The following is a 56,192-nucleotide window of genomic DNA, read 5'->3' as shown; positions in this document are numbered from 1 at the left end:
CACCACGGCAGAGCTTGATCCTGCGCTTGTCGAATCGGAAAAGCGTGTTCTGACCGAGCAGGCTCGCGAGAGTGGCAAGCCGGACGCCGTCATTGAAAAAATGATCGTTGGCCGGATGCAGAAGTTCTACAAGGAAGTTGTTCTGGTTGAGCAGCCCTTCATCATGGACACTGACAAAACGGTCGGCGAATTCCTGAAAGAGCAGGGAGCTACGCTTAAAGGCTTTGTCCACTACAAACTCGGTGAAGGCGTGGAAAAAGCTGCGGACAACTTCGCTGACGAGGTTGCTGCGCTTACAAAAGGCGCCTGATCGGGCTTGCCTTTCGGCCCGCGAGGGGCTTTGAACAATCCCGGCCGCCCCCTCAGGAGCGGCCGGGATTATTGTATCCAGTACTCATAATAAAAGAGAGTGGGGTTTCGTTATGCCTTCCGGCGAGCCTGAAACTGGCAAACTGAAATATCGTCGCGTTCTTCTGAAGCTCTCAGGCGAGGCGCTGATGGGAAGTGGGCAGTTCGGGATCGATATTCCGACCTGTGAGAAGTTTGCCCGGGCAATTGCCGAAGCGCGTGAAGCCGGCGCGGAAATTTGCCTGGTCATCGGCGGCGGTAATATCTTTCGCGGCGTTGCAGGCGCTGCAAAGGGAATGGAGCGCGCCCAGGCTGACTCGATGGGAATGCTGGCGACCGTGATGAATGCGCTCGCAATGCAGAGCGTGCTTGAGAACATTGGTGTGCCCACGCGCGTGCAGTCAGCGCTGAATATGGATGCCATCTGTGAACCCTACATTCGTCGGCGCGCCCACCGGCACATGGAGAAGGGCCGCGTGGTGATCTTCGCCGCAGGCATCGGCAACCCCTTCTTCACGACGGACACCGGCGCTGCGCTGCGCGCGATCGAAATGAATTGCGACGCGCTGTTGAAGGGCACCCAGGTCGACGGCGTTTATACCGCCGACCCGAAACTGGACGCGACGGCTACCCGCTACCATCAGGTGGCTTATCAGGAGCTCCTGGCGAAAGACCTTCGCGTTATGGATTCCTCTGCCGTCAGCCTGATGAGAGACAACAATGTTCCGATCGTGGTTTTCTCGCTCAAAGAGGAAGGTTCACTGCTGAATGTCCTTTACGGGCGGGGCACATCCACGACGATTACCAATGAGGGAGCAGAGAAGCCATGAGCTATAGCAAACAGGACATCGAGCGCCGGATGGAAGGCGCGCTCGCGTCTTTGGCGTCGGAATTTGCGGGTTTGCGGACTGGGCGTGCCTCCGTGAACCTTTTGGACAGCATTCAGGTTCCGGCTTACGGCGGCATGTCGTCTTTAAGCCAGGTCGCTTCTGTAACCGTTTCCGACACGCGGATGCTGTCTGTGAACGTCTGGGACAAGGCCGTGGTGGGCGCCGTTGACCGGGCCATCCGCGAGTCCGGCCTTGGCCTGAACCCGGTTATGGACGGGCAGAACCTGCGGATTCCGATCCCGCCCCTCAACGAGGAGCGCCGGGTGGAGCTGACCAAGATTGCCGGCAAGTATGCAGAGGCTGCCCGCGTTGCGGTGCGGAATGTGCGCCGCGACGGTATGGACGCCCTCAAAAAGGCCGAGAAGGATGGCGAGATCAGCGAGGATCGTCACCGGGCTCTGACGGATGAGGTGCAGAAACTCACCGATGCGTTCGTAAAGCGCGTCGATGAGGCGCTGAAGTCCAAAGAAGCGGAGATCATGCAGGTCTAATGTCGCGGGCGGCTGCCCCTCTCGACCCTGTGCCGGCGGGCGATCAGCCCGCCGCCCCTCGCCATGTGGCGATAATCATGGACGGAAATGGCCGCTGGGCTACAGCGCGCCATCTCCCCCGGTCAGCCGGTCATGAGCGGGGCGTGGAAGCCTTGCGGCGTACGGTCGATGCGGCCGGCGAACTCGGCATCAAATACCTCACCGTGTTTTCCTTCTCCACAGAGAACTGGCGGAGACCGCCAGCAGAAGTGAACACCCTGTTTGCGCTGCTGAAGGCTTACGTTCAGCGGGATCTCGGCCGTCTCAAGGCGGAAGGCGTGCGGATACGGATAATTGGTCAGCGGGAAGGCCTGCCGCCAGATATTGCTAGTCTCGTCAATAAGGCCGAGCTTGAGACGAGCGGCAATACTCGCTTCAATCTGACGATCGCTTTCAATTATGGGGCGAGAGACGAAATACTCCGCGCCGTGCAGGCTATCGCGCGCGACGTGAAAGCCGGGGTTCGCGATGAGAACATCTCCGAATCAGAATTCGCAGCCTATCTGGACACGAGCGGTCTCCCCGACCCGGACCTTCTGATCCGCACGAGCGGAGAGTTCCGGATCAGCAATTTCCTCCTTTGGCAGGCGGCTTACGCAGAACTGCTGTTTTGTGACGTTCTTTGGCCGGATTTCGGCCGGTCCCATCTTGAAGAAGCCCTAAAAAGCTACAATGAACGGGAGCGCCGTTATGGCGCGGTGACTCCGGGAGCAGGTTGATGGGCGACTGGACGCCAGCCGAAAGGCGGTTTTCCGAACTTCCTGTCCGTTTGGCGTCTGCTCTCATTCTGATCCCGATGGCTCTCGCTGCTGTCTGGATGGGGGGCTGGTGGCTCGCAGCGGCATGCGCTTTATTTGGATATGTCATGATGCTGGAATGGTGCGCGATGAGCGCGACACCGCATCATCATTTGCTCGCGGGGCTTGGCGGGCTTTTTGCGGCGTCATTCCCGCTCGATAATCTCGCCATCACGCTCTCGATAGCGGTGGCAGCATTGTCATTGGCAGTGCTGGCCGCCCGCGCCGGTGTTCATACGCGAATTGCGGCCGGCTTCGGTGTTGTCTACGTTTTCGGAATGCTCGCTGGGCTCTACCTGCTTCGGGAAGGGGGCTGGGAGGGCCGTTCGGCGGCGCTGTATTTCATGTCATTCGTCTGGGCATCCGACGCAGCCGCCTACTTTTTCGGCCGGGCGATTGGCGGGCCCAAGCTTTTGCCGAGTGAAAGCCCGAATAAGACGTGGAGTGGTGCAATTGCTGCTGTTATCGGGTGCGCAATCTGTGGTTATTTCGCTGCGATGATAGAAGATGTCGATCCCGTCATCTGGATCATATCAGGGATAGCAATATCGATCGTGGCACAGGCAGGCGATTTGTTTGAAAGCGGACTAAAGCGCCGTTTCAAGGTCAAGGATTCGGGAAAGATACTTCCCGGCCATGGAGGCCTTCTGGATCGCGTGGATGGGCTCGGCGCGGTCAGCATTGCCGGAAGCCTGGCCCTTTTCGTCCTTCCTGGTTTCGCGGCATCTTTGGGGCTGTGAGCTGATGGTGCGCAGGGTCTCTATTTTTGGATCCACGGGATCCATTGGCCGGTCCGCGTTCGACGTGATTCGCCATGCCATCGAGACTGGGACCGCTGAATTTGAAATTGAGGCCCTCGCCGCTGGCCAAGATGTTGAGAAACTGGCGGAACAGGCGCGTGTCCTGCGTCCTCGCATTGCGGTTGTCGCCGATGAAAGCCGCTTAGATGAGCTCACAGCCCGTCTGGCCGGGGCTGGGATTGAAGTTGCCGCTGGCGCCGCCGCACTCAACGAAGCCGCTACCAGGCCGTGTGACAGGGTTCTGGCAGCCATTGTGGGCGCAGCAGGCCTGGAATCTACATTGGCGGCCATCTGTGCAGGCAATGACGTCGCTATCGCTAACAAGGAAAGCATCGTCTGCGGGGGCCCGCTGATGCTCCAGGAAGCGAAAAAGTCGGGCGCCCGCGTTCTTCCCGTCGATTCTGAGCACAGCGCGATTTTCCAAAGCCTCGGTGACGGCAAACAGCTGGAGCAGCTGACCATCACAGCGTCGGGTGGGCCGTTTCGCACATGGACGCTAGAGCAAATGGAGCGGGCGACGCCGGGACAGGCGGCCGCCCATCCCATCTGGTCAATGGGTATCAAGAACTCCATCGACAGCGCGTCGCTTATGAACAAGGCGCTGGAGTTCATAGAAGCGGCGGTGCTGTTCGATGTGCCCGCTTCTGAAATCGACGTTCTGGTTCATCCGCAATCCATCATCCACGGAATGGCGCATTTCAGCGATGGCTCCGTGATCGCGCAGCTGGGCACTCCGGACATGAAGACCCCGATCGCCTACGCTCTGGGGTGGCCGGACCGGATACCTACAAGCGTCACCCGGCTCAATCTTGCGCAGATTTCGAGGCTGGAATTTACCGAAGTTGACGAAAATCGTTTCCCCTCGATCCGTCTTGCACGCCAGGCCATGAATGCCGGCCCGGGCGCGCGGGTGATATTAAATTGCGCTAATGAAGCGGCAGTTTCCGCCTTTGTTGCTGAAAAATGCGGGTTTCTAGATATCGCAAGGGCGGTGGAAGCCGCACTCGAGCGCTTTTCATCAAGTAATTTTGCCTCTAGCAAATGCGAAACGCTTGAAGAGATAGCAGAATTGAGCCGATACGGGCATTTCCTAGCGTCCGATTGGTTAAGCAACGCCCCAAGCCGGGCAGGGGGATGATCGAGTGGATCAGATTCTGAGCCAGGGGCCGCTCTTCCTTGCTTGCCTGATATTCATGATGGGCATCGTGGTGGTCATTCATGAATTTGGTCACTATCTGGCCGCGCGCCTCTATGGCGTGGCCATTGAGTCCTTTGCCGTGGGCTTCGGCAAACCCCTTGTAGAAGGACGGGACAAGCGGGGAACGCGGTGGCGGATCAACTGGATACCGCTCGGTGGGTTCGTCAGTTTCCTCCCCGCGGCAGCGCGCCTTGAGGATGGTCCCCACGCCAATGTCGTCGGCAAGTCTTTTGACGACCTGAAACCCATTCCCAAGATTGTGGTCAGTCTTGCGGGGCCATTCGCGAACTTTGTGCTGGCCACGCTGATCTTTGCGCTCGCCATCGGTGTGTTCGGGACGCCGAAATTCGAAGTTCAGATAATGAATGTCTCTGAGGGTATGCCTGCCGAAGAAGCAGGGCTTTTGCCCGGAGATGTGATCCGCCAGATCAACAACCGGGACATTTTCAGCGGCGCCGACGTTACGGCAATGGTGCTCGTCAGCCCCAACAAGGCGATGAACTTCGTTGTGGAGCGGGATGGGCAGCCGCTGAGCCTGGCAGTCACGCCGCTTGAGGTTGTCCGGCCGAACGAATTTGGACAGATCGTGCCTCAGAGCACCGCAGGCTTCAATCTGGCCCACACCGATCTGATAGAGCGGGTGCAATATGGCCCGATCGGCTCCCTTGTTGCCGGTACGGCTCAAACCGGCCGGACCATTGATCAGACGGTTAAGATGCTCAGCCGAATCGTTACCGGCAACATGTCTGTCCACACCATGTCAGGGCCTGTCGGGGTGGGTGATATTTCCCGTCGCGCGGTCAACCGGGTGATGGAGCAGACCCAACTCACTTCCTGGCAGAAGACAGAGCAATTGTTCTGGATGCTTATGAGTGTTTGTGCGGCAGTTTCTGTAGGTGTGGGGTTTTTCAACCTGTTGCCACTGCCAGTGCTGGATGGCGGTCGTGTTGTGTTTCATGCATACGAAGCAGTCACGGGAGCAAAACTCCCAAGCCAGGTGGAAGCCTTCGCATTGAGAGCGAGTGTGTTCCTTCTGCTGCTTATGGTGGTGGTTATCACATGGGGAGATGTGATTGAAACGGGCGTATTTGGACGGGGTGGTGGCTGACGGAATGTCAGTCCGATACGGAGAGTGATATCCATAATGCGTAAGTTTCTCGCGGCCACTTTTCTTGCGACCAGCGCCCTTGCATTGGGCGTGAGCAACTTTGGCGCCACAGCCAGTGCGCAGGAAGATCCCCTTTATGGCGGGACGATCAAATCGATTCTGGTTGAGGGCAACCAGCGTATCGAAGCGCGCACCGTCCAGTCCTACCTTCTTGTTGAGCCGGGCGATGCATTCGACCCAGACCGGATCGACCTGTCCCTGAAAACGCTGTTCGCAACGAACCTGTTTGCGGACGTTTCAATTGATCGCCGGGGCAATGATCTTGTTATCCAGGTTGTGGAGAACCCGATCATCAACCGGGTCATTTTCGAGGGCAACCGCGCGCTCAAGGACGACAAGCTTCGCGAAGAGATTCAGGCAGCGCCGCGTGGAATTTTTACCGCAGCTCGCGTGCAGTCTGATGTGCAGCGGATCATGGAACTCTATCGCCGTTCGGGCCGTTTCGCGGCCAAGGTGGAGCCGCAATACAAGCCGCTGGAACAAAACCGTGTCGATCTGATCTTCGAAGTTACCGAAGGGCCGGTCACGGGCGTCCGGTCGATCAACTTCATTGGCAACCAGGCCTATTCCGACTCCCGGCTGCGCAGCGAGATCGTTACCAAGCAGTCGCGTTTTTGGCGTTTCTTCAGCTCTAACGACAACTACGATTCAAACCGTCTCGAATATGACCGCGAACGGCTTCGCGAGTTCTATCAGAATAATGGCTATTACGACTTCCGCGTTTCCTCTGCTGTCGCAGAACTGACGCCCGATCAGAAAGACTTCTACATCACCTACACGGTGGAGGAGGGGCGTCAGTACGATTTCGGGGTCATCAAGGTCGAAACTGCGCTTGAGAAACTGGACGCGAATGTTCTGCAGGCGGTTGTTCCGATCCAGGAGGGAGAACTCTTCCGGGGCAGCCAGATCGAAGCGACGATCGATAGCCTGACATATGCTGCAGGCGTAGCAGGGTATGCGTTTGTGGATGTCCGCCCACAGATCAGCGTGAACGAACAATCTGGACGCATCGATATCACCTTCGCGATCGATGAAGGCCCGCGCGTCTATATCGATCGCATCAATATCGTCGGGAACACTCAGACGCTGGACCGCGTCATTCGCCGCGAACTTCGCCTTTCTGAAGGGGATGCGTTCAACCGGATTCTGCTGGACCGTTCGCGTAACCGTGTCCGCGCACTCGGCTTCTTCAAGGATGTTGAAATCGTCGAAACGCCGAGCGAGCAACCCGACCGCACGATTGTCGATGTCAAGGTTACCGAGCAATCGACCGGCGAACTATCCTTCGCCGCCGGCTTCTCTTCCGTCGATGCGTACCTCTTTGATCTCAGCGCCTCTCAGCGGAACCTGCGTGGACGCGGCCAGTCAGTTGTCGCCAGAACCTCGCTTTCCAGCCGCCAACAGATTGTCGATCTGCGCTTCACGGAGCCGCGCTTCCTCGACCGCAACCTGTCGGCGGGCGTCGATCTCTTCGCGACACGTCAGGATTTCGAGGAGTATACTGGCTTCACCAGCGACACGATTGGCGGCGGCTTGCGGATGGCATTCCCGCTCACAGATCGCATGCAGATGGGTGTTCGCTACCGTCTGCAGTCTGATGATGTCAGTATTGCCAACCAGAACATCATCATCGACTCCAGCGGCATGCTCATCCGCAGCCGTACGCAGATCGCGGGCCAGGATACTCCCGACGACCTGTCTGATGATATCTACAGACTTCCGGAGCCGGGCGACGCCGGCCCGGGCGAGGCGGTGGTCGACATCTGTGACCCTGCTTATGTGCTTCGCAACACCATTTGCCGCTCGGAGCGCAGCGATATCTCAAGCATCGTCGGGTATGATTTCTTCTGGGATCAGACCAACGATCCGATTTCGCCCACCCGTGGTTTCAATTTCCGCTTCAGCCAGGATCTCGCCGGCGTCGGTGGGGATGTGAAATACATCCGTACGGAAACCGGCGCTTCGTTCTATCGCGGCATCTGGCGCGATGTCGTGGCCAGCGCCAACTTCTCCGGTGGTTTCGTCGTTCCGCTGGACGATGAGCAGGGCGTTCGTATCAACAACCGTTTCTTCCGCGGCGGCAGCACTTTCCGCGGCTTCGATGTTGCGGGTCTTGGTCCTCGCGAAATCCTTCGCCTGATTGATCCGGCGACGGGTGAAGTGGTCTCGACGCAGCGTCTCAACTCGATGGGCGGCAACGCCTACTATCAAGGTACGTTTGAGCTCACAGTTCCGAACTTCATCCCGGAAGAATACGGCATCAAGAGCGCCCTATTCCTGGATGTCGGCTCCCTTGGATTGCTCGAAGATGTCGACAAGGGCTCTACGGTCATTCTCGAAGATGGCGCGCCATTCGGGTATCCTGGCCTGACGGCCATCCGGATGACAAAGGATGCTGCGACCCTGCGGGCCTCCGCCGGTCTTAGTGTCTTCTGGGACTCGCCCTTCGGCCCCATCCGCTTCGACTTCTCACAAATCCTCCGCAAGGAAGAATACGACCGGACGGAAACCTTCCGGTTCTCTACCTCCACGCGATTCTGATATCGCAAGCCCCAGAGTAGGAAGAACTAACTATGTCATTCATCAGGACTCTCGTAGCCGCCGTGATGCTGGCGGCGGTCGTTTCGGTCTCGGCGGTTCAAGGAGCGCACGCGCAAACCTCGACGGTCATGGTCATCGACGACAACAAGATTTTCCTCGACAGCAAAGCTGGCAAGGACATCCAGACGAAGCTTCAGAACATCGAAAAGCAGATCAACAACGAACTGGAACCCACCCGCAAGTCGCTCGAGACCGAAGTTAAGGCTCTTCAGCCCAAACTCGAAGGCAAGACCCGGGAAGCGATCGCCGCGGATACAGCGCTCGTGAACGAGCTTGCAGCGTTCCAGAAAAAGAACAACGATCTGAACCAGAAGCGCGCCATCGCCGAGCGCGAATATGCGATGACTGCCGAGAAGGCCATCATTGATTTCAACAATGCGCTTGACCCGGTTCTTACCGAAGTGATCCGTGAAAAGAATGCCCAGGTTGTTCTCCTGAAGAGCCAGGTCGTGTTCTCCGCAGATGCAGTCGATGCAACAGCGGCCGTGATTCAGAAACTTGACGCGAAGACTGCGGCAATCGCCGTCACCCGTCAGAAACTGCCGGCAGCGCCTCAGGGCGGCAACTGATAAGGTATTGCTGTGACGGTCGACACTCGATTCTATGCGCCGCTGGGGGCATTGACGCTGGGAGAGATTGCCGGCCGGACATCAGCAACGCTAACAGGGGATGCTGGGTTAGCCATTTCCGGAATAGCCTCGGCGGCCAATGCAAAGGCCGCCGAAATTGCTTTCCTGGATGGGGACGGCAAAACCCCGCCAACCCTCAGCCCTCATCTCAAAGCCGTGTTTGCCAATCCGGCGATGAAGGCATTCGTGCCGGAGGGCGTGGCCGTTCTGGAAACGCCCTTTCCGCGGCACGCGCATAGTGTTGTTGCCAGCGCGCTTTTCCGTCCGCGCCATTTGACGGGTTATGGCGCCGAGCCGATCTCTTCTCTGGCGCAAATCCATCCCGATGCTGTGGTTCAGCCCGGTGCAGTGATCGGCCCTGGCGCAGCCATCGGGGAAGGGGCGGTCATCGGCCCCGCTGCAGTCATTGGTGCCGGCGTCCAGATTGGCTGCAACACGACAATAGGCGCAAATGCGTCCATCCACTGCGCTCTGGTGGGCGATCATGTCACCGTGCTCGCGGGGGCTCGTATCGGTGAAACGGGCTTCGGCGTATTGGTCGGGCCCAGTGGAGCGGAAGATGCGCCTCACTTCGGACGCGTGATCATTCAGGATCATGTGACGCTCGGCGCGAACAGCTGCGTGGATCGAGGCGTATTCGAAGACACGATCATCGGTGAGCGGACGAAGATCGATAATCTCTGCCAGATCGCGCACAATGTCATACTGGGGCGCGGGGTGATTGTGGCTGCCTTTGGAGGCATCTCCGGATCTGTACGTGTCGGGGATGGCTCGATGCTTGGCGGCCGCGTGGGTATCGCCGACCATGTTCAGGTGGGCGAGCGCGTCAGCCTTGCTGCGTCGGCCGGTCTTTTCAGAGATGTGGACAGCGGGGAGACCTGGGGCGGCACCCCTGCCAAACCGATCCGTCAGTGGATGCGAGAAGTCGCATGGTTGCAAAAGCAGGCCAATCCCAAGAAAAGCGGTTGATGGACGGCGTCGCCGTTCCAAAGTCAGGAAGGTCCTCGCGATGAGCGTTGAGGTACACCCCACATCAGTGGTCGAACATGGCGCCGTTCTGCATGACGGCGTGCGCATTGGCCCGTTCTGCCATGTCGGTCCCCTGGCGGAGCTCGGCGCAGGCACAGAACTTCTTTCCCATGCCTCGGTGGTCGGAAATACAAAGCTGGGCGAGAACTGCCTGCTCTATCCACACGCTGTCCTTGGGTGCGGGCCTCAGGTTCTGGGCATGCGAGAAACTTCTGACTCCCGCTTGGAAATCGGGGCCGGAAGCGTCTTCCGCGAATATGCCACCGCGCATTCCGGCATACCCAAGCATGGCGGCCTCACCAAGGTTGGCGCGTCCTGCTACATCATGATCGGTGCCCACATCGCGCATGATTGCCAGATCGGAAACAATGTCGTGATGGCGAACAACGTCTCGCTCGCAGGGCATATCGAGGTTGGCGACAATGTCTGGTTTGGCGGTCTTTCGGCTGTTCATCAGTTCAGCAGAATCGGGCGGAACGCCTTCATCGGGGGGGGCGCTATTGTGGTGGATGATGTGATCCCGTTCGGCTCTGTCATCGGCAATCACGCAAAGCTCGCTGGGCTTAACACCGTTGGCCTGAAGCGTAGGGGTTTCAGCAAGGCAGACCTTCACGAGATCCGGGCGGCCTACAAAGCTGTGTTTGAGGGAGAAGGTCTGTTCAAGGATCGTCTGAGTCAGGCGGCGCAGAATTTCGCTGGAAAGCCGCTGGCCATGGAACTCATCAATTTTGTTCTTCAGGGCGGAGACCGCCCGATCTGCAAACCGGCGTGACGCGATGACGGCGCCATTGGGGCTTATCGCGGGGTTGGGGGAATTGCCGGTCGCGATCGCGGAGAACGCCGTTTCTACGGGGCAGGGCGTATATGTGCTGCGGCTCAAAGGGTTCGAAGAACCGCGGCTTGAGAAGTTCGAAGGCAGTGTTGTCGGCCTCGGAGAAATCGGCGCTGTGATGGACCGCCTGAAGGCTGCTGGATGCAGGGATGTTGTTTTCGCCGGCAATGTCAGCCGGCCGGATTTCAAGAATCTGAAGCTCGACTTCAAAGGACTTTCGCTTCTGCCAAAGGTAATCTCCGAAGCGCGTAAGGGCGATGATGCCTTGCTGCGCGTGCTGGTCGGGGAGTTTGAAAAAAACGGCTTCCGCGTGATCGGCAGTGATGTCGCTCACGCCAGCCTTCTTGCGCCGGTGGGGCTCATCGCAGGGCCCCAGCCCACCGAAGCCATGATGCAGGATATATTGGTGGCCGCGAAAGTTGCGGCCGCGACCGGTACGCTGGATATAGGGCAGGGCTGTGTCGTCTGCGACGGCCTCGTCCTCGCCGTCGAGGCGCAGGAAGGCACCGATGAAATGCTGCGCCGCTGCGCTGGCCTGCCCGCTGAGATCAGGGGGACGCAGCAGGCGCGTCGCGGCGTACTCGCAAAGCGGCCCAAGCCGGTTCAAGAGCGGCGAATTGATCTGCCTACGACGGGTGTATCTACCGTTGAGCTTGCTGCTGCAGCCGGTCTCGCCGGCATTGCGATTGAGGCAGGCGGCGCCCTGATGCTCAACCGTGCACGGATGGAGCAGCGTGCTGCTGAACTGGGTGTCTTCATCTACGGTTTTCCACCTGAAACGGGCGTATCGTGAGCACCGCAGACATTTATTTTGTGGCGGCCGAGGCTTCTGGCGATCTTCTCGCGCGTGAAGTCATTGAGGCCCTCAGGGGCACAGATGCAGATCTTCGGATACAGGGAATTGGCGGGGAACAACTCGCCGAAATTGGCATCGACTCGCCTATCGACATATCCCCTCTGTCCGTCCTCGGATTTCTTGAGGGCATCAAGGCATATGGCGATGTGGTCAAATTGGCTGATGCGGCAACAGAGGTAATTGTTGCGGCGGATCCCAAGGTTGTTGTTCTGGTGGACTCGTGGGGCTTTATGCTCCGGCTGGCTCAAAGGGTTCGCGCAAAAGCGCCCCACATCCGCCTGGTCAAGCTGATCGGTCCGCAAGTATGGGCGACGCGGCCAGGCCGCGCAAAGACACTTGCGGCGACAGTCGATCATCTGCTCTGCATGCACGACATTGAAGTGCCCTATTACGAACCCTTCGGATTGAAGACGACCGTGATCGGCAACCCCGCGCTGTCTCGGGGCGGGCAGGGGGATCGCGCGGGCTTCAGGCGCCGCCATGGTCTGACTGACGGGGACACCGCGCTCCTCGTGTTGCCCGGCAGCCGGACAAGTGAAATTGCCCGCGTTGCGCCTGCGCTCATGGAGGCTGCGGCGCTCGTAAAGCGCGCATTGCCGGGTACGCGCCTCTTTGTCGAGCCGGCGGAAACGGCCGCCCAGACCTTTCGAGAAGCGTTTCCGGAAGCGTCAGAACAGTTCACCGTCCTGACCGATGGCGACCAACGGTTTGATGCGATGGCTGCGGCAGATGTGGTTCTGGCATGCTCCGGCACGGTGACCAGCGAGGTTGCCATGCAGGGCGCGCCGATGATCGTCGCTTACAAGACAGGCTGGGTTACCTGGGCTTTGGCGCGCGGGCTGCTTTACAAGAAAACGCACATCACGCTGTTGAACATCCTGAATGACGATACTGCAGTGGTGCCCGAGTTCGTGCAGACGAAACAAAAGCCCGAAATGATCGCCGCGCAGGCAATCAGCTGGATCAAGGAGCCTGGCGCTCTGCAGCGTCAGCGGGAAGCGCAGGGGCATGCGCTGACGCGGCTCCTGAAAGAAGAAACCCCGGCAGCGGTTCTCGCTGCCGGGGCTATTCTGGACGAATTCAGAGCCGCTTAGCGGCCATCCATCGGCTTGTAGTCCCGCATTGCGGCGCCGGTGTAGATCTGGCGCGGACGGCCGATTTTCTGCGTCGGGTCTTCCAGCATCTCGTTCATTTGAGACACCCAGCCCACGGTCCGCGCCACAGCGAAGAGCACTGTGAACATCTTGGTCGGGAAGCCCATCGCTTCGAGGATGATGCCCGAATAGAAATCGACGTTCGGATAGAGTTTCTTCGCAACGAAGTATTCGTCCTGAAGGGCGATCCGCTCGAGCTCCATCGCCACCTTCAGCAGCGGATGGTCACGCAGGTCCAGGGCGTCGAGAACTTCGTGAGCTGTCTTCTGCATCACTTTCGCGCGCGGGTCGTAGTTCTTGTAAACGCGGTGACCGAAGCCCATCAGGCGCACGCCGCTGGACTTGTCTTTCACCTTCTTCACGAAATCCGGAACATTGCTGATGTCACCGATTTCGCGCAGCTGGCGCAGCGCTGCTTCATTGGCGCCGCCATGGCTGGGGCCCCAGAGGCTGGCCACGCCGGCCGCGATTGCGGCGAAGGGGTGGGCGCCAGAGGAAGCCACAAGGCGCACCGTGGAAGTTGACGCGTTCTGCTCATGGTCCGCATGGAGCATGAAAAACCGGTCCATGGCGCGGGCCAGCACCGGGTTCACCTCATAGTCCTCGGCGGTCACCGAGAAACACATGTTGAGGAAGTTTTCAGAGTAGGACAGACGATTCTGCGGATCGACGAACTTCTGGCCCAGATTGTATTTCATGCAGCGCGCTGCGATGGTCGGCATCTTCGCAATCAGGCGGATGGAATCGCGCCGGCGCTCTTCCGGATCCTCGTTGCCCATGGCACCGGGATAGAAGGCTGCCATGCCGCCAACGGTGCCGGTGAGCATCGCCATCGGGTGGCTGTCACGGCGGAAACCGTCAAAGAACCGGTCTTGCTGGGTGTGGAGCAGGGTGTGCTGGCGCACATCCTTGCCGAAGGCCTCATACTCTTCCTTGGTCGGCAGCTCGCCGTTCAGGAGGAGATAGCAGAGCTCCATATAGCTCGATTTTTCAGCCAGCTGCTCGATCGGGTAGCCGCGATGGAGCAGAATGCCTTCATCGCCATCGATGAAGGTGATCTGGCTTTCACAGCTGCCGGTCGACGTGAAACCAGGGTCCAGGGTGAAGTGATCGACTTCCGCATAGAGTTTCCGGATGTCGATTACGTTCGGGCCGTGCGTGCCAGAATACACTGGCAGGGAGACCGTCTTTCCTCCGACTTCAAGTTTGGCCGTTCCAGCGTCTTTAACCTTGTTTTCCATCAGCCTTTAACCCTGTTCCATTTGTGTTGGCCGGCGTCGACTTGCGTGTCAGCTGGCAAGTTGGTCATCAATTCTTGCGAGCGTCTCTTCCCGGCCGAGCCATTCCATCACCGGCGCGAGGTCCGGTGCTGGAAGTCCGCCGGTAAGTGCGGCTCTGAGTGGCGGGCCTATCTGCCCCATCGATAGGCCTGTTGCGGCGCAATATGACTTTATCGTTTCCGAAATGCTAGCGCCTGACCACTGCGACATTCGCTGCAGTTCATCATATAGTCCCTTAAGACGAAGTTTCCCTTCGTCAGACAAGGCTTTACGTGCATTTTTATTCATCTCCAGGGGACGCTTTACCCTGAGGAAATCAAATGCCGCCGCCAGTTCGATCAGCGTTGATCCCCGATCTTTCATGTGCGGCAGGGCCGCCCGAATCCGGTCCTGTTCGCTGTCACTGAGGGGGGCATTGGCGGACAAAAACGGACAAATCAGGTCAAACAGGCGCCCATCATCGGCCAGGCGAATGAAGTGTGCATTGACCGTGGCCAGCTTGTCGAGGTCCAACCGGGCCGGGGCCTTGTTGATGCCGGAAACATCAAACACGGTAATCGCTTCCTCGTCCGTGAATATCTCCTGGTCGCCATGGCTCCACCCCAGGCGGAGCAGGTAGGCTTTCATGGCTTCTGGGAGGTAGCCCATGTCGCGATAAGCCGTGGTGGAGAGGGCCCCATGGCGTTTGGACAGCTTGGCGCCATCATTGCCGTGGATCATCGGCACATGGGAGAATTTGGGTACATCCCAGCCCATGGCTTCATAGATCGGCACCTGGCGAAAGGTGTTACGCAGGTGGTCGTCACCGCGAATGACATGGGTGACACCCATATCATGATCGTCGACCACAACAGCGAGCATGTAGGTCGGCGTGCCATCGGCGCGCAGCATGACCAGATCATCGATCTCTGAGGCATCAATGGTAACGCTGCCCTGCACGCCGTCCTCCACGGTGCGGGGGCCGCTTTCCGGCGCGCGCAGGCGAACGGTGAAGGGAGCTTCAGGAGAGGGCGCTGGCGCGCCATCCCGGTAGGGCGACCGGAAGGGGGCCAGAAGCTGGGATGCTTCGGCCAATAGAGCGTCTCGCGCCGCTTCGGGGAGGCCTTCCTCACGGGCTGCCAGGCGCTTCTCCTCGCCCAGGTCCCGGCGGGCTTGAAGCTCCTCGGCACTTACATAGCATTTGAACGCGGTGCCCCGGGCGATCATTTCGTGCGCAACGGCAGCGTGACGCGCCACTTGCGCAGACTGCATTACCGGTGGCTCATCCGGCGTCAGCCCCAGCCATTGCATGGCATCCAGAATGGCATCGGTGGCCGCCTGCGTGGAACGCTCACGGTCGGTGTCCTCAATTCGCAGGAGAAACCGCCCGCCATGTCGGCGCGCAAACAAATAGTTGAAAAGTGCCGTCCGAGCGCCTCCAATATGCAGCATTCCCGTTGGGGATGGGGCAAATCGAGTAACGACGGACATCCTGTGGCACGCTCCGATTGACCGGCGCTGTGGCCGCTGTTGGGGTGGTCAAACACGAGGACGGGGCGAAGTGCAAGAGGGGGACGGCTTCTTCCGGAAGCTCATGCGGGATACGGCCAGCGTTGTCGGCGTGGATTCCCGGCCGCTATTGCTGGCGTTCGCCATGTGGGCGGGCGCTGCGGCCTACCTGTCGGTGCCATTTGAGCCTACGCGTCTTGAGTTGGCCGCGTTCTTCGGGGCGGTGGCGGCAAGGTTTCTGCTGGTCCGCTGGCTCCGCCGGTCAGACCTGACCTATGCGCTCGCCGTCTGCGTTTTTGGCACAGTCATTGGTTTTTCGGCGGCGGGCCTAAGTACCTGGCGGATGGAAGCGCCCGTGATCGCCGCAGAGACCCGCCCCGTCATTCTGGAGGGGTGGGTCGCAAACATCGAGCCCGGCGAAAAGGGGCTCGCCTCAAGATCAAAGTCCATTCCATCGCGGGCTTTCCGGCAGACCAGCAGCCGGAACTGGTACGGGTGACCCACCGCGCACGGCTTGAAGTATCCTCGGGCCGGTTTGTGCGATGCTGGGTGGTGCTCCGCCCGCCGCCGTCGCCGACTTTGCCGGGGGATTACGACTTTCGGCGGCAAGCCTATTTCCAGAAGCTCGGCGCAGTGGGCTATGTGCAGGGGCGCTGCCGGGGCGGCGTTCTCGGGGCGCCGGACAATGTGATGGATCAGGCCGCGCTCTGGGTATCTGCCCAGCGCCGGCTGCTTGCATCCTATGTCAACGAAGCAGCTGGCGAACGAGCGGGAGGGCTGGCGGCGGCGCTGATCGCCGGCGACCGGAGCTTTCTGCGCACTGAAGACCAGAACGCCTTGCGAGATACGGGCCTCGCCCATCTTCTTGCCATTTCAGGCCTCCATCTCTCTATCGTCGGCGGGCTGACATTTTTCCTGATCCGGCGGTCATTGGTTCTCATAGAGCCGCTGGCCTTGCGAGTGCCCGTACAGAAAATAGCTGCGGTCGTCGCTCTGATTACCTGCGCCGCTTATCTCATCGTCTCAGGGGCAAGTGTATCGACCCAGCGTGCTTTCATCATGGCCGCGATTGTTTTTCTGGCGGTAATTTTTGATCGCGCCGCCATCAGTCTACGAACCTTTGCGATCGCGTTGATCGTCATCGTTCTGCTGCAGCCTGAAAGCGTGGTGACGCCAGGCTTTCAGATGTCCTTCGCAGCCACCGGTGGCCTCATCGCCACTTATGAGGTCTGGCGAAATCACCGCTCCAGCCGGGAGCGTGTTCTTGGGCCGATCGGCTTTGCCTGGGCTTCGATCATCATGACATCTGTCGTGTCGGACGCGGCAACCGCGCCGTTCTCCTTCTTTCACTTCGAGCGGCTTTCTCCGGTGGGGCTCTTTGCGAATTTTGCCATCACGCCGGTGGTAACCTTCGTCACCGCGCCGGCGGCCGCGCTTACAGTCATCCTGGCGCTGTTCGGGCAGGCCGAACTTGGGCTCCGGCTGCTGGGGCAATCGCTCGAGCTGGTGCTGAACATGACGCATTATTTTTACAATCTCTCGCCCGGTGTCATTCGCATGTCCGTTCCCATGCCGCCACTGGCGCTGGTTTTTCTGTCGCTGGCCCTGGGCGCCATGATGGCTTTCGCAGGCTGGGCACGTTTGCTTGGCGGGGCTGTCCTGCTGGCGCCGGCCATCTGGCTCTGGAGCACGGCACCAAAAGTGGTGCTTCATTGGTCAGCTTCAGGCGATGTGTTCATCGCAGATACACAAGGCATGGTCTCACGCCTCGAATTTGTCGATGGAGATGGCCTGCCGCCTCTCCGCTTCTCGGAAGCCCCCGACAGGGAAGAGTGTGGCCTGCAAGTGTGTGAGTACCCCTCGTTTTCAGGTCTGAGTATCACTACCCTCGGCCCCGTAGAGCAGAAAAAGAAAGCAGAAACGGAGCAGACCCCCGACACGCTCCGTATCCAGATATTAAGAGCGGGCGAAGCCAGCGCCGACCTTACTTTTACTTGGGGCGAGGCTAAAGACGCGGGTGGCATCACCGTCTATGCGCGAGACGAAGACCTTTACGTGGTCCAATTACAGAACTGCACCGAACGCCCATGGCGCCGGTGCAGTGAGAATGGCTCGGCGCAGCCTTCAGGCGGCGCCCGGGATTATTTCGAGAGGCTTATTCGTACCGCCGGATAAGGGCAACGAGACGGCCCTGCACCTCAACCCGGTCAGGCCCGAAGATGCGTGTTTCAAAAGCAGGGTTTGCCGCTTCAAGCGCCACAGACGCCCCCTTGCGGCGAAGGCGCTTCAAAGTCGCTTCCTCGCCATCGATCAGCGCCACGACGATGTCACCTGTCTGCGCGGTATTGGTACGCTTCAGGATAACGGTATCCCCGTTGAGGATGCCGGCCTGAATCATCGAATCGCCCTGAACCTCGAGCGCGAAATAATCGTCGCCTTCCGGAAGCCCGCCCGGGCTCGCCACCTGGCCATTGTCCTGCTGGATGGCAGAGATGGGCGACCCTGCCGCGATGCGGCCGACGAGCGGGATCATGCCAGCGATGCGGGGTGTTTCCACGCCCTGATTTGTGACCAGGGCCGGGCGGAAATCCCGCCGCTGACGCGCATTCGGCGGCGGAATGGCAGAATCGGGAAGCTTGAGCACTTCAAGCGCCCGCGCCCGGTTTGCCAGCCGGCGAATAAAGCCGCGTTCCTCCAGCGCCGTGATCAGCCGGTGGATGCCGGACTTGGAAGCCAGATCAAGCGCTTCCTTCATTTCATCAAAGGAGGGTGAAACCCCAGTTTCCTTGATGCGATCATTGATAAAGAGCAGCAGCTCTTTTTGCTTGGTTGTGAGCATGGAGCGGTTCCCGATGCGAATCTCTGTTCGCTTTTGTTCTACAAGCGTTCCCGGTTCGGGTCAATCTCAACAGGCGAGTTTCAGGCGCGTTACCTGCTCGGAACGCGAGGCGCCCTGTTTCATCAGCCACTCGCCGATGAGGAAACGCCGTGAACCGACCTTTCGCAGGCGGATGATGCTTTCCGGATCGGCAATGCCACTTTCGGAAACAAGGTGGCGGCCGGCCGGCAACATCGGTGCGAGTCGCTCGGTAGTGGTCAGATCAGTGACCATTCGCTTGAGGTCACGGTTGTTGACGCCGATCAGCGGCGAGGGGAGGCGCAGGGCCCGCTCCATTTCCTCTTCATCATGCGTCTCGATCAAGACATCCATACCCAAATCCGTTGCGCAATGATGCAGGTCTGCCGCCAGGCTATCGACCACCGCCGACATGATGATCAGGATACAGTCTGCGCCATGGGCGCGGGCTTCAATGATCTGTATGGGGTCGATCATGAAATCCTTGCGAAGCATAGGAATGCTGACCGCCGAGCGAATGGCTTCAAAGTCTGCGAGGTTTCCCCCAAAACTCGGCATATCTGTCAGCACAGAAAGGCAGGCGGCGCCCCCACGCTCATAATCCCGCGCAATTTCGACTGGATCAGCGCCTGGCAAAATATCTCCTGCCGAAGGGCTCTTGCGTTTGATCTCGCAGATCAGGGCATTCTGACCTGCGTCGGCGACTGATGACAGCGCCGCAGCGAACCCGCGAACGGGGGACGCAGCCTTGGCCGCCGCCTCAAGATCTGCCAGCGAACACGCCGCTTTCAGGGCGCGCACTTCATCATGCTTGTAATCAATGATGCGGTCGAGCGCAGTTTTCATGGCCTAGTCGCTCTCCCGGGATGTGCGCACAAGCTTGTCCAGAGTTTCGCGGGCCGCGCCGCTGTCAATGGCTTCGGCGGCGCGCGCAACGCCTGCGGGCAGATCGGGCACAAGACCGCTGACCAGAAGACCCGCCGCCGCGTTGAAAAGAACGATGTCGCGGAAGGGGCCTTCGCGTCCGTCGAGCAGGTCTCGGATGGCCGCTGCATTCTCTTCCGGCGCCCCGCCCTCAATCGCGGAGATCGGGTGGACCGGAAGACCGGCATCACAAGGCGTCAGCTGGAAGTGGCGGACGGACTCCGGGGTTACCTCGCACACCTCCGTTGGCCCTGAAATCGAAATTTCGTCGATGCCGGCGAGGCCATGGACAACCCATGCGCGGCGGGTGCCCAGCGCCTTGAGGGCTTCGGCCATCGGGGTAACCCACTGGCGATCATATACGCCGAGTACGGAATATTCCGCGCCCGCGGGATTGGACAGCGGACCCAGCAGGTTGAAAATAGTGCGGATACCGAGCTTCTGACGGATTGGCGCCACATGCCGCATGGCGGAATGGTAGCTGCGCGCAAAGAGAAAGCCGACGCGAGCCTGATCGAGACAGGCCCTGAAAGCCGTGTCGCTCAGCTCAAGTTGCAGACCAAGCGCTTCGAGCACATCGGCCGAGCCCGTTTTGGGGGGCACAGACCGGTTGCCATGCTTGGCGACACGGCCTCCGGAAGCGGCAATCACGATGGCGCTCGCGGTGGAGGTATTCAGAGATTTCCAGGGCAGGCCGCCAGTGCCGCAGGTATCCAGCAGCGGGCCGTCGACACTGACGCGCCGGGCGTGGCGCCGCATGATGCGGGCGCCCGCGGTAAGTTCATTGGCCGTCTCTCCGCGTACGGTCAGACCGGCAAGAAATGCGCCGACTTCTTCAGGTGCCGCCTCGCCGGAAAGCAGCGTATCGAAAGCGCCTTCCAGCATGCTCTCTTCAAGGGGAAGGCCCCGCGCGATTGCCTGGATGGCTGAATTGAGAGCGCTTTCGCTCACTGTTTCACCTGCTTGAGAAAGTTCTTGAGGAGGGCATGGCCATGCTCGGTCAGGATGCTCTCCGGATGGAACTGCACGCCGTAGATTGGCCGGGTCTTGTGATGGACGGCCATGATCTCTCCGTCGTCGGTATAAGCGTCGGCAATGAGGCTGTCTGGAAGGTCATCCGTCCGGATCGCCAGGGAATGGTACCGCACCACCCGATACCGCTCAGGCAATCCCTCGAAGAGACCGGTCTGATTGGTCGAGATTTCGGAAATCTTGCCATGGCGGATTTCGCGGGCGCTGATCACCGCGCCGCCGAATGCCTGACCAATGGCCTGGTGGCCGAGGCACACGCCAAGGATCGGCAGCGCGTCCGGCGCTGCTTTGAGCAGATCAAGACAGATGCCCGCTTCATTCGGCGTGCAGGGGCCAGGAGAAAGCAGCACGGCATCCGGCTTCAGGGCGAGCGCCTCTCCGACCGTCAGCTGATCATTCCGCACGACATGCGTATGGGCGCCGAGCTCCTCGAGATAATGCACGAGGTTCCAGGTGAAGCTGTCATAATTATCGATGACGAGGATCATTGGTCGTGCTCGTAGGCTGCGGCAAGTTCGGCAGCGCGCTTCAGGGCGCCGGATTTGTGGACGGTCTCGTCAAACTCATACTGCGCGTCGGAATCCAGCACCACACCGCCGCCCGCCTGGATGTGCAGCATGCCGTCTTTGAGCACCGCAGTGCGCAGAGCGATGCAGGTATCGAGATCCCCGTTCCAGCCGAAATAGCCCACCGCGCCGCCATAGATGCCGCGGCGATGAGTTTCGACCTCGTTGATGATCTGCATGGCACGGATCTTCGGCGCGCCGGAGACGGTGCCCGCCGGGAAGCCGGCGAACAGAGCATCCACGGCATCCAGACCGGGGCGCAGATTGCCTTCCACATGGCTGACGATGTGCATCACATGGCTGTAGCGTTCGACGATGAACTGCTCTGTCACTTCCACAGAGCCATAGGCCGCCACCCGGCCCACATCATTCCGGCCAAGGTCCAGCAGCATCAGGTGTTCGGCGCGTTCCTTGGGATCATTCAGCAGGTCTTCGGCCCGCAGGGCGTCTTCCGCCGGATTACCGCTGCGCGGCCGCGTGCCGGCGATGGGACGGATCGCGACACGGCCTTCCCGCAGGCGAACCAGAATTTCCGGGCTCGACCCAACCAGGCGGACATCGCCCAGATTGATATGGAACATGAAAGCAGACGGGTTCAGCCGCCGCAGGGCGCGGTAGAGGCTGATCGATTTCTGCCGGAACGTCGCCGAGAAACGCTGGCTTGGCACCACCTGAAAGATGTCGCCCGCCTTGATGTAATCCCGGCAGGTCTCGACGATTTCGAAATAACGGTCCTTCGGCGTATCGGATACCAGCGACACCTGCTGCGCAACGCCGTCCTTCGGGGGCAGGGAGGGCAGGCTTTCCAGCCGCTCCTCAACCTCGTCCAGCAGGGCATTCACGGTTGTTTCATCGCTTCCGCCAATTCGGCCGATAAGCAGAAGCTCCTGATAGATGTGATCGAAGATGACCATCACCTGGGGAATCACGAGCAGGGCTTCAGGCACATCCAGTTGATCGGGCTTTGTGATCGAAACAGGTTCGACATGCTGGATCATGTCGTAACCAACATATCCAAAAGCGCCCGAGGCCATGGGGGGCAGGGCCTCTGAGGTTTCAGCCTGCGCGGCCTCTGCAAATGTCCGTAAGGCATCCACCGGCGCTTCGGCCAGTGTGCGCGCGTCCGCAAAATCTGCAGACTGGCTGGTCTGGGCCACGCCGTTCTTGATGCGGAACCAAACCTCCGGCTTCAGGCCAATGAAGGAATATCGCCCAAGCCGCTCGCCGCCGGCGATGGACTCGAACAGAAAGCTGCCCGGATCATCCGATCCAAGCTTCATCATGGCGCCAACCGGCGTTTCGATATCGCCGATGCGCCGCCTTACGATCAGGCGCGCTGTCATTGGGCTGCCGTGATCGTTCGCTTGTAGGCTGCGACCGCTGCCGCATTCTCCCGCACCTTCACGGCACGGCGGATCTCGTCATCCACCGCCGTTTCGAGGTCGGTTACCAGCGAATTGGTGACATCTGCAGAAGACGCCGCCCCCATGCTGGCCAGCACCTCAGCGCTCGGTGGCGTGACGCTCAACACCTTGAGAATCGCGAACATCGAGCCGCTTCCCGCCGGAAGGCTGATCACGCTTCCTGCGGGGTTGTTGAAAGTCGCCTGCATCAGAGGTCCGGGGATACCCATGGCCTGGGCGTTGGCGCGGGACACAGGTTCGGGCAGGCGATCAACCTCGGTTTCCGCCTGTGCCGCCGCCGCTTCCAGCGTCAGCGCGCCGCTGCGGATCCGGTCGGTGATGGCATCGACGGCAGCTTGCGCCGCATTAGCAGCCCGCTCAGCGACAATCATCGCGCGAACGCGGTCCTTGATCACTTCAAGCTCCGGGGTTGCGGCCGGAACGATGCGGCGCGGAGAAACGAGGACCACCGAACCGGATACGTCGAAACGGCTGCTGATTTCGTTCTCCGGCAGGCGGAAAGCCTGGGGAAGCGCTTCAGGGGCGTCAGCCAGCAGCGAAATTCCTTGGCCATCCTCTGTCATGCCGTTTTGATCAATCGGGGCAATGCTGAATACCGGCACCCCGATGTCCTCAGCGATTTGATGGAGATCATGTCCGGCAGACAGGGATTCATCCAGCGTATCCAGGGCCGCGGAGAACAGCAGTTGAGCGCGCTCGCGAGCGAGGCTGAGGCGGATTTCCTCGCCAACCTCTTCCAGCGGTTTGACGGCGCCGGGCTGAACAGAGATCAGCCGCGTTACCATCCACTGACCGTTCACTTCGCGCGGACCAAACATGGCGCCGCTCTGCTTGCCGGGTCCGAACATGGCGTCCCGCAGCGCGGCGTCGGACAGCTCTTCAGCTCTCGCAGTCCGCATCTGAATGGAATTGGCGCCGGTTACGCTATTGGGATCGGCGCCGCCGGCCAGAAGGCCGAAAGCGGTGCGCGCTGCATCGCGGCTCGGGAACATCAGCTCGGCATAGGTGCGCTGGTCCGGCGCCGCAAAGCGCTCCGACTTGGTCGCTTCATATACTGTGGCCACTTCCTGGTCGGTCACCTCGACCTTACCGGTAAAGTCATCGGTGGACATGCGCAGCACATCCAGCGCCCGCCGCTCGGGTTGTTTCAGGCGCTCGATATGTTCATCGTAATAAGCCTTGATATCGGCTTCGGTGGGCGCGGCAGGGGCAGGGGCCTTGGAGGCGTCATACAGGAACCAGGCCACCTCGCGCGCTTCGCCGAGATAATGGGCCTGAATGTTTGACAGGATGTCGGGCGCATAGACTGCTGAGCCGGCGGCCCGGCTGAGCGCACGGATAAGAATATCGTCCTGCAGTTGACGCTCGAACTGAGCAGGCGTCATGCCCAGCTGGGCAATGCGATCCCGGAAGATGGCGGCGTCCAGCTCCCCGGTAAGCGGGTTCTGGAACGCCGGAATGCTGTTCATCTCTTCCACCACCGCCTTGGGCGACGGGGAGATCCCAATGCTTTCACCATAGCCCAGACGCGTGATCCGGGCTTTCTCGACTTCCACGATCTGATCGATGAGGCCTTCTTCCAGGGCCTCAGACTTGCTCATCGGGCGTTCTGCTGTGGCGTTAATGTTCCGCAGAACCGTTTCGACGCGGAAATCCAGGTCCTCCGGCTCGAGACCGCGGGTGCCGGCGCTGACGATGTTCGCGCCAAGGCCACTGCGCACCTGGCTGAAGATCTGATCCACACCCCAGAGTGCCATACCGACAACGACAATCATCAGAACCAGCTTCCCCAACGGGGAACGGGTCAGCTTCTTCATAAGTGCGAGCATACGGCGCTTCTCTTATTTCTGGGGTTTGCCGGGTGGCTCACAGCTTGCTAGGCGACCGGTTTATGACTTGCAAGAGAGGGAAGGCCGCATGACACGCACGCTTATCGCCGGAAACTGGAAAATGAACGGCCTGGTGGGGAGTCTCACCGAGATCGAACGGGTGGCGGCCGCAGTTGCGCCGTCCCAGACAGGGCCTGAAATCCTGCTGTGCCTGCCGGCCACGCTGATTCATCCCGCTGCGGCGAAAGCAGAAGGCTCCGCGCTGAAAATTGGCGGGGAAACCTGCCATCCGAAGGAAAAGGGGGCTCACACCGGCGATATTTCCGCCGAAATGCTCAAGGATGCCGGCGCCACCTATGTCATTGTGGGCCATTCCGAACGCCGGGCTGACCATGGTGAAACAGACGCGGTTGTTGCATCCCAGGCGTCGGCTGCCCTTCGCGCCGGTATCACGCCGATCATCTGCGTGGGCGAAACTCTGGCGCAGCGAGATGCCGGAGATGTTCTGAATGTTATTTCCGAACAGATCGCCGGATCGATTCCTTCCGAAGGCGCTGCGGATACAATTGTTGTGGCATATGAGCCCGTCTGGGCCATCGGAACCGGGCGCGTGGCAAATTCAGAACAGATCGCCGAGGTTCACGGCTTCATCCGGGAGCTGCTGACAAAGCAGTTCGGCGAAGCGGGCAGAGGCACCCGTATCCTTTACGGCGGAAGCATGAACCCCGGAAATGCTGAGGAAATCCTCGGGGTTGCTGAGGTAAATGGCGGCCTTATCGGCGGCGCAAGCTTGAAGGCGGACGATTTCCTCGCCATCTACCGGCTGGCGGCGCAATAAGTCGTGTGGAACCGCTGACTTGGCGAACGGCCTGATCGGGGTTATGCGGGCGCCTTAAATTCAGGAAAGCTGGTCGGGCCCATGCAGAACGTCATTCTTGTTATCCACATTCTCGCCTGTCTGGCGATGATTGGTCTGGTTCTGGTCCAGAAATCTGAAGGCGGCGGCCTCGGGATCGGCGGCGGCGCCGGAAACGCGCTGATGTCGGGCCGGGGCGCTGCAGGCGCGCTGGTCCGCACCACCATGATCTTCGGTGCGATTTTCTTCGCGACGAGCCTGATCCTCACCTCGATCGCCAACCGTCAGGCTGACAACCGTTCGGGCATTGAGCGTATTCTGGACGAATCGAACCCGCAAACGGCGCCGCAACAGGGCCCGGTGGACCTCTTCGATCCGACGGCGCCTCTGCTGAATGATGCCGCGCCGGCTTCTCCGGACGTTGGAATCGCACCTGCGCCCCAGCCCGCGCCGGTAGACCCCACCGAAGAGGCCGCGCCGGTAACGGAATCTGTTCCGGAAAACGCCAATCCCCAGTAATTTTCCGCTAACGGCTGGTGGAGGTCGCGCACAAGGCGCGAATCATTTCATGAGTATAACCCCATGATCCGCTATATTTTCATCACTGGCGGCGTGGTGTCTTCGCTCGGAAAAGGCATTGCCTCCGCCTCCCTCGGCGCGCTGTTGCAGTCACGTGGCTACCGCGTGCGCCTGCGCAAACTTGACCCGTATCTCAATGTCGACCCCGGCACGATGAGCCCCCGCCAGCATGGCGAGGTCTATGTCACCGATGATGGCGCTGAGACAGATCTCGATCTCGGCCATTACGAACGCTTCACCGGCGTTTCGGCCCGCCAGTCTGACAACATCACGACGGGCCGGATCTATCAGCGCATCATCGAGAAAGAGCGCCGCGGCGACTATCTCGGCGCCACCATTCAGGTCATTCCGCACGTTACCAACGACATCAAGGAATTTGTCCTGTCCGATCCGGGGGAGGGCGTCGACTTCGTTCTCTGCGAGATTGGCGGCACGGTTGGCGATATTGAAGGGTTGCCCTTCTTCGAGGCGATCCGGCAGCTTGGCCAGGAGCTCGGCCCTCAGCGCGCCTGCTTCATCCACCTGACGCTGCTGCCCTACATTCCGGCTGCCGGCGAAATGAAAACCAAGCCGACACAGCACTCCGTCAAGGAACTGCGCTCCATCGGCATCCAGCCCCAGATTCTGCTGTGCCGCTGCGACCGTCCGATCCCCGTCAACGAAAAAGGCAAGATCGCCAGCTTCTGTAACGTCCGCCTCACCAGCGTGATCGAGGCGCGGGATGTTGGCCATATCTACGACGTGCCCATGGCGTATCACGCCGAAGGCCTCGATTCTGAGGTTCTTTCCCATTTCGGCATCACCGACGCGCCCAAGCCGGATCTTTCGTCCTGGGAGAAGATCGCCCAGACCATCCGCCATCCCGATGGTCATGTGACGATTGCCCTGGTCGGCAAATACACCGATGTGCCTGACGCTTATAAATCGGTGTCCGAAGCGCTCGGTCATGGCGGCCTCGCCAACAAGGTGAAGGTCGATATCCGCTTCGTCGATTCCGAAAAGTTCGATGATCCGAAAGCTTCCCTTGACGATCTGGAGGGTGTGCACGGCATCCTTCTGCCAGGTGGGTTCGGGGAACGGGGCGCGCACGGCAAGATGCGCGTTGCGCGCTATGCCCGCGAACACAAGCTGCCCTGCTTCGGCATCTGCTACGGCATGCAGCTTTCGGTCGTCGAAGCGGCCCGAACGCTTGCCGGCATCAAGGACGCCTCCACCAGCGAGTTCGGCCCCACCACAGAGCCCGTCGTGGGTCTGATGGGCGAATGGACCAGGGGCAACGAAAAGGTCACGCGCGACGCCAATACCGATCTTGGCGGCACCATGCGCCTCGGCGCCTATCCGGCCCGCCTCAAAGAAGGCAGCCTCGTCGCCCAGGTCTACGGCACGCTCGATATCTCCGAACGCCACCGCCACCGGTATGAGGTCAACACCGGCTATATCCCGGCGCTGGAAAAATCCGGCATGATCTTCTCGGGTATGTCGCCCGATGGCCGCCTTCCGGAGATTGTGGAGCTTAAAGATCACCCTTGGTTCATCGGCGTCCAGTTCCACCCGGAACTCAAGTCGCGCCCGTTCGAGCCCCATCCGCTGTTTGCAAGCTTTATTGGGGCTGCCGTCAAGCAATCCCGGCTCGTTTGAGGACAAGCCGGGCAGGGGGCATCAGATTGGCCGGGTCACCTGGAAGTGGCCGACATTGATTCGGCCGTCGCTGAACCCGGCTTCACAATAGCTGAGATAGAAGTTCCACAGGCGGCGGAACGGCTCGTCAAAGCCGAGCGTCCGGATATCATCCCAGCTGCCGTTGAACGCCCGCGCCCATTCCCGGCAGGTTCGCGCATAGTCCTGGCCGAAATATTTCACGCCGTCATGCCGCAGCCCGGCCTTTGCAAACTGCTGCTTCAGCACTTCCTCGCTGATCAGCATGCCACCGGGAAAAATGTGCTGCTGGATAAAGTCCACACGCTGACGATACCGGTCGAACAGTTTGTCATCGATGGTGATGATCTGCAGGGCGGCTCGCCCCCCTGACTTCAGACAGGAATACACCTGGGCAAAATAGCTTGGCCAGTAGGCTTCCCCCACCGCTTCAAACATCTCAATGGAGGCAATGCCGTCATATGTCCCCTTGTGATCGCGGTAATCTTCAAGGCGGATGTCCACACGGTCGCTGAGCCCCTCCCGCTGCATGCGTGCGGCCGCATAATCGCGCTGCGAAGGCGAGATCGTCAGGCAGGTCACCTTCGCCCCGCGCTGCTTGGCGGCATACTCGGCAAATCCGCCCCAGCCACATCCGATTTCAAGAATTTCGCTCGAAGGGCCAGCCTGGATGCGATCGCATATCTCGCGATACTTGTTCATCTGGCCCTGTTGCAGGGACTGGTTCGGGCTCTCGAAAAGAGCCGACGAGTACGTCATGCTCGGGTCCAGCCAGCGCTCGTAAAAGTCATTCCCCAGATCATAATGCGCAATGATGTTCTTGCGCGCGCCCTCGCGAGAGTTGCGGCGGGTGAAGGCGTGCCGGATCATGTTCATGGAGCGGACGATCCATCCGCCCCGCGCCAGCTTGCCGGCCGCTTCGAAGTTAGCCGAGAAAAACCGCAACACCGCAGTCAGATCCGGCGTGGACCAAAGCCCATCGATATAGGCGTCAGCAAAACCAACATCGCCGCCGGCCATGGCCTGCTTGATGAAGCCGTAATCATGCACTTCGATGACCGCGGAAGGGCCCTCTTCCGCATTCTGGAAAACCAGCGTGCGGCCATCGGGAAGCAGGAAACGCAACTCGCCACGCTCGGTGCGGAGCAGCAGCAGCGCGCCGATTCTGAACGATGCCGGTACGCCGCTGAGCGCGCGGATGGTGCTGGAGGATGCGATGATGGTTTGGGTCATACCGGCTCTCCGCTGTGGAGGGATGCTTTAACGGGAACGCTCGTCGCTATCGTCGCCATCCTACCGGGTGCCTCGGGTTTCCTGCGGTAGACGGCCCCCTTGATCCATATCTTCAGGGCCTGCCAGTGAATCCCAACTGTAACGCCGAAGGACGAAAAGGGTTGCACGAGGGCCAGCCGTATCAGGTTTGCGGTGGTGGCCGGCATCTCCACGGCGTTGATATTCGCCATATGGCTACGTGTGCCCTCGTTCCAGTTCTCGACGGTCACGCGCAGCTTTCCGTCCGGCGCCCGCAGCGTGAAGCGGTACCGGCCGGAAACGTCCATGAAGGGCGATACATGAAACGTTTTCTCGGCCTCATGCTCTGACCGGTCAGGGCCGGTTGCGGCCACATAGCAGTGGCACTCACCGAAAGTGTTGTTCACTTCATAGATGATGCCGCGCAGAGCCCCGTCCGGTCCGTATCCATACCAGAGCGACAAGGGTGCAAACTTGTAGAAGAGGTGGCGCGGAAACGTCACCAGCCGGATGGCGCCGCCATCCAGGCTCACGTCCGCCTTACCGAACATGCCTTCGGCCCACGGGCGCAGCGGCGCGCCTTTTGTCTTGTCTCCGTGGTCCTCCGGCCGGAAGGAAAATACCCCCGGCCGCCCCACGGAAAACAGGCGGGATTGCGCGCCGGCTTCGGCAAGCCTGTCTATATCGAGATCAATCAGAGCAATATCGTACGTGAAGCGCCGCTCGAAAGGGGCGTAGCGATGATGGACCGTCTTGCCGGTCCAAAGCCGGAGAGCAGGCGCGGTCAAGCAGATACCTCCGCCGCAATATGTACCACAGGAGGGCTGTGGGTAGGAGTCCAGGTTTCAAGACCGTCCGTCTGCCAGGAAACACGGCCCCCAAGAGACAGCGCAGCAGAAAGGCCCGATTTCAGCCCATCCTCATGAAATCCGCGCCCCATCCAGGCGCCGGCAAACCAGAGATTATCCTTGCCCTGAATGCGCTTGAGGCTGCGCACGGCCGCTTCGGCCGCAGCGTCAAACTGGGGATGATCGAACGTATAGTGAAGGAAGGTCAGCTCTTCCTTTGGCGGCATGGCAGGGTTCAGGGTTATGAACAATGGCCGCGAAGGGTCGAGCCCCTGAAGGCGGTTCATCCAGTAGGTCAGGCAGATATCTTCGCCTTCCTGCTTGAGGACGTTCCAACTCGCCCAGGCGCTGCGCCGCTTTGGCATCAGCGAGGGGTCCCGGTGCAGCCAGATACTGTTCGGGCGATAACGGATGGAGCGGAGCGCAAAGGCCTGATCCTCATAATCTGCCTGGATCATACGGAGAGATTGGTCGGAATGCGCAGCCAGGATGACCGCATCAAAAACCTCTGTATGCCCACTTTCCAGAACAACCGCTGTCCGGCCTCCGACAGGATATAGGCGGGAGACGCCCGTGCCCGTTCGGACACGCCCGCCCAATCCGTCTACGGCCTTCGTCACATAGCTCTGGCTGCCGCCCGTCACCGTGCGCCATTTCGGACGCTCTTTGTGCATCAACCGGTGATTGTCGAAGAACTGGAAAAAGCTCTGCGCGGGATAGTTCAGCATCTCGCGTTCCGGCGTAGACCAGATCGCCGCGCCCATCGGCAGGATATAATTGCGGCGGAATGCTTCGTCATAGCTGTGCCGGTCCAACCAGGCGCCCAGCGTGGTTTCGCGCACATTTCCCGCAGCCAGTTCTGCCCGTGCGGTATTGTTGAATTTCAGGATGGTCTGCCAGAAGCGGTGGAAGTCCGGATTGAGGATATTCCGCTTCTGCGCAAACAGGCCGGGCAGGGTAGAGGCCCATTCCCAGCCAACAGGATCAGACACAGCGAAGCTCATGTCCGACGCCTGTGTCTGCACGCCGAGCTCTTCGAAGAAGGCGATGAGGTTCGGATAATTCAGCGCGTTATAGACAATGAAACCAAGATCTACCGCCGTCTGATGACCGTCATAGTCGAACACATGCGTACTTGCATGGCCGCCGGCGCGCGCGTCCTTTTCGAACACGGTTACATCTGCCACATTCTTAAGCGCCCAGGCCGCCCCCAGGCCAGAAATGCCTGCCCCGATGATCGCTATCTTCTTCATTCTGCGGCTTGATCCTCTTTGAGGGCTTTATACGCGTCCAGCGCGCGTTGGCGGCCCACGGCATGGTCGATGATGGGTTTGGGATAGGTCGTGCCCAGCTTTACGTCGGCTTTGGACAGCGTCTGCGCGTCGGCCTCGAAAGGCGCGTGCAGATATTTATCTGGCAGGCGCGCCAATTCCGGGCACCAGCGGCGAACATAGTCACCGGCGCTGTCAAATTTCTGCCCCTGGCTGATCGGGTTGAATACGCGGAAATAGGGGGCAGCATCCGCGCCGCTGCCCGCCGTCCATTGCCAACTCGCCGGATTGGAGGCCGGGTCTGCATCCACCAGCGTATCCCAGAACCACTCCTCGCCCTTCTGCCAGGGCAGAAGCAGATGTTTGGTCAGCATGGAGGCGACAATCATCCGTACACGGTTGTGCATCCAGCCTGTATGCCAAAGTTCCCGCATCCCGGCATCCACGATGGGATAGCCTGTCCGGCCTCGGCTCCAGGCCGTGTAATCAGCATCGCTGCGGCGCCAGCCCATCCGGTTGAAATTGGCGTTATAGTTGTCCGTGGCGAGGCCGGGATTGTAGTAGAGCAGGGTGTAGGAAAACTCCCGCCAGACAATCTCGGACAGGAACACGCGGGCAGAATTTTCATCCACCCTTCCGGCCGCAAGGCGCGCCTGCACCGCCCGCCAGACCTGCGCCGGACCAATCTCGCCAAACCTCAGATGAGGCGAAAGGCGTGACGTGCCGTCCGGTTCTCCAGGTAGGTTACGGGTATCGGCATAGCGGCTGACGGGCCCATCGAGGAACGCCTCAAGGCGGTCCATGGCGCCGCGCTCTCCCGGTGTCCAGGCTTCGGCAAGCCCGCCAGACCAGTCCGGTTTTTCTGGGTGCAGCTTCCAGGAAGAAAGCGCTTCGCTATCGGCTGCTGCGGCCTTGATCTGTTTGGGGGCTGCGAGCGGAGCAGGGGCTTTGTAGCTCGCCTGCAATGCACGCCAGAAAGGCGTGAATACCTTGTACCAGCCACCGCTGCCGGTTTTCAGCTCCCAGGGCTCCATCAGCAGGCGGCCATTGAAGCTCTGGCATTCAATGCCCTTGTCCTTCAGCGCCTTCTTGATGGCGGCGTCGGTCTCCCGCTCGGGAAGACTATAGCGGCGGTTCCAGAATACGGCCTCCGCGCCGGTCTCCTGAATTAGCGTGGCAAGCACGCGCTCGGCTGGGCCCGCGCGCAGCACCAGCGATCCGCCAATCGCTTCCAGGGATGCAGCGAGTTCGGAAAGGCTCCGGTTCAGCCACCACCGGCTGGCGGCGCCCAGCGGGCGCGGCGCGCTGTCACCCATCTCCAGGATATAGAGGCAGATCAGCGGCCTGTCGCTGGCTACCGCCATGTCCAGGGCCGGGTTGTCCGTTAATCTCAGGTCTTCCCTGAACCATAGAATTGCGGGTGCGGGAGAAGGCATGAACTGACCGGTCTGGGCAAATATCTGGTAACGATGGTCTTACGCCTTGAATCGCAGACTGGATCACCAGATGACGGCCAGCGCTTTCGCTTACCCGGACGCGCCGTTATAGCCTGCTGCAGAGGCAATTTTGTTTTCACCGGAGGCCTGCGCTTCATGTCATCCCGACTCTCAGGGCTTCTGGATCAGGCCACCGGAAAGCGCGTCCTCTGCATTGGCGACGTGATGCTCGACCGGTTCATCTATGGCGCCGTTGAACGCATTTCCCCTGAAGCGCCCGTTCCGGTGCTGCGCTACAGCCGCGATGCCGCCATGCCCGGCGGGGCAGCAAACGTCGCCCGCAACCTTGCGTCTCTGGGCCTCGCCCCCGTATTGATCGGGGCACGCGGAGATGACGACGCCGGCAGGGAACTTCTGTCCAGATTTGTCCAGGATGTGTCCATTTCCGTCCATCTCGTGACCCTGGAAGGCCGCCCCACGACCCTCAAAAGCCGCTTTGTGGCCGGCGGACACCAGCTTTTGCGCGTCGATACGGAAAATGCCGCGCCCATCAGCGAAACGACAGAAACCGAACTGATAGGCATCGTCGCGGCTGAAGCCGAAGGCGCCGCCGCTATCCTCATTTCAGACTATGCCAAGGGACTGCTCACAGACCGGCTTCTGGCGGCAATCCTGCAGATTGCAGCAGATCATAAGATCCCCGTGATCGCAGACCCGAAGGGCAGGGACTTTGCCCGATACGGCGCTGTCGATATCCTCAAGCCCAACGCCTCCGAGCTTGCTGCCGCCACAGGTCTCAGCGTTAGCACAGACGAAGAAGCCAGCTGGGCGTTGCGCAGCGCTCTGGAAATCCTCCCGGCAAAGGCCGTGGTCGTCACCCGCGCCGCCAGAGGCATTTCCCTCATCGGTCCGGACCGCAAGGTTCATCACGAAGCCGGCCGCGCACGGGAAGTCTTCGACGTCTCCGGCGCGGGCGATACCAGCCTGGCGGCGCTGGCGGCCGCCATTGCCGGCGGTGGCACGCTGGAGGAGGCCGTCAGCATGGCCATCGCTGCCTCTGGTATTGCTGTTGGGAAGTCTGGAACTGCAACGGTCACTGCAGAAGAGGTCAAAGCGGCGCTGACGGATTTCGGCCCCGCCGGACGCGCCGGCGTGTTGCCGATCGATGCCATGATCGGCCAGGCCGAACGCTGGCGCGCTGCAGGCCTGCGAATCGGCTTCACCAACGGGTGTTTCGATATCCTGCATCCGGGCCATATCCGCGTCATTGAACAAGCCCGGTCCCATTGCGACCGGTTGATTATCGGATTGAACTCGGATGCCTCGGTGAAGCGCCTTAAAGGCCCCCAGCGCCCGATCAACACCGAACAGGCCCGCGCTGACGTGCTTGCCGCCCTCAGCGCGGTGGATGGGGTCACCATCTTCGATACCGATACGCCCCTGGAAGTCATCACGGCCCTGAAGCCGGATGTGCTGGTCAAGGGCGGTGACTATACGAAAGAAACGATCGTGGGCGCCGATATTGTGGAAGCGCGCGGCGGCGAAGTCGTCATTGTGCCCCTGGTGCCAGGCCACTCCACAACGGCAACCATCGCGCGCAGCACCAGCGGAACCTAGCTCGCAGCGGGCACCTTAGTTGGTTGCGTGCTTCTTGAGCTCGTAAGTGCCCGTTCCGGTCATCGTGAACCATTCCGGAATATCAGGGTGGCTCAAGGGAACATCGGAATCGTCGGGTATCAGGTTCTGTTCGGACACATAAGCAATGTAGTGGGTCCGGTCGTTCTCCGCGAAGAGATGGTAGAAAGGCTGGTCCTTGCGCGGGCGCACTTCCTCCGGGATCGACTCATACCACTCGTCGGTATTTGCAAACTGCGGATCGACATCAAAAATGACGCCCCGGAACGGAAACAGCTTGTGGCGCACCACCTGGCCGATCTGGAAACGCGCCTCGTGCCGGGAAATGGTATTGTAGAAATAGTTGGTATCGACCGGATCAACGAGCAAAAGCGGTTCTGCCTCCGCCGGCTGCCCCCGTTTACGGAAGATCTTTTTCAACCATGCGGTTCGGCCGCGTCTACTGGTCATTTTCATCTCCTGTGGTAGACATTGCCTCAAGTTTTCCATTCGGGCCACACCATGGCTGACAAAAAAGACAGGGGAGGGCCGCCCAAACGCGCGCAGGCCCGCCCCACCACCAGTCGCCCGCTATATGCTGCGGTCGATTTGGGCACCAATAATTGCCGCCTGCTGGTGGCAGAGCCGCGCGGGCAGACGTTTCGCGTGGTGGATTCGCATTCCCAGATCGCGCGTCTGGGCGAGGGGCTTCACGATACCGGCCGGCTTTCCGATGCTGCGATCGAACGCGCGCTGGACGCGCTGCATGTGATCCGGCGCAAATTGCGCCATCACGGGGTCGGGCGCGTCAGATGCATCGCCACCGAGGCATGCCGCAAAGCAGAGAATGGCGCTGAATTCATCCAGAGGGTGCATTCCGAAACGGGGCTCACGTTCAAGGTGATCGGCGCCAAGGAAGAGGCCCGGCTAGCCACGATCGGCTGCCATGACCTGCTGGTCGCCCCCGCCAAATCCGTGCTGGTGGTCGATATTGGCGGAGGCTCCACCGAGCTGTCGCTTCTGGATGCGGAAGCCACGCGGGGGCAGGGCCTCAAGGGAATGCTTAACCGCGCGCCGATCATCGACTGGACAAGTCTCAAGATGGGCGTCGTCACGATGAGCGACGCTTTCCGCGAGCATGAAGAGGCTGAAGCCTGGCCGCTGATGCTGGCCCGCGCGCGGGGGATTGTTGCCTCCTGGCCGGGGCTGGCGGCAGTCCAGGAACGCCTCGCCGCTGACGAAGGCTACCTTATCGGGACGTCGGGAACGGTAACCTGTCTTGCCGGTGTCCACCTGAAGCTGGATCGGTACCGGCGGGACAAGGTGGATGGCGCCTGGATGAGCCGGGCGGAGGGCAGTGCAACGATCGATATGTTGCGAGAACTTGGTGTCGCTGGCCGCGCCAGGCTGCCGACCATCGGGGAAGAACGGGCGCCGCTGATGCTGGCGGGCTGCTCGATCATGCAGGCCGTGTGGGAAGCTTTCGAAGGCACCCGCCTGCGCGTGGCCGACCGCGGCCTGCGGGAGGGACTTTTGCTGTCGATGATGTATGGTCAACCCAGAAACCGGAACCGCCGCCGCAAGGGGCGCCGCCCCAGCCTTCAGGAGACTCCAAATGAGTGATGACGACAGGCGGCGATGGAAGGGGCCGGGCCCGGAGAAGCAGGATTCCGGCCGCCGTGCCACCGAGCGCAAGGTGATTGCCCGGAACGCCCGCACGGAAAGCTCCAAGCGCTGGATCGAACGTCAGCTTCAGGACCCGTATGTGCGCAAGGCAAAGGACGAAGGCTATCGCTCGCGCGCGTCCTACAAGCTCCTGGAAATCGATGAGACCGCCAAGCTCCTGCGCAAGGGCCAGCGTGTGGTCGATCTGGGATGCGCGCCTGGGGGCTGGATTCAGGTGGCGCTGCAGAAAGGCGCGGTAGAGGTTGTGGGGATCGACCTATTGCCCCTGGTGCCGATTGAAGGTGCGCTGATCATCGAAGGTGACGTCAACAATCCTGAGGATGTCGAGAAAATGCTCGCCGGCCTTTCTGGGCCGCCGGATCTTGTATTGTCCGATATGGCCGCCAACACGACAGGCCACAAACAGACAGACCATCTGCGCACCGTCGCGCTTGTGGAAATGGCGGTGGCGTTTGCCATCGAACATCTCGCCGAAGGCGGCGCGTTCTGTGCGAAGGTGTTTCAGGGCGGCGCAACCAAAGATGTGCTTGACCAGTTGAAACAGCATTTCCGGACGGTGAAGCATATCAAGCCAGCCGCCAGCCGCGCTGGCAGCCCCGAAATCTATGTGGTTGCCAAGGGCTTCCGCAAATAACGGCAGATCCCCCCCTCAGTGCGGGGTGGGGAAATAGTCCGTAATCAGCGCATGATATACACGCTGCATCGCTGCGCGCCGCATGAGAATGGGCGAGCTGGACATATTCTGCAGCATACCAATGAATATCAGATCGTGCCGGGGATCGACCCAGAACCAGGTCCCGGTAGCGCCATCCCAGAAGAAGCTGCCTTCCGGTGCTCCAAGGCCCGATGCAATGGTGTCATCAACAACGCCCACACCAAACCCGTAACCGATGCCTGCGGACGGCCGGTAGAGCGGCAGCCTGGTATTGGCATCCACAAATGCCAGACCATTGGTCACCATCATTGAAACCGTCTCCGGCTTCAGCAGCCTGACGTCGCCCAGAGACCCACCATTGAGCAGCATGGCTGCAAAACGTTCGTAGTCGGCAATAGTCGAAACAAGTCCGTGTCCACCTGAATAACGCGCGACCTCTGCGGCCCGCAATGTTTGGATCGGGCCGGGCAGGGGTTGCATACCCGCCTCCGGTGTCCAGCTCGTCAGGATGGCCAGTCTCGAACTATCCGCCTCATCAACGGTAAACCCCGTATCCGCCATGTCGAGCGGCGCGAATATCCGTTCCTCCAGATATTGCTGGAGCGACTGGCCGGTAATCCGCTCAATGATGACGCCCTGAAGATCAGAAGCGATGGAATAGGACCACGCTTCGCCCGGCTGGTATTTCAGGGGGATGCGGGCAACTTTTTCCACGAGTTCATCGGAAGAGGCTGCGCTGTCGATCTGGTGGGTCAGAAACTGCTGCGAGACATAATCCGGCCGCCCATCGCCATAGCCGAACCCGGCGGTGTGCAGCAGAAGCTCCCGCATGGTCGGCACATGGTTTACCGGCCGTGTGCGGATGCTCCCGGCAGACAGTCCGTCAAACACCTCCAGCTTGCTCATTTCGGGCAGGAATTTCGTGATCGGATCGTCGAGGCTGAACTTGCCTTCTTCATGCAGCATCAGAAGGCCAACCGCCGTCACCGGCTTAGTCATCGAATAGATCCGATAAATCGTCCGGTCATCTACCGGGTCAGCAGTATCCAGTGTGCGCGTGCCATGAAAGCCGCTGGCGACCCGCTCACCATCCTTGATCAGAACATAGGACAGGCTGGCGACCTTATTTTGGCGGACCACCGCCGCCATCTCCTCGTCCAGCATCACCAGGATGGAGGGGGTAAAACTCTTGGCAGGGTCGGGAGCAGCCGCCTCGGTCTCCACTATTTCGGGAGTGTCGGCCAAATTGCCGGCGGGCTGTCCGCAAGCGGCGGCCAGGATCAGGACGCTGAAGGCGGCGGATTTTGCCCAGGCCAGCCGCTGCAACATCTCTTCCTTGTCCCACCCTGCGCCACCGAAGCTGGTGGTAAGTTGATTTTATGTCTGCTTCAAGGTGGGCCCGATTGAACTGGCGCGGCTTGTCATGCTTAGCTGGCCGGGCGTGAAATCAACATGGGGGAAGAGAAAATGAACCTGTCAGGTGGCTGTTATTGCGGAAATGTCCGTTACGAAGCGGAGGGAGCGCCCTTGATGCGCGCCCGGTGCCATTGCCGGGAATGCCAATACTTCACGGGCGGGGAGGGGAATGATTTCATCGCCATGCCCGAGGCCGGCTTTCGGTTCACAAAAGGCGCGCCCAAAGGATACACCCGGCCTGATTTCCCGGGCGCGGCCACCCGGGAATTTTGCCCCGATTGCGGAACGCCCTTGCTCACCCGCTCTCCGGCATTGCCCGGCGCGCTGATCCTCAAGGTGGGCGCGCTCGACAATCCGGCCGCGTTCGAAGGCCCCCAGGTCATCCTCCAGACAGCCGATGCACAACCGTTTCACCATATACCGGAGGGTGTTCGGGCTTTTCCGCGCTTTCCGGGAATGTGATCGCAAACGCAGCATGAGGGGACTTCACAAGGCCTCGCGACTCCCTTAGGAGGCCAAAAAGGGAGCTCCCCACATGAAAATCCGACAAGCGATCACCTTCGACGACGTGCTTCTCCAGCCCGGCGCAAGTGAGGTGTTACCGGCAGATGTCGATGTTTCGACACTGCTCACGAAAACCATCCCCCTCAATATCCCGCTGCTTTCGGCGGCGATGGACACGGTCACCGAAGCGCGCCTCGCCATCGCAATGGCCCAGGCTGGCGGCATCGGCGTGATCCACCGCAACCTTTCGATCGAGCAGCAGGCCGGCGAAGTGGCAATGGTGAAGAAGTATGAAAGCGGTGTGGTGATGAACCCCGTCACCATCAGCCCCGACGCCACCCTTGGAGACCTTCAGGAACTCAAGAAGCGCACGGGCTTCTCCGGCATTCCGGTCGTGGAGAAAAACGGCAAGGTGGTGGGCATCGTCACCAACCGGGATACCCGGTTTGCGGACGATCCGAACGAGAAAGTCGCGAGCCTGATGACCCGCGAAGTGGTCACGGCCCAGATGGACATGGCTCCCGGCGATGCGCGCCGCCTGCTGCACAAGCACAGGATCGAACGGCTGGTGATCGTCGATCATGACGGCCGATGCCTCGGCCTGCTCACCGTGAAGGACATGGACAAGGCCGCCGTCCACCCCAACGCTGCCAAGGACGGCGCAGGCCGCCTGCGCGTTGCCGCCGCTTCCACGGTGGGAGACGCAGGCTTCGAGCGGACCCTGGCCCTCATCGAGGCCGGCGCTGATGCGGTGGTGATCGACACAGCCCATGGCCATTCGATTTCCGTGGCTGAAGCGGTCACCCGCGCCAAGAAGATCTCCAACGCCGTTCAGATCATCGCCGGCAACGTGGCGACGGCAGAAGCGACCAAAGCCCTGATCGATGCAGGCGCAGATGCCGTGAAGGTCGGGATCGGCCCGGGCTCAATCTGTACAACGCGCATCGTCGCGGGTGTCGGCGTGCCTCAGCTCACTGCGATCGAGCAATGCGCCACCGCCGCGCTGGCGTCCGGTATTCCAATCATTGCCGATGGCGGCATCAAGTTCTCCGGCGACTTCGCCAAGGCGCTCGCCGCTGGCGCGTCCACCGCCATGATGGGCTCGATGTTCGCGGGCACCGAAGAGGCTCCCGGAGAGGTCTTCCTCTATCAGGGCCGCAGCTACAAAGCCTATCGCGGCATGGGCAGCCTCGGTGCCATGGCCCGCGGCTCGGCTGACCGCTACTTCCAGAAGGACGCCGCCGCCGAGAAACTCGTGCCGGAAGGCATCGAAGGGCAGGTACCCTTCAAGGGGCCGGTCGGCGCCATCATCCACCAGATGGTCGGCGGCCTGCGCGCGGCGATGGGTTATGTCGGCGCCAAGGATATCGCCGAGCTCCATCAGAAGGCAGAGTTCGTCCAGATCACCGGCGCCGGTCTCAACGAAAGCCATGTCCACGACGTGATGATGACCCGCGAAGCACCGAACTATTCACTGTCTCGCGGCTGATCTTCAGATCGCATCTTGAGGTTTCGGCTCCCGCCACATCGCTTCCAGTGGCGGGGCGCCGGGGCCGGGCTCGAACAGTTTCATCCGCTCGAACCCATGGCTCATATAGAAGCCGGTATTCGCCGGATTGGAGTTCTCCAGATAAGAGGGCATCCCGGCCTTATCAGCGGCGGCGAGGGCAGGGCTGATCAGCTGCTTGCCCAGCCCCTTGCCGCGCTCTGCCTTCCGCGTGCCGATGGTGAAAAGGTAAAGGTGGCGGTCCTTGGGATGCTCCCGCGCCATGGTTTCGCCCGCCGTCAGCGCGCGCTTGGCAGCGCCCTTTGAACCCTTCTGCATCAGCGTCCAGACGAGGCCCAGCGTCGCCAGCGCGCCAAGCTCCTTTCTCCGGTCCGACAGGCACCACATCGTCGCGCCGCGATCTCCGGCCAGATGGCAGATCCCGTTCGGGATATAGAGATGCCGCGCAAGCTGCGAGAATACCGGCGTCAGCGCGTCCGTTCGGCCAAATATCCAGAGGTTCACCGGGTCTTCGGCAAAGGCTTCTCCGGTAATGTCGCCCATGCGGCGCCAATCTGCGGCCTCCGCATCCCGCATCCCCTCCGGCAGGCGAATCTCCAGCATGTTCAGCCCTTTGTTGTTTTCACCGGCCTCATAGGACGCTAACACCCACGCTTTCGCAACCGGAGAGCCGACACATGCGCAATGGCGGACGCATCAGCGCAGCAATTTCTGTCCTGACGGACGTGCTGCAAAGGCATCAACCGGTGAAGATTGCCGTGCGCGACTGGGGCAAACGGGCCCGTTATGCCGGCTCCAAGGACCGCGCCTGGGTGTCGGGTCTCGTGCTGGATGCCCTCCGGCGCCGCAACTCGACAGCCCATCATATGGGCCATGACGATCCGCGCGCGCTGGTGTTCGGCACCCTGCGCTTTGCCTGGGACTGGCCCGCCCGCGACATCGAACAGGCCTGCTATGACGATCACGGCCCAACGCCCCTGACGAATGCAGAGCGCGACGCGCTCATCATGGCGCCCGATCCTACCGCGCCGATCCATGTTCAGGGCGATTTTCCCGAATGGCTGACGCCGCATATGGAGCGTGTATTCGGGCCCGATACCGTGGTCGAGGCGCAGGCGATGGCCGTCCGCGCGGATGTGGATCTGCGCGTCAACACGCTGAAATCCGACGCAGAGAAAGCCGCGCTCCCGCTCAAATCCGTCCGGGCGGTGCCCTCAAAGCTGCTGACCAACGCCTACAATATCCCGGCGCGCGACCCCACCGAGCGCGAAGACTCCATCGAGGGCATTCCCGCCTTCTCCAAGGGTTGGGTGGAAGTGCAGGATGCGGGCAGCCAGATCGCGGCGGCCGCCGCAAATGCCAAGCCGGGAGAGCAGGTGCTGGACTATTGCGCCGGCGGCGGGGGCAAGACGCTCGCCCTGGCGGCGCAGATGCAGGGCACCGGCCAGATTTATGCCTATGACATTGATGGAAAGCGCCTCTCAGCGCTCGTTCCGCGTCTCAAGCGCTCTGGGGCGCACAATGTTCAACTCGTCCACCCCAGCGAAGGCACGAGCCTTGAGCCGCTGGTGGGCCAGATGGACCTCGTATTTGTCGATGCGCCTTGCACCGGCACCGGAACCTGGCGCCGCAAGCCGGACTCCAAATGGCGCGTGAAGCCTGCCCAGCTCGCCAAACGCATGGAGGATCAGCGCCAGATCCTCGCCGAAGCGGCCAACTATGTGAAACCCGGCGGTCGCCTCTTGTATGCAACCTGCTCCTTCCTGATTGAGGAAGACGAGGACCGCGTTGCCGAATTTCTGGCGGCCGATACCCGCTTCCGCGAGGGAGACGCCGCTGAAGCCGCGATTGCTTCAGGCCTTCTGACCGACCATGGCGCCGCCGTCGTCCGCAAATTCCGCGGCCCCACCGGCAGCGTCCGGCTCACGCCGCGCCGGGCGGGCACCGATGGCTTCTTCTTCGCGCTGCTTAACCGGGAAGCTTGATCCATAGGGCTGTCCAAATTGCTCCATGGCGCGTTTCACAGCCTTTCGCAGCAGCGAAAGCCCCGCTAATAGAGGCCATGACACAGCAAGCCGATTCCGCCCCCAATTCCCATGAGCGCGTCCTGATCGTCGATTTCGGCAGTCAGGTGACCCAATTGATCGCCCGCCGCCTCCGCGAAAGCGGCGTCTATTGCGAGATCCATCCTTTCAACAAGGTCGATGGCGCTTTCCTGAAGGCGTATCACCCACAGGCCATCATTCTCTCGGGCGGCCCGGCCAGCGTCACATGGCAAAACGCGCCCCTTGCTGATCAGGCCATATTCGACAGCGGCCTGCCCATCCTCGGCATCTGCTATGGCCAGCAGGTGATGATGCACCAACTCGGCGGACGCGTGGAAAGCGGCACCAGCCGCGAATTTGGCCGCGCCTTTATCGAGCCGGTAGAGGACGATCCGATCCTCGAGGGGCTGTTTGAGGGCGGCAATTCCGAGCAGGTCTGGATGAGCCATGGTGACCATGTGGCAGACATGGCGCCCGGTTTTGGTGTCATCGCCCGGTCGCCCGGCGCGCCTTATGCTGTCATCGCTGATCCGGAGCGGAAATTCTACGGCACCCAGTTCCACCCCGAAGTCGTCCACACCACCCATGGCGCGCGCCTCCTGCGCAACTTCACACATGGCGTTGCTGGCCTCAAGGGCGACTGGACAATGGCGGCCTACCGCGCAGAAGCCATCGAAAAGATCCGCGCTCAGGTCGGCAAGGGCAGGGTGATCTGCGGCCTTTCCGGCGGCGTGGACTCATCCGTAGCCGCCGTATTAATCCACGAAGCAATCGGTGATCAGCTTACCTGTGTTTATGTCGACCACGGACTGATGCGCGCCGGCGAAAGCGAGCAGGTCGTCAGCCTCTTCCGTGAGCATTACAATATTCCGCTCGTACATGTGGACGCTTCGGAACTCTTCCTGGGCCAGCTCGCCGGCGTGACGGACCCGGAGAAAAAGCGCAAGATCATCGGCGGTCTGTTCATTGATGTATTCGATGCCGAAGCCAGCAAGATCGGCGGCGCTGATTTCCTTGCCCAAGGCACTCTGTATCCGGATGTCATTGAAAGCGTCTCTGCCATCGGCGGCCCCTCCGTCACCATCAAGAGCCATCACAATGTTGGCGGCCTGCCCGCACGCATGAAGATGAAGCTGGTCGAGCCGCTGCGCGAACTCTTCAAGGATGAAGTGCGCGCTCTGGGCCGTGAACTCGGCCTGCCCGAAGCCTTCGTGGGCCGCCATCCTTTCCCTGGTCCAGGCCTTGCCATCCGTATTCCCGGCGCCATCACCCGCGAGAAGGCTGACACCCTCCGCAAGGCAGATGCCATCTATATCGACGAGATCCGCAAGGCGGGCCTTTATGACGAAATCTGGCAGGCGTTCAGCGTGCTGCTTCCCGTCAACACCGTCGGCGTCATGGGAGACGAGCGCACCTATGAGGCTGTCCTCGCCCTGCGCGCGGTAACGTCTACTGATGGTATGACGGCGGACTATTATCCCTTTGAGCATGCCTTCCTCGGGAAGGTCGCCACACGGATCATCAACGAGGTGAAGGGCGTCAACCGGGTTGTCTATGATGTGACATCCAAACCACCTGGCACAATCGAGTGGGAATAATTTTTGCCCATCCGAGGGTATCCGAAACTACGCCAGAATACGACGTAACCACTTGAAAAACAAAAATATTTCAGCCGAGACCTATCGATAGCTATCGGTGGGCATCAAACGCGTCTGTCGTGCCCGCTGACGGACCCTGCCCCCGTTGATCATCCGGAAAATCGAAAGTACCGTCATGGCGACTGAGGCTAATGACGGTACTTTTTTCAGCCTAATATGCTGATCATAAACAGATATTCCCGTCAAAAGCCTCCAAAAACCGCGTGACGGTACTTTTCCGCGAGGAGGCCCAGAATGTTGACGGATGCGGCACTCAAGTGCCTGAAACCAAAAGCCAAAATGTACAAGGTGACCGATCGTGACGGCATGTATGTGCGTGTCGCGCCGACAGGCGGCATCTCGTTCAGGCTCGACTATCGGCTGAACGGCAGGCGGGAGACCGTCCATCTCGGCAAGTACGCCCGAGATGGGATCTCGCTCGCCCGGGCGCGGGAATTGTGCCTGGACGCGAAACGCATGATTGCCGAGGGGCGGTCCCCCGCCATCGAGAAGCAACGGGAGAAGCGCCGGATCAAGGAGGCCAAGAGCTTCGGCGAGTTCGGCGAGAAGTGGCTGACGGGCGCGCCCATGGCGGACAGCACGCGCGCCATGCGCCGCGCCATATTCGAGCGTGAACTCAAGCCGGTCTGGCAGAACCGTTTGCTGACCGAAATCACGCCTGATGACCTGCGCGCCCACTGCGCCAAGATCGTGGAACGGGGCGCGCCCGCGACGGCCATCCATGTGCGGGATATCCTGAAGCAGATCTACGCCTTCGCCATCCTCCACGGCGAGAAGGTCGCGAACCCGGCCGATGACGTTGGCCCGGCTTCGATTGCCACGTTCACGCCCAAGGACCGGGCGCTTTCGCCGACCGAGATCCGCATCATGCTCAAGCAACTCGAGCATGTCGCGACGCTGCCGACGATCCGGCTCGGCATGAAGCTCTACCTCCTCACCATGGTCCGGAAGAGCGAACTACAGGACGCGGTCTGGGATGAAGTCGATTTCGAAAACGCTGTCTGGACGATCCCGAAGGAGCGCATGAAGCGATCGAAGCCGCACAATGTCTACCTGTGCCGGCAGACCCTCGACATCATGATCGCGCTCAAGACCTGCGCCGGTAACTCCCGGTATCTGCTGCCTTCCCGCTACGATGCGGATGCGCCGATGTCGCGGGCGACCTTCAACCGGGTCACTTACGCTGTCGTCGAACAGGCCAAGAAGGAGGGGCTGCCGCTGGAGCCGTTCACCGTGCATGACCTGCGCCGCACGGGCTCGACGCTGCTCAATGAGCTGGGCTTCAACCGCGACTGGATCGAAAAGTGCCTGGCGCACGAGGACGGGCGTTCATCACGCGGCGTCTACAACAAGGCCGAATACGAGGTTCAGCGTCGCCACATGATGCAGGAATGGGCCGATACCGTCGATGCCTGGGTCGAGGGGCGGAAGTATGTTCCGACGCTGCTGCCGACAGTCATGCCGTCTATCACGCTCGATCCTGCCCTTTGACCGGGCGGGACTTGCGCTTGGTGACGTCGGGATGCTGTGCGCGAGGGATCGGCTTCGCGCGCCGCGCCAGCAACCAGGCGTGGACCTCGGCGAGGTCCCAGACGATGCAGCGCGGCGACAGCGCGAAGCGGCGTGGGAATTCGCCGCGCTGCTCCATCTCGTAGATTGTGCTGTCGGCCAGGGGCACCATCTCGCGCAGTTGGTGCCGCCGGATGGTCTTCCTGATCTCCAAAGGCTCGCTCTGACCCATACCCAATCTCCTTAGCGGCTGTCGCTGGCGATTGAGAACGATAGGTGCCGATGCCGGAAGTCCCTCCCGAGTGGCGTGCGGCAATTTCGGGCTCTGGCGTAGAAATCGGCGGGTCATTTTCAGTCCTGACAGCGCGGCCGGACATCCGTCAGCCCACAGAATCTGCACGACTCGCCGCACGCGTTCCGCGCCGTAATTGCGCTGTTCAGATCACGCACCATTTACTGCTTGCACCGGCGAGATGCGATCCGGAAGTCCGCTAGCGACGTAGCAACAGTCGAATGTGTGACACTTAAGGATTTCGTGGGCGGCGGTAGCGAGGAGGCGGAGAAGACCCATAATCTGATCGGAACAGTTCTCGGGGGCTGACGGGGCTACGTTTGCAAAGACCTTTGCATCATGGGGAACCATCGTGCCGAGATCGAAGATCGAGCTGCGCCATGTGCGCTACATCATCGCCGCCGCGGAAAGCGGCAGCTTCCGGCGCGCGGCACAAGATCTCGGCGTCGAGCAGTCGGCGATCAGCCGCCGCATCCGGGATGTCGAGGATGAGATCGGCGCACAGCTGTTCCGCCGTCATCCTGCCGGCGTCGACCTGACGGACATCGGCAAACAATTCCTGAATCAGGCCGCCCCTGGGGCTCGCCAGATCGGATCGGCGCTCGACGGAGCAAGAACGGTGGCGAACAGAGGACGGCATCTTCGGATCGGCGTGTTCGGGCCTCTGACCATGGGCTTTCTGTCTGAGCTCTTCGGGGCCTTTCGGGGTGACCGCCCGGGGGTCAAGTTGCGGTTCAGCGAGGGCAGCTGTCCCGAACTTATCGCGGCCGTGCGGCGGGGGCAGCTTGATGTCGGTGTCGTCGCCGAAGCATCGCCCGGGAAGGGCTTTGACGTGACGCATTTGTGGGCCGAGCCCGTGTACGCGGCATTGCCGGACGGCGACCCACTCGCCGATCAGAAGGCGCTCCGGTGGGATGACCTGCGTGATCGGCACTTTGTGGTGACTGATTTACCGACCGGCGATTTCGCGAAGGGTTACCTGATGCGAAACCTCCAAACTTCGCCCGGAGACCTCCAGATCGAGCAATTGTCCGTCACTCGGGAATCTCTGATGCAGATCGTCGCGCATGGGGACGGCGTCACCATCGCAGGCAGCGCGCATGTCCGTCAGGGTCTGCCAGGCATTGCTTTTCGCCTGATCGAGGATGCTGTTCTCCGCTATGGTGCTGTCCACCCGCGAGGGGCGCTCCATCGGAACCTCGAGCGCCTGCTGGCGCTGGCAAAGTCTTTCTCGGAGCGAGATGACGCTTGGTTCGCCCGGCAACGGCTCATGCGCCCTGAGCATCGGCGCGTGCTGCACGTTGACTGCCATCGCGGCGCGCGCGGGCGAACCCCCGATCGGTTGCAATGAAGCGCTCGAGCATGGGCACAATCAGCTTCGTCGGGTCGCCGATGGTCTGGCCTTGTTCGCGGCCGAGTGCTGCGGCGTAGGCGACGAGGTCCCGATGCAGCGGCGCAGGGAGTTCAATCGTCACCTTGACCGGCTTGTCGTCGATGATCGGGCCGAGCTTCAGCTTGGTCATCACAACCCTCCATAAGGTTCGAGCACGAGGTCGCGGGTGACGATGACGCGCACAGGGAACCCCGGTCTGATCGTGAGGGTCGGCGCGACATTGAGTTGCCGACGGATGATCTGCTGGCCTGCGTCGTTGATGGTGTCCTGTCCGCCGTTGCGGATCGCCCGGAGCAGCCGATCCTGATCGTCAACGGCGAGTTCGGCGCCGACCGACAGCAGTGTCGACAGGCCGGCAGCCTTGGCGAGATCCCACCAGTGATAGTCGACGCCATCCTGAAGACCCGCATAGCCTTGCGCGTCGGCTCCGGGTTGACGTTCCAGGACGATCGAACGGCCATTCGGAAGGATGAGCCGCTTCCAGACGAGCAGCACCCGGCGCTGACCGAAGCCGACATCGTTGCTGTACTCGCCGATCAGCCGCGTGCCTTGGGGGACGAGCAGGATGCGCCCGGTCGGGCTGTCGTAGACATGCTCCGTGACCTGCGCGGTGATCTGGCCCGGCAGGTCGGACCGGATGCCGGTGATGAGGGCCGCGGCGATGACGGCGCCGGTTTGAAGCACATAGGGCGATGCCGGACCCATCACTCGATCTGGCGAGACCGTGCGGCGGTCCACGCCCGCATTTAGGAACGCGAGCTGGCGATCCTGCGCCGTCGCTGCACCTGGCTGGCCCGGAAGACCTAGCCCAGAGAGGCTCGGGCTGCCTGGTCCGCCAACTGTCGCAATCGGAGCTGCGACGCGCGCCTCCGTCTGGAAGAAGACGCGGCTCGTTCGGGCGGCTTCTTCTTCCGCGCGTCTGCGTTGCTCGACCGGATCGACGGTGGGCGCTGCTGCCATCGGCGGCGTGACGGGCTGGCCACGGTTCTGCGCATCGAGGATGGGGCGCCCCAGATCCCCGGGCAGCGGAGGCCCAAGCACCGGACCGGTGTAGTCGCGTGGCAGGCCGGCGAGCCCGTCCGCGGTTCGCCGATTTTGCGTGGAGTAAAGCTCCTCACTGCCAGGACCGATATTGCGCGTCTGAAGCGCATAGATGAGCGCGCCACCGACCCCGAGGGCGGCGACGAGACTGATGCCGCCCAGCACCTTTCGCGATAGTCGGGTGACCCGGGGCGGTTCGGCGCGCAGCCGCATGGGCGCAGCGGCGTCGCCGGGCTGTGTGCCGACCAGCTGTGCGTCGGCTTCGTTGGGCGTGTCGCGCTCGCTCATGACGCGGGCCTCCCATCGGTGCGAACGATCCGGACCGTCTGCTGGCGCTCGTCACTGCCGAGACGGAGCTCGGCGGCGGCGAACAGGCGGTCGACGATCAGTATGTTCTGGTGGATCCTGCTGTTGGCGATCTGCGGTTCACCGACCTGGACCATCTCACGAAGGATGGAGCCGTGATGCATCGCCTCGCCGCTATGGCGAAACCAACCTCGCTTCGCGAGTAGGCCGAGCACCTGCTGCGGATCATCGACGACGGTTTCTCTTTCAAGCATCTCGCCGTCCTATTCATCTATGCGCCAGCCAGCCGGCGAGCGCGCTCACTGATCATGTCGGCAAACTGCTCAATGGCCGTACCGTCCAACTCAGGGCACGAAAGGTCCTCTGCGACGGCCGTTGCTTTCTCCAGGACGCGTTTGCTGATCTCCGCAACCCGTCGTCGTATCAGCGGCAGACCGAGACCTGTGTCCGCCGCGAATGCTGCCCACCCCTTCGCGTCGATTTCGGCAAGCGTCGCCCGTTTCCCGATCTTCATGGCAAATTTCGGCGATAGATCGGGATAGGCAACGGTCGCAAGCAAATCATACAGCGGGGCGAGGCGTGGACCTTCGTCGCCGTAGAGGATCGAGAAATTCTTGCCATGTGCGTCGGCGTTCCCGGCGATCACATTGAAAATCACTGCATCGAGAAGCTTCAGCACATCGACCGCGGGCCTTGCGGCGACGCGACGGAGCAGCGCGAAGCAATCCTTGAAGGTCGGGCCGCCTTCGCTCGCATATTTGGTCTCCGGTGGCACGCCGAGCGCCTGGCAGAAATCCTCCTGGTGGATGCGACGCACCCCTCCATCGTCGCCAATGACGCGGTCATAGCGCTGGACCAGCAGAAATGTTCGATCCTGAACGATGCGCGCTTCTACCGGCGCGACATCGAGGCCGATGGCGGCAGCAAGGCGCATCACGAAGGCTTCGTTCTCGGTCGTGGCCGCGAAGCGGGATATCGGGGGCTTGAGAATATGCGTCGTGGGCTGGCCCGGAGCAGGCAACGCCACTGCGCCTTCCACCAGAACCACTGGCACCTTCGATTGCGCGCCAGCGAGAGAGAGACGGAGGCCTTCCTCGCCCGCTAGCAGTGGGCGGACAGGCAGCGCGTCCAGCACCCGGACCAGGCCTGCATCGTCAAGCGGGGTGGGCTGCTGGTCGAGGGCAGGAGCGGTCGGTATTTCACCGGACGGCAGAAGCTGGAGCGCGCCCGCCACATCGCCGCCGAGGCGATCAAGAAGAGCGAAATCATTGGCGCGCGATACGCCGAGTGCCTGAGCCGCGGCGTCGCGCTGGCTTTCCTCCGGCAAGAGACCGCCGAAAAACGGGCGGCACTCGCGACGACTGAACGGCTCCGTCCGCTTTGGCAGTGAGGCTGACAAGGGCTGCGCCGCCTCGTCGTCGAGCCAAGCCCGCGCATAGGCGAAGCCGAGTTCACCATGCTTGTCCTGCGTCAGCTGACCCACCAGGCGCCCGTCCCACCAGATATCGAGGGTGCGCGTCATCCCTTCCGCGCTCCTTTGGGATCGGGCGGCGGTGTGATATCGAGCGAGCAGCCCAACGCGGCTAGGACCTGAAGTGTCTTGCCGATCTGCGCGGTCGGCTTGCCCGCTTCGAGATCGACGATGAAGCGCAGGCCGACGCCAGCTGCGCCGGCAAGCTCGTCCTGCCGCAGGCCAGCGGCCTTGCGGGTTGTCCGGACAATGTCGCCGATCTCGGCGGTGGTAAGATTGCGTCTGGCCATGATATTTACCGAACGGGAAAGTATCATGGCTTTCTGAAGAATGTCTATAAGAATTTCCCGCTCGGGAAAGCTTGCGCCTCGGGGTAGCTCCTGGGTCTGAATTATTCCCGCTCGGGAAAACGCGCCGGTCGGGAACCTCAGATGCTGCCGCGGCTCGACGCCGGTCCGCCGATCACCTGTCTTTCTTCGCCACAGTACGATGACCCCCTGAGCGTTGTTGCAACGCCCCAATTCCTGCCTTTCTTACTCATCCCCGATCCAGGGCCGCGCATCGCGCGGGCCCGCAAGCGAACGGGGACGACGTGGCGGTCAACCATCAGCAATCGGAAGCAGCCTCACGCGGTGCACGCATGCTGCGCACCGCGCTGGGGCCTGCGGTCGCCCGATTCCTGGAAGACCCCGCGATCGTCGAGGTCATGCTCAACCCCGATGGGCGGCTCTGGGTCGACCGGCTCTCTGACGGCCTGTCCGATACGGGGGAACGACTTTCGGCCGCAGATGGCGAACGCATCATCCGCCTCGTCGCCCATCATGTCGGTGCCGAGGTGCATGACCGACGGCCGCGTGTCTCGGCTGAACTGCCCGAAACCGGCGAGCGCTTCGAAGGCCTGCTGCCGCCGGTCGTAACGGCTCCGGTCTTCGCGATTCGCAAGCCTGCAGTCGCCGTCTTCACGCTCGACGACTATGTCGCCGCCAGCATCATGACGGCCGACCAGGCCGTCATCCTCCGGCAGGCGGTCGCAGCGCGCGCCAACATCCTCGTCGCCGGCGGAACCAGCACCGGCAAGACCACGCTGACCAATGCCCTGCTGGCCGAGGTCGCGAAGACAACCGACCGCGTCATCGTCATCGAAGACACCCGCGAGCTGCAATGCCGGGCGCAGAACATCATCGCCATGCGCACCAAGGACGGCGTCGCGACCCTGTCCGACCTCGTGCGCTCCTCGCTGCGGCTGCGGCCGGATCGGATACCGATCGGCGAGGTGCGTGGGTCTGAGGCGCTCGATCTCCTGAAAGCTTGGGGCACCGGCCATCCTGGCGGGATCGGGACGATCCACGCGGGCACCGCGCTCGGCGCGCTGCGCCGCCTCGAGCAGCTCATCCAGGAAGCTGTCGTCACCGTCCCCCGGGCGCTGATCGCCGAGACCATCGATCTGGTGGCCGTGCTCTCCGGCCGCGGCGCTGCGCGGCGTCTCACAGAACTCGCCCGCGTCGAAGGGCTCGGGACGGACACCGACTACCGCCTTTCCCCCGCAACCCAGCCTCCCGACCCAATAGGAGAACCCGCATGATCCGACATATCGCGCGCGGCCATCAGCGCCTCGCAACTGCCGCCACGGCGCTGACCCTAAGCTTTCTTCTGGCGCCCGCCGCCCACGCATCCGGCTCCTCGATGCCCTGGGAAGCGCCGCTGCAGTCCATCCTCCAGTCGATCGAGGGACCGGTCGCCAAGATTATCGCGGTGATCATCATCATCGTCACAGGCTTGACGCTGGCGTTCGGCGACACGAGCGGAGGATTTCGGCGTCTCATCCAGATCGTCTTCGGCCTGTCGATCGCCTTCGCGGCGTCCAGCTTCTTCCTGTCGTTCTTCTCATTCGGCGGCGGGGCGCTCGTCTGATGGCGGGCCTCCTGCAACATCCCGATGAGGTCGCGGGCTTCTCGGTTCCGGTCCACCGCGCGCTGACCGAGCATATCCTGCTGGGCGGCGCACCGCGCAGCATCGCCATCATGAACGGCACACTCGCCGGCGCTGTCGGTCTCGGATTGCGGCTATGGCTGGTTGGTCTCCTCATTTGGGCGATCGGCCATTTCGCCGCCGTTTGGGCAGCAAAGCGCGATCCGCTCTTTGTCGAAGTGGGCCGCCGGCATCTGCGCATTCCGGGCCATCTCTCGGTGTGAGGCGTGGCCATGATGAACCTCGCCGAATATCGCCGTACCGCGACCCGTCTCGCTGATTTCCTGCCCTGGGCGGCGCTGGTCGGCGAAGGGGTCGTGCTCAACAAGGATGGCAGCTTCCAGCGCACCGCGCGTTTTCGTGGTCCCGATCTCGACTCAGCTGTGGCCGCTGAACTGGTGGCCGTCGCCAGTCGCCTCAACAACGCCTTCCGGCGTCTGGGCTCGGGCTGGGCGATCTTCGTCGAAGCGCAGCGTCACGAAGCCGCCTCCTATCCGGCAAGCCGCTTCGCGGACGCCGCCTCCGCCCTCGTTGATGCGGAGCGCAAGGCCGACTTCGAGGAAGCGGACGCGCATTACGAGTCGAGCTACTTCCTGACCTTTCTCTATCTCCCGCCTGCCGAGGACGCCGCGCGGGCGGAGACCTGGCTCTACGAGGGTCGCCAACAGTCCGGCGTCGATCCCAATGAAGCCCTCGCGGCCTTCATTGACCGCACAAACCGCGTCCTCCAGCTCGTCGATGGCTTCATGCCGGAATGCCGGTGGCTCGATGACGCCGAGACCCTGACTTACCTGCACTCGACCGTTTCGACGAAGCGCCACCGCGTCCGCGTGCCCGAAACGCCGATCTACCTCGATGCGCTTCTCGCCGATGAGCCGTTGACCGGCGGCCTCGAGCCACGGCTCGGCGCCGCCCATCTGCGCGTGCTGACGATCAACGGCTTTCCGACGGCGACGACGCCAGGGATTCTCGACGATCTCAACCGGCTCGCCTTTCCCTATCGCTGGTCCACGCGGGCGATCCTCGGCGACCGTCTGGATGGACGGCCCACGCTCCTGATCGTCGACGAAGGCTGGCTCGCGCTCGACGATGAAGGCTTCGCGGCGCAACTGCGCGAATGGCTGAAGACGCTGCGCAAGAAGAACGCGTCGGTCGTCTTCGCCACGCAATCGCTGCGCGACCAACCGGCCGCCACAGGTCAGCTACGACGCCGATGTGCCGCCGCTTCCCCCTGTGCCGGCTGCCGTCACGGAGGCGCCACCAAGGCCGCTTCACACACCGCCCGCCTGGACACCGGCGCGCGGTGGCGCTGCCGCAGGGACGCCGGCGGGCCGCGTGGAGAATGCCAACGCCGCCGCGCGCGTCGAACCACGCCGCGAGGGGTATTACAACTCGATCCAGATCTATCCCTGGAGCGAGGGCGCGCTCTATCAGGTCTATGCCGCTCCCGGGCAGATAACCAACATCGCGCTGGAACCAGGCGAGAGCCTGACCGGCGCCGGCCCGATCGCTGCGGGCGACACAGCGCGCTGGATCATCGGCGACACCGAGAGCGGCTCGGGGATCACTCGCCGCGTCCATGTTCTCGTGAAGCCGACACGGCCAGATATCACGACCAATCTGGTCATCACCACCGACCGTCGCATCTACATGATCGAGCTGCGCTCGGGCGAACGCCCTTATATGCCGGCCGTCGCCTGGGCCTATCCGCAGCCGCCCGCCTCGCAGAGACAGGCAGTGCCCGCTACGCCAGTGCTCCCGGCCGTTGCGGCACGGAACTATCGCTACGGCCTCACGGGCGACACGCCGCCGTGGCGGCCAATCTCGGTCTACGACGACGGGCGCCGCGTCTATGTCGAGTTCCCGCGTGGGATCGTTCAGGGCGAGATGCCGCCGCTCTTCGTCATCGGCGCAGATGGCGATAGGCTAGGTCGACGCGTTCGAGGCCGCGCCGGTGCGCTCGAAGAAGTCGTTGAGCCTCGGCATATCGATGAAGCGCACCCAAGATCCCTGAGCGCCCGCTACGGCCTTGGCGCGTTGCCGTTCCACGTTGAACTCAGCCATCGCACCAGACCCTGCCGCTACATTCTTCTTGGGTGCATTGACCCTGGATCACCACCTGCACCGACTATGCTTCTCGAATGGCGAACGCTCGGCTTTTCGCGTGAGGAGCTGAACCTTCTCGAAGAGGCTCCTGTCCTCGTGCGCGCTGGCCGACGCTCCTTCTACTCAACCATTTTGGCGATGGGTGGAGCCTTCTTGCGATATGATCCCGGCTGCCTTGAAGCCGTAGACGAGCGCGGACAAAGAGCACTACGGCTTGTCGAAGACCGGATAGCCTCGCTGATCGTGGGCACTTCGATGCTGTGCAGGTGGCGCCGGCCTCGTCTGCAGAAGTGCCGGACGAAGCTGGAGGCGTGCGGGCAGTCGTGCTTGGCGTCGCGCATCCGCACAATGGCCGCGAGGGTTCCGAGGCGTTGGTCGAAGCCAAGGACATCCTGATGCAGCGTGGCAGCACGCCGCGCGTCTATCGCAACATGCTGGTCTTCATCGCCGCGGATTCCCGCCAGCTCGACAATCTGAAAGACGCCGTGCGAGCGTCACTCGCCTGGGGCGAGATCGTCCGCGACACCGAGCGGCTCAACCTGACGCAGAGCGACAGCGCGCTGGCCAAGGCCAAGCTGGCTGAATCAAACGAGACGATGAAGACACGCCTGAAAGAGGCATGGTGCTATCTTCACTATCCGGCGCAGGAGAGCGCACAAGCCGATGTCGAATGGGTCTCGGGCAAGATCCCGGCTCAGGACGGGCTGCTGGCGCGGGCCAGCAAGAAGCTCGTGGCCGAAGAAGGGTTGCTCACGGAACTGGGCCCGACGCGCCTCGATCGCGACCTCCAGAAGTACATCTGGAACGGCAAGCCGCATCTCTCGCTCAAGGATCTGCGGGAGTATCTCAATCGCTACATCTATCTGCCACGCCTGAAGAACCAGGAGGTTCTGATCAAGGCCGTGCAGGCCTCCGTAAGCGGGATGATCCCGGGGCCCTTCGCTTATGCCGAGCGATGGGACGAGAAGTCGGACATCTATCTGGGCCTTGCCATCGAGCGCGCCGCGAACGCGGCAGTCGTGATCGACAGCGACAGTGTCATTGTTAAGCCTGCTGTGGCCGAGGCCCATCGACCGGCTCCGGTGCAGCCTGGTAGTGGCGGGGGTGCGCAAGGCCCAGGCGAGAAGTCGCCGGTTACAGGGTCACAGCCAGACGGCGGTACGCCCCAGGCTCCGCCTGCTGAGAGGAAGCCAACCCGCTTCACCGGCAGCGTGATGATCTCTTCGGAACGACCAGCCCGCGAAATCCATCAGATTGTCGAAGCGATCGTCGAGCAGCTCACAACGATCCCGGGGAGTTCGGTGAAGCTGAAGCTAGAGATCGACGCCGAAGTTCCATCAGGGCTCGACCGAGCAAAGGTGCGGACGTTGGTAGAAAACGCCAATACGCTCGGGTTCATCGACAAGGCGGTCGAGTAAATGAGCGGGGCCGGGCCTGTTGAACGCGACCTGATTTTCATCTCCAAGGCGACGCCTGGTGATGACCAGTTTGTGTTGTGGCTCGCGCCGCGGCTCGAAGCCGCCGGCTACAAGGTCTTCGCAGACATTTTCGATCTTGATGCCGGGGACGAATGGCGCGGCAAGCTTACTGCAGCGCTTCAGACTCGTGCGTTCAAGATGCTGTTGTGCTGTAGCGACGAGACGCTCGCCAGGAGGGGTGTTCGCGAGGAGATCGCCATCGCGGAAGACCTGACGAGACAACTTCAGGATCCCAACTTCATCATTCCATTGAAGATTCGTGCCTTCCAAAAGCTCTTCGGCATCGGCGGCCTGCAGTATGTCGACTTCGAGAGCGGATGGGCGACGGGGCTTGCAAGCTTGCTCAAATCGCTCGAAAGGCAGCATGTGCCCAAGGCTGGCGGCGGCATCATTCAGCCCGAATGGTCCGCTCATCTGCGTCGGCGCGCAGTCGAGATCGAGGCGGTTCCCGAGGTCCTGACGTCCAATTGGCTCCGGATATTGAGGATACCGGACAAGCTCAATCACCTGGTGCCTAACAATCGTGCCAATGAGACGTTGCTGCGTAAGCTCGGCGCGTCCTTCGAATACCCGATGGCGGAATTCGGCGACGGTTTCCTGACCTTCGCCAGCCCAATGGACCTGGCGGAACATTTCGAGCGGGTGGGGCCGTTTCACGCGGAGCGTGACTTCGACGTTCTCGATCTACTCGAGAACGGGTCATCGGACGCGGGGATCGACAGCCGCGATGCCCGGTCGATCATGATGAATCTCTTGCGCCAGGCATGGGAGAAGCATTGCGCCCGCCAAGGGCTTCTTGCGCATTCGTTCTCAAGCGGACTGTCCTTCCACGTTGGCGACAAAAGACTGGGCCTCAAGAAGCGCGTCTCATGGGGGCGCCAGGGTCAGAGCCGCAATTCAATGCTACGCGGTGTCGCCCGCAAGAAGATCTGGGAATACGGTGTAAGCGTAATTCCCAGCCTCTTCCCTTACCCTCATATGCGGCTCAAGGGCCGTGTGCTGTTTGACGTGCCTCTGAGTTTTCATCCAGCGGCGACCAGAGTCCTTGGGTTAGTTACGCCTCGCAGCGTGGGGTGAGCAACAGGCCGAGCCGCGCAGCTTTCATACTGCGCAGCGGATCGGCCTGTTGCGGTCAGACTGGCGGCAAAGGCCTCCGGGGTGAGGTAGCCGATCGACGAGTGCGGTCGGCGGGTATTGTAGTCCAGCGCCCAGGCAGCGACCTTCTGGCGGGCGTGATCCAGACTGAAAAACAGGCTCTCGTTGAGCAGTTCGTCGCGCATGCGGCCGTTGAAGGATTCCACAAACCCGTTCTGGGTCGGCTTGCCGGGCGCGATGTAGTGCCAATCGACGCCATGATCCTGCGCCCAAGCCAGGATGGCCGTGGACGTGAACTCCGTGCCGTAGCACATTGGGA

53 protein-coding genes and 5 pseudogenes (1 of these 58 running past the window's edge) are annotated in these 56,192 nt (G+C 61.4%); 35 read left to right on the top strand and 23 right to left on the bottom strand.

The features are described from left to right. From tsf to HPO_RS13680, 13 genes are all read left to right on the top strand, one after another. Nucleotides 1–310, top strand: the end of a protein-coding gene (gene tsf / locus HPO_RS13740) for a translation elongation factor Ts (RefSeq protein WP_035599983.1). It extends 596 nt beyond the left edge of the window; the window shows 310 of its 906 coding nt (coding positions 597–906); the start codon falls outside the window, past its left edge; it ends in the stop codon at nucleotides 308–310. A 112-nt stretch (nucleotides 311–422) separates the two neighbouring features. Beyond that, nucleotides 423–1,178 carry a UMP kinase gene (gene pyrH / locus HPO_RS13735; RefSeq protein ID WP_035599982.1) on the top strand — a complete coding sequence of 252 codons (756 nt, stop codon included), beginning with the start codon at nucleotides 423–425 and terminating at the stop codon, nucleotides 1,176–1,178. Beyond that, complete coding sequence (gene frr / locus HPO_RS13730; RefSeq protein WP_035599980.1) at nucleotides 1,175–1,729, top strand: ribosome recycling factor; 555 nt, start codon at nucleotides 1,175–1,177, stop codon at nucleotides 1,727–1,729. Before pyrH ends, frr begins: the two co-directional genes overlap by 4 nt. Next, nucleotides 1,729–2,487 (top strand): isoprenyl transferase, encoded by a 759-nt coding sequence (locus HPO_RS13725; protein ID WP_035599977.1) that lies wholly within the window; start codon nucleotides 1,729–1,731, stop codon nucleotides 2,485–2,487. Before frr ends, HPO_RS13725 begins: the two co-directional genes overlap by 1 nt. Beyond that, on the top strand, nucleotides 2,487–3,305 hold the full coding sequence (locus HPO_RS13720; protein ID WP_035599974.1) for a phosphatidate cytidylyltransferase: 819 nt from the start codon (nucleotides 2,487–2,489) through the stop codon (nucleotides 3,303–3,305). The genes HPO_RS13725 and HPO_RS13720 overlap by 1 nt, the downstream gene beginning before the upstream one ends. 4 nt (nucleotides 3,306–3,309) lie before the next feature. Further along, nucleotides 3,310–4,503, top strand: a complete 1,194-nt coding sequence (dxr, locus tag HPO_RS13715; protein ID WP_035599972.1) for a 1-deoxy-D-xylulose-5-phosphate reductoisomerase — start codon at nucleotides 3,310–3,312, stop codon at nucleotides 4,501–4,503. A gap of 4 nt (nucleotides 4,504–4,507) precedes the next feature. Then, entirely contained in the window at nucleotides 4,508–5,671 is a 1,164-nt protein-coding gene (locus HPO_RS13710; protein WP_035599968.1) for a M50 family metallopeptidase, read from the top strand. Between the two features lie 36 nt (nucleotides 5,672–5,707). Further along, nucleotides 5,708–8,272: an outer membrane protein assembly factor BamA gene (bamA, locus tag HPO_RS13705; protein WP_035599965.1), complete on the top strand. Its 2,565-nt coding sequence runs from the start codon at nucleotides 5,708–5,710 to the stop codon at nucleotides 8,270–8,272. A gap of 32 nt (nucleotides 8,273–8,304) precedes the next feature. Then, nucleotides 8,305–8,901, top strand: a complete 597-nt coding sequence (locus tag HPO_RS13700; protein WP_035599964.1) for an OmpH family outer membrane protein — start codon at nucleotides 8,305–8,307, stop codon at nucleotides 8,899–8,901. 12 nt (nucleotides 8,902–8,913) lie between these two features. Then, entirely contained in the window at nucleotides 8,914–9,930 is a 1,017-nt protein-coding gene (gene lpxD / locus HPO_RS13695) for a UDP-3-O-(3-hydroxymyristoyl)glucosamine N-acyltransferase (protein ID WP_035599962.1), read from the top strand. A gap of 40 nt (nucleotides 9,931–9,970) precedes the next feature. Then, a complete protein-coding gene (gene lpxA, locus HPO_RS13690) occupies nucleotides 9,971–10,762 on the top strand; it encodes an acyl-ACP--UDP-N-acetylglucosamine O-acyltransferase (RefSeq protein ID WP_035599959.1) in 792 nt (263 codons plus the stop codon). A 4-nt stretch (nucleotides 10,763–10,766) separates the two neighbouring features. Further along, entirely contained in the window at nucleotides 10,767–11,615 is an 849-nt protein-coding gene (locus HPO_RS13685) for an LpxI family protein (protein ID WP_035599954.1), read from the top strand. After that, the gene (locus tag HPO_RS13680; RefSeq protein WP_035599951.1) at nucleotides 11,612–12,772 is read left to right on the top strand and encodes a lipid-A-disaccharide synthase; all 1,161 of its coding nucleotides are present in this window, start codon (nucleotides 11,612–11,614) and stop codon (nucleotides 12,770–12,772) included. Before HPO_RS13685 ends, HPO_RS13680 begins: the two co-directional genes overlap by 4 nt. On the opposite strand, the gene HPO_RS13675 is transcribed toward HPO_RS13680, so the two are convergent. Further along, nucleotides 12,769–14,073, bottom strand: coding sequence for a citrate synthase (locus HPO_RS13675; protein WP_035599948.1), 1,305 nt, complete (start codon nucleotides 14,071–14,073; stop codon nucleotides 12,769–12,771). The genes HPO_RS13680 and HPO_RS13675 overlap by 4 nt on opposite strands. A 48-nt stretch (nucleotides 14,074–14,121) precedes the next feature. Next, nucleotides 14,122–15,582, bottom strand: coding sequence for a glutamate--tRNA ligase (gltX, locus tag HPO_RS13670; RefSeq protein WP_035599946.1), 1,461 nt, complete (start codon nucleotides 15,580–15,582; stop codon nucleotides 14,122–14,124). A gap of 70 nt (nucleotides 15,583–15,652) precedes the next feature. Here gltX and HPO_RS13665 point away from each other — a divergent pair, with 70 nt between their 5' ends. The 3 genes and pseudogenes from HPO_RS13665 to HPO_RS13660 all read left to right on the top strand — a co-directional run bounded on the left by HPO_RS13665 (nucleotide 15,653) and on the right by HPO_RS13660 (nucleotide 17,775). Then, nucleotides 15,653–16,099, top strand: a complete 447-nt coding sequence (locus HPO_RS13665; protein WP_157532845.1) for a hypothetical protein — start codon at nucleotides 15,653–15,655, stop codon at nucleotides 16,097–16,099. Beyond that, a pseudogene (locus HPO_RS21250) lies at nucleotides 16,039–16,191 on the top strand (hypothetical protein); the annotation flags it as partial. The gene HPO_RS13665 and the pseudogene HPO_RS21250, both read left to right, overlap by 61 nt. 99 nt (nucleotides 16,192–16,290) lie before the next feature. Then, entirely contained in the window at nucleotides 16,291–17,775 is a 1,485-nt protein-coding gene (locus HPO_RS13660) for a ComEC/Rec2 family competence protein (protein WP_157532843.1), read from the top strand. Here HPO_RS13660 and lexA read toward each other — a convergent pair. The 6 genes from lexA to HPO_RS13630 form a co-directional block, all read right to left on the bottom strand. After that, nucleotides 17,756–18,439, bottom strand: coding sequence for a transcriptional repressor LexA (gene lexA / locus HPO_RS13655; protein WP_035599939.1), 684 nt, complete (start codon nucleotides 18,437–18,439; stop codon nucleotides 17,756–17,758). The genes HPO_RS13660 and lexA overlap by 20 nt on opposite strands. Before the next feature lie 66 nt (nucleotides 18,440–18,505). Further along, the gene (trpC, locus tag HPO_RS13650) at nucleotides 18,506–19,303 is read right to left on the bottom strand and encodes an indole-3-glycerol phosphate synthase TrpC (protein ID WP_035599937.1); all 798 of its coding nucleotides are present in this window, start codon (nucleotides 19,301–19,303) and stop codon (nucleotides 18,506–18,508) included. A gap of 3 nt (nucleotides 19,304–19,306) precedes the next feature. Beyond that, nucleotides 19,307–20,332: an anthranilate phosphoribosyltransferase gene (gene trpD / locus HPO_RS13645; RefSeq protein WP_035599936.1), complete on the bottom strand. Its 1,026-nt coding sequence runs from the start codon at nucleotides 20,330–20,332 to the stop codon at nucleotides 19,307–19,309. Then, nucleotides 20,329–20,901 (bottom strand): anthranilate synthase component II, encoded by a 573-nt coding sequence (locus HPO_RS13640; RefSeq protein WP_035599932.1) that lies wholly within the window; start codon nucleotides 20,899–20,901, stop codon nucleotides 20,329–20,331. Before HPO_RS13640 ends, trpD begins: the two co-directional genes overlap by 4 nt. Beyond that, nucleotides 20,898–22,322: an anthranilate synthase component I gene (trpE, locus tag HPO_RS13635; protein ID WP_035599929.1), complete on the bottom strand. Its 1,425-nt coding sequence runs from the start codon at nucleotides 22,320–22,322 to the stop codon at nucleotides 20,898–20,900. Before trpE ends, HPO_RS13640 begins: the two co-directional genes overlap by 4 nt. Then, a complete protein-coding gene (locus HPO_RS13630) occupies nucleotides 22,319–24,232 on the bottom strand; it encodes a peptidylprolyl isomerase (protein WP_035599926.1) in 1,914 nt (637 codons plus the stop codon). The genes trpE and HPO_RS13630 overlap by 4 nt, the downstream gene beginning before the upstream one ends. 88 nt (nucleotides 24,233–24,320) lie before the next feature. On the opposite strand from HPO_RS13630, the gene tpiA reads away from it, so the two are divergent. From tpiA to HPO_RS13615, 3 genes are all read left to right on the top strand, one after another. Beyond that, nucleotides 24,321–25,070, top strand: coding sequence for a triose-phosphate isomerase (gene tpiA, locus HPO_RS13625; RefSeq protein ID WP_035599924.1), 750 nt, complete (start codon nucleotides 24,321–24,323; stop codon nucleotides 25,068–25,070). Nucleotides 25,071–25,151: 81 nt separating this feature from the next. Then, nucleotides 25,152–25,607, top strand: a complete 456-nt coding sequence (gene secG / locus HPO_RS13620; protein ID WP_035599922.1) for a preprotein translocase subunit SecG — start codon at nucleotides 25,152–25,154, stop codon at nucleotides 25,605–25,607. Between the two features lie 63 nt (nucleotides 25,608–25,670). Beyond that, nucleotides 25,671–27,305, top strand: coding sequence for a CTP synthase (locus HPO_RS13615; protein WP_035599920.1), 1,635 nt, complete (start codon nucleotides 25,671–25,673; stop codon nucleotides 27,303–27,305). Nucleotides 27,306–27,326: 21 nt separating this feature from the next. On the opposite strand, the gene HPO_RS13610 is transcribed toward HPO_RS13615, so the two are convergent. From HPO_RS13610 to HPO_RS13595, 4 genes are read right to left on the bottom strand one after another with little or no spacing between them, the layout of a single operon-like run. Continuing rightward, a complete protein-coding gene (locus HPO_RS13610; RefSeq protein ID WP_035599918.1) occupies nucleotides 27,327–28,556 on the bottom strand; it encodes an SAM-dependent methyltransferase in 1,230 nt (409 codons plus the stop codon). Next, nucleotides 28,553–29,362: a DUF1365 domain-containing protein gene (locus HPO_RS13605; protein ID WP_051612626.1), complete on the bottom strand. Its 810-nt coding sequence runs from the start codon at nucleotides 29,360–29,362 to the stop codon at nucleotides 28,553–28,555. Before HPO_RS13605 ends, HPO_RS13610 begins: the two co-directional genes overlap by 4 nt. After that, entirely contained in the window at nucleotides 29,359–30,675 is a 1,317-nt protein-coding gene (locus tag HPO_RS13600) for an NAD(P)/FAD-dependent oxidoreductase (protein WP_035599917.1), read from the bottom strand. The genes HPO_RS13605 and HPO_RS13600 overlap by 4 nt, the downstream gene beginning before the upstream one ends. After that, nucleotides 30,672–32,129 carry a cryptochrome/photolyase family protein gene (locus tag HPO_RS13595; RefSeq protein ID WP_035599915.1) on the bottom strand — a complete coding sequence of 486 codons (1,458 nt, stop codon included), beginning with the start codon at nucleotides 32,127–32,129 and terminating at the stop codon, nucleotides 30,672–30,674. Before HPO_RS13595 ends, HPO_RS13600 begins: the two co-directional genes overlap by 4 nt. A gap of 156 nt (nucleotides 32,130–32,285) precedes the next feature. Between HPO_RS13595 and rfaE2 the strand changes: the two genes are divergently transcribed. After that, entirely contained in the window at nucleotides 32,286–33,746 is a 1,461-nt protein-coding gene (gene rfaE2 / locus HPO_RS13590) for a D-glycero-beta-D-manno-heptose 1-phosphate adenylyltransferase (RefSeq protein ID WP_035599913.1), read from the top strand. 15 nt (nucleotides 33,747–33,761) lie between these two features. Here the strand turns inward: rfaE2 and hspQ are convergent, their stop codons facing one another. Then, a complete protein-coding gene (gene hspQ / locus HPO_RS13585; protein ID WP_084324326.1) occupies nucleotides 33,762–34,214 on the bottom strand; it encodes a heat shock protein HspQ in 453 nt (150 codons plus the stop codon). A 51-nt stretch (nucleotides 34,215–34,265) separates the two neighbouring features. Between hspQ and HPO_RS13580 the strand changes: the two genes are divergently transcribed. Continuing rightward, nucleotides 34,266–35,366: a Ppx/GppA phosphatase family protein gene (locus tag HPO_RS13580; protein WP_035599910.1), complete on the top strand. Its 1,101-nt coding sequence runs from the start codon at nucleotides 34,266–34,268 to the stop codon at nucleotides 35,364–35,366. Continuing rightward, the gene (locus HPO_RS13575) at nucleotides 35,359–36,063 is read left to right on the top strand and encodes an RlmE family RNA methyltransferase (protein WP_035599908.1); all 705 of its coding nucleotides are present in this window, start codon (nucleotides 35,359–35,361) and stop codon (nucleotides 36,061–36,063) included. Before HPO_RS13580 ends, HPO_RS13575 begins: the two co-directional genes overlap by 8 nt. 15 nt (nucleotides 36,064–36,078) lie before the next feature. Here HPO_RS13575 and HPO_RS13570 read toward each other — a convergent pair whose 3' ends face one another. Beyond that, entirely contained in the window at nucleotides 36,079–37,413 is a 1,335-nt protein-coding gene (locus HPO_RS13570; protein WP_051612625.1) for a serine hydrolase domain-containing protein, read from the bottom strand. A 138-nt stretch (nucleotides 37,414–37,551) separates the two neighbouring features. On the opposite strand from HPO_RS13570, the gene HPO_RS13565 reads away from it, so the two are divergent. Together HPO_RS13565 and guaB are read left to right on the top strand one after the other, a co-directional pair. After that, entirely contained in the window at nucleotides 37,552–37,962 is a 411-nt protein-coding gene (locus HPO_RS13565) for a GFA family protein (protein WP_035600047.1), read from the top strand. Between the two features lie 73 nt (nucleotides 37,963–38,035). Next, nucleotides 38,036–39,493, top strand: a complete 1,458-nt coding sequence (gene guaB, locus HPO_RS13560; protein WP_035599905.1) for an IMP dehydrogenase — start codon at nucleotides 38,036–38,038, stop codon at nucleotides 39,491–39,493. 3 nt (nucleotides 39,494–39,496) lie between these two features. Here guaB and HPO_RS13555 read toward each other — a convergent pair whose 3' ends face one another. Beyond that, on the bottom strand, nucleotides 39,497–40,114 hold the full coding sequence (locus HPO_RS13555; protein ID WP_035599902.1) for a GNAT family N-acetyltransferase: 618 nt from the start codon (nucleotides 40,112–40,114) through the stop codon (nucleotides 39,497–39,499). A gap of 74 nt (nucleotides 40,115–40,188) precedes the next feature. Here HPO_RS13555 and HPO_RS13550 point away from each other — a divergent pair, with 74 nt between their 5' ends. The 3 genes from HPO_RS13550 to HPO_RS13540 all read left to right on the top strand — a co-directional run bounded on the left by HPO_RS13550 (nucleotide 40,189) and on the right by HPO_RS13540 (nucleotide 44,705). Beyond that, on the top strand, nucleotides 40,189–41,496 hold the full coding sequence (locus HPO_RS13550; protein WP_035599899.1) for an RsmB/NOP family class I SAM-dependent RNA methyltransferase: 1,308 nt from the start codon (nucleotides 40,189–40,191) through the stop codon (nucleotides 41,494–41,496). Between the two features lie 77 nt (nucleotides 41,497–41,573). Next, nucleotides 41,574–43,154, top strand: coding sequence for a glutamine-hydrolyzing GMP synthase (guaA, locus tag HPO_RS13545; RefSeq protein ID WP_035599896.1), 1,581 nt, complete (start codon nucleotides 41,574–41,576; stop codon nucleotides 43,152–43,154). Between the two features lie 294 nt (nucleotides 43,155–43,448). Then, nucleotides 43,449–44,705 carry a tyrosine-type recombinase/integrase gene (locus HPO_RS13540; RefSeq protein ID WP_035599894.1) on the top strand — a complete coding sequence of 419 codons (1,257 nt, stop codon included), beginning with the start codon at nucleotides 43,449–43,451 and terminating at the stop codon, nucleotides 44,703–44,705. Here HPO_RS13540 and HPO_RS13535 read toward each other — a convergent pair. Further along, the gene (locus tag HPO_RS13535; RefSeq protein WP_035599892.1) at nucleotides 44,683–44,955 is read right to left on the bottom strand and encodes a helix-turn-helix transcriptional regulator; all 273 of its coding nucleotides are present in this window, start codon (nucleotides 44,953–44,955) and stop codon (nucleotides 44,683–44,685) included. The two genes, HPO_RS13540 and HPO_RS13535, sit on opposite strands and share 23 nt — an antisense overlap. 412 nt (nucleotides 44,956–45,367) lie before the next feature. Here HPO_RS13535 and HPO_RS20325 point away from each other — a divergent pair, with 412 nt between their 5' ends. Next, nucleotides 45,368–46,366, top strand: coding sequence for a LysR family transcriptional regulator (locus tag HPO_RS20325; RefSeq protein ID WP_084324325.1), 999 nt, complete (start codon nucleotides 45,368–45,370; stop codon nucleotides 46,364–46,366). On the opposite strand, the gene HPO_RS13520 is transcribed toward HPO_RS20325, so the two are convergent. The 5 genes and pseudogenes from HPO_RS13520 to HPO_RS13500 all read right to left on the bottom strand — a co-directional run bounded on the left by HPO_RS13520 (nucleotide 46,284) and on the right by HPO_RS13500 (nucleotide 49,516). Continuing rightward, a complete protein-coding gene (locus tag HPO_RS13520) occupies nucleotides 46,284–46,538 on the bottom strand; it encodes a DUF2274 domain-containing protein (RefSeq protein ID WP_011579845.1) in 255 nt (84 codons plus the stop codon). The genes HPO_RS20325 and HPO_RS13520 overlap by 83 nt on opposite strands. Further along, nucleotides 46,538–47,737: a TraB/TrbI/VirB10 family type IV secretion system protein gene (locus HPO_RS13515; protein ID WP_035599883.1), complete on the bottom strand. Its 1,200-nt coding sequence runs from the start codon at nucleotides 47,735–47,737 to the stop codon at nucleotides 46,538–46,540. The genes HPO_RS13520 and HPO_RS13515 overlap by 1 nt, the downstream gene beginning before the upstream one ends. Beyond that, a pseudogene (locus tag HPO_RS21245) lies at nucleotides 47,734–47,880 on the bottom strand (P-type conjugative transfer protein TrbG); the annotation flags it as partial. The pseudogene HPO_RS21245 and the gene HPO_RS13515, both read right to left, overlap by 4 nt. Nucleotides 47,881–48,026: 146 nt before the next feature. Next, on the bottom strand, nucleotides 48,027–49,277 hold the full coding sequence (locus HPO_RS13505) for a type II toxin-antitoxin system HipA family toxin (protein ID WP_035599877.1): 1,251 nt from the start codon (nucleotides 49,275–49,277) through the stop codon (nucleotides 48,027–48,029). Then, a complete protein-coding gene (locus HPO_RS13500) occupies nucleotides 49,274–49,516 on the bottom strand; it encodes a helix-turn-helix transcriptional regulator (RefSeq protein WP_035600045.1) in 243 nt (80 codons plus the stop codon). Before HPO_RS13500 ends, HPO_RS13505 begins: the two co-directional genes overlap by 4 nt. Nucleotides 49,517–49,818: 302 nt before the next feature. Between HPO_RS13500 and trbB the strand changes: the two genes are divergently transcribed. The 5 genes and pseudogenes from trbB to trbG all read left to right on the top strand — a co-directional run. Continuing rightward, nucleotides 49,819–50,808 carry a P-type conjugative transfer ATPase TrbB gene (trbB, locus tag HPO_RS13495; protein WP_035599875.1) on the top strand — a complete coding sequence of 330 codons (990 nt, stop codon included), beginning with the start codon at nucleotides 49,819–49,821 and terminating at the stop codon, nucleotides 50,806–50,808. Next, nucleotides 50,805–51,137 (top strand): TrbC/VirB2 family type IV secretion system protein, encoded by a 333-nt coding sequence (locus HPO_RS13490; protein ID WP_035599872.1) that lies wholly within the window; start codon nucleotides 50,805–50,807, stop codon nucleotides 51,135–51,137. Before trbB ends, HPO_RS13490 begins: the two co-directional genes overlap by 4 nt. Beyond that, on the top strand, nucleotides 51,137–51,418 hold the full coding sequence (locus tag HPO_RS13485; RefSeq protein WP_035599869.1) for a VirB3 family type IV secretion system protein: 282 nt from the start codon (nucleotides 51,137–51,139) through the stop codon (nucleotides 51,416–51,418). Before HPO_RS13490 ends, HPO_RS13485 begins: the two co-directional genes overlap by 1 nt. A gap of 9 nt (nucleotides 51,419–51,427) precedes the next feature. Beyond that, nucleotides 51,428–52,229: pseudogene (locus tag HPO_RS20320) on the top strand (conjugal transfer protein TrbE); the annotation flags it as partial. A gap of 180 nt (nucleotides 52,230–52,409) precedes the next feature. Continuing rightward, nucleotides 52,410–53,117: pseudogene (gene trbG, locus HPO_RS13475) on the top strand (P-type conjugative transfer protein TrbG); the annotation flags it as partial. 3 nt (nucleotides 53,118–53,120) lie between these two features. On the opposite strand, the gene HPO_RS21105 reads toward trbG, so the two are convergent. Next, nucleotides 53,121–53,243 carry a hypothetical protein gene (locus tag HPO_RS21105; protein WP_277813438.1) on the bottom strand — a complete coding sequence of 41 codons (123 nt, stop codon included), beginning with the start codon at nucleotides 53,241–53,243 and terminating at the stop codon, nucleotides 53,121–53,123. Between the two features lie 284 nt (nucleotides 53,244–53,527). Here HPO_RS21105 and HPO_RS13470 point away from each other — a divergent pair. Further along, nucleotides 53,528–54,718, top strand: a pseudogene (locus HPO_RS13470) (DUF499 domain-containing protein); the annotation flags it as partial. Further along, on the top strand, nucleotides 54,719–55,855 hold the full coding sequence (locus HPO_RS13465; protein WP_051612623.1) for a toll/interleukin-1 receptor domain-containing protein: 1,137 nt from the start codon (nucleotides 54,719–54,721) through the stop codon (nucleotides 55,853–55,855). Here the strand turns inward: HPO_RS13465 and HPO_RS20315 are convergent. Further along, a partial coding sequence (locus HPO_RS20315) for an integrase core domain-containing protein (RefSeq protein WP_157532841.1) occupies nucleotides 55,801–56,192 on the bottom strand: 392 nt, incomplete at its 5' end. The genes HPO_RS13465 and HPO_RS20315 overlap by 55 nt on opposite strands.

It is taken from the genome of Hyphomonas polymorpha PS728 (genome assembly GCF_000685315.1).
Lineage (GTDB): Bacteria > Pseudomonadota > Alphaproteobacteria > Caulobacterales > Hyphomonadaceae > Hyphomonas > Hyphomonas polymorpha.
The sequence above is the reverse complement of the archived record's forward strand: the minus strand, read 5'-3'. Positions and strand labels throughout refer to the sequence as shown.

Bases quoted from the DNA above. Each gene is read 5' to 3' on its own strand.
- HPO_RS13555 (WP_035599902.1), bottom strand. From the start codon at position 40,114: ATGCTGGAGATTCGCCTGCCGGAGGGGATGCGGGATGCGGAGGCCGCA.
- gltX (WP_035599946.1), bottom strand. From the start codon at position 15,582: ATGTCCGTCGTTACTCGATTTGCCCCATCCCCAACGGGAATGCTGCAT.
- HPO_RS13630 (WP_035599926.1), bottom strand. From the start codon at position 24,232: ATGCTCGCACTTATGAAGAAGCTGACCCGTTCCCCGTTGGGGAAGCTG.
- HPO_RS13515 (WP_035599883.1), bottom strand. From the start codon at position 47,737: ATGAGCGAGCGCGACACGCCCAACGAAGCCGACGCACAGCTGGTCGGC.
- HPO_RS13700 (WP_035599964.1), top strand. From the start codon at position 8,305: ATGTCATTCATCAGGACTCTCGTAGCCGCCGTGATGCTGGCGGCGGTC.
- lpxA (WP_035599959.1), top strand. From the start codon at position 9,971: ATGAGCGTTGAGGTACACCCCACATCAGTGGTCGAACATGGCGCCGTT.
- HPO_RS13505 (WP_035599877.1), bottom strand. From the start codon at position 49,277: ATGACGCGCACCCTCGATATCTGGTGGGACGGGCGCCTGGTGGGTCAG.
- dxr (WP_035599972.1), top strand. From the start codon at position 3,310: ATGGTGCGCAGGGTCTCTATTTTTGGATCCACGGGATCCATTGGCCGG.
- HPO_RS13610 (WP_035599918.1), bottom strand. From the start codon at position 28,556: ATGACCCAAACCATCATCGCATCCTCCAGCACCATCCGCGCGCTCAGC.
- HPO_RS13615 (WP_035599920.1), top strand. From the start codon at position 25,671: ATGATCCGCTATATTTTCATCACTGGCGGCGTGGTGTCTTCGCTCGGA.
- pyrH (WP_035599982.1), top strand. From the start codon at position 423: ATGCCTTCCGGCGAGCCTGAAACTGGCAAACTGAAATATCGTCGCGTT.
- hspQ (WP_084324326.1), bottom strand. From the start codon at position 34,214: ATGACCAGTAGACGCGGCCGAACCGCATGGTTGAAAAAGATCTTCCGT.
- guaB (WP_035599905.1), top strand. From the start codon at position 38,036: ATGAAAATCCGACAAGCGATCACCTTCGACGACGTGCTTCTCCAGCCC.
- tpiA (WP_035599924.1), top strand. From the start codon at position 24,321: ATGACACGCACGCTTATCGCCGGAAACTGGAAAATGAACGGCCTGGTG.
- HPO_RS13725 (WP_035599977.1), top strand. From the start codon at position 1,729: ATGTCGCGGGCGGCTGCCCCTCTCGACCCTGTGCCGGCGGGCGATCAG.
- HPO_RS13485 (WP_035599869.1), top strand. From the start codon at position 51,137: ATGGCGGGCCTCCTGCAACATCCCGATGAGGTCGCGGGCTTCTCGGTT.
- HPO_RS13720 (WP_035599974.1), top strand. From the start codon at position 2,487: ATGGGCGACTGGACGCCAGCCGAAAGGCGGTTTTCCGAACTTCCTGTC.
- HPO_RS13660 (WP_157532843.1), top strand. From the start codon at position 16,291: ATGGATCAGGCCGCGCTCTGGGTATCTGCCCAGCGCCGGCTGCTTGCA.
- secG (WP_035599922.1), top strand. From the start codon at position 25,152: ATGCAGAACGTCATTCTTGTTATCCACATTCTCGCCTGTCTGGCGATG.
- HPO_RS13580 (WP_035599910.1), top strand. From the start codon at position 34,266: ATGGCTGACAAAAAAGACAGGGGAGGGCCGCCCAAACGCGCGCAGGCC.
- trpE (WP_035599929.1), bottom strand. From the start codon at position 22,322: ATGACAGCGCGCCTGATCGTAAGGCGGCGCATCGGCGATATCGAAACG.
- trpC (WP_035599937.1), bottom strand. From the start codon at position 19,303: ATGAAAACTGCGCTCGACCGCATCATTGATTACAAGCATGATGAAGTG.
- HPO_RS13465 (WP_051612623.1), top strand. From the start codon at position 54,719: ATGAGCGGGGCCGGGCCTGTTGAACGCGACCTGATTTTCATCTCCAAG.
- HPO_RS13575 (WP_035599908.1), top strand. From the start codon at position 35,359: ATGAGTGATGACGACAGGCGGCGATGGAAGGGGCCGGGCCCGGAGAAG.
- HPO_RS13640 (WP_035599932.1), bottom strand. From the start codon at position 20,901: ATGATCCTCGTCATCGATAATTATGACAGCTTCACCTGGAACCTCGTG.
- guaA (WP_035599896.1), top strand. From the start codon at position 41,574: ATGACACAGCAAGCCGATTCCGCCCCCAATTCCCATGAGCGCGTCCTG.
- HPO_RS13595 (WP_035599915.1), bottom strand. From the start codon at position 32,129: ATGCCTTCTCCCGCACCCGCAATTCTATGGTTCAGGGAAGACCTGAGA.
- HPO_RS13550 (WP_035599899.1), top strand. From the start codon at position 40,189: ATGCGCAATGGCGGACGCATCAGCGCAGCAATTTCTGTCCTGACGGAC.
- HPO_RS13570 (WP_051612625.1), bottom strand. From the start codon at position 37,413: ATGTTGCAGCGGCTGGCCTGGGCAAAATCCGCCGCCTTCAGCGTCCTG.
- lexA (WP_035599939.1), bottom strand. From the start codon at position 18,439: ATGCTCACAACCAAGCAAAAAGAGCTGCTGCTCTTTATCAATGATCGC.
- rfaE2 (WP_035599913.1), top strand. From the start codon at position 32,286: ATGTCATCCCGACTCTCAGGGCTTCTGGATCAGGCCACCGGAAAGCGC.
- HPO_RS13565 (WP_035600047.1), top strand. From the start codon at position 37,552: ATGAACCTGTCAGGTGGCTGTTATTGCGGAAATGTCCGTTACGAAGCG.
- HPO_RS13685 (WP_035599954.1), top strand. From the start codon at position 10,767: ATGACGGCGCCATTGGGGCTTATCGCGGGGTTGGGGGAATTGCCGGTC.
- bamA (WP_035599965.1), top strand. From the start codon at position 5,708: ATGCGTAAGTTTCTCGCGGCCACTTTTCTTGCGACCAGCGCCCTTGCA.
- HPO_RS13675 (WP_035599948.1), bottom strand. From the start codon at position 14,073: ATGGAAAACAAGGTTAAAGACGCTGGAACGGCCAAACTTGAAGTCGGA.
- frr (WP_035599980.1), top strand. From the start codon at position 1,175: ATGAGCTATAGCAAACAGGACATCGAGCGCCGGATGGAAGGCGCGCTC.
- HPO_RS13600 (WP_035599917.1), bottom strand. From the start codon at position 30,675: ATGAAGAAGATAGCGATCATCGGGGCAGGCATTTCTGGCCTGGGGGCG.
- HPO_RS13520 (WP_011579845.1), bottom strand. From the start codon at position 46,538: ATGACCAAGCTGAAGCTCGGCCCGATCATCGACGACAAGCCGGTCAAG.
- HPO_RS13490 (WP_035599872.1), top strand. From the start codon at position 50,805: ATGATCCGACATATCGCGCGCGGCCATCAGCGCCTCGCAACTGCCGCC.
- HPO_RS13500 (WP_035600045.1), bottom strand. From the start codon at position 49,516: ATGGCCAGACGCAATCTTACCACCGCCGAGATCGGCGACATTGTCCGG.
- HPO_RS13540 (WP_035599894.1), top strand. From the start codon at position 43,449: ATGTTGACGGATGCGGCACTCAAGTGCCTGAAACCAAAAGCCAAAATG.
- HPO_RS13535 (WP_035599892.1), bottom strand. From the start codon at position 44,955: ATGGGTCAGAGCGAGCCTTTGGAGATCAGGAAGACCATCCGGCGGCAC.